Here is a 55,957-nt window from a genome sequence, read left to right as displayed (position 1 = left end):
AGATGGCGCGCTCCTTTGCCATGAGCGCGGTCGACCTCAATCTCGGCATGACCGCCTATCTGCTGACGCTCGCCGTGTTCATCCCGGCGAGCGGCTGGTTCGCCGACCGGTTCGGCGCGCGCACCGTACTCGGCGGCGCCATCCTGGGCTTCACAGTCGCCTCCGTGTTCTGTGCGATGGCGAACGGGCTCTGGGAATTCACCGCGGCGCGCGTGCTCCAGGGCATCGCCGGCGCCATGATGGTGCCGGTCGGGCGTCTCGTCGTCGTGCGCGCGACCGAGAAGCGCGACTTGATGCGCATGATCGGCATCATCGTCTGGCCCGGCCTGGTGGCGCCGGTCATCGGGCCGCCCCTGGGCGGCTTCATCACGACCTACGCCTCCTGGCGCTGGATCTTCCTTCTGAACGTGCCGCTCGGCCTCGCCGGCCTGGTGCTCGCTTGGCTGCTGATCCGGAACGAGCGCGGGGCTGAGAAGAAGCCGTTCGACTGGCTGGGCTTCGGCCTCGGCGGCGGCGCCTCGCTCAGCTTCATGTACGGCATCGAGCTTCTGGGCCGGCAGGACGCGGCCTGGGCCGCGATCGGCGGCTGCGTCGGCGTGTCCGTCGTGCTGGGCGTCCTCGCCTGGCGCCACGCCCGCCGCCATGCTCATCCGCTGCTCGACTTGAGCGCACTCAAGATCCCGAGCTTCGCCGTCGCCGTCGGCGGCGGCTCGCTGTTCCGCATCGCGATCAGCACGGCGCCGTTCCTGCTGCCGCTCTTGTTCCAGGTGGGATTCGGCATGGACGCGTTCCACTCGGGCCTCCTGGTCCTGGCCTTGTTCGCCGGCAATCTCACCATGAAGACCGTGACCAATCCGCTGCTGCGCCGCTTCGGCTTCCGCACCGCGATCATCGGCAACGGCCTCGTCGTCGTGGTGGCGGCCGCGGCCTGCGCATTCTTCACGCCGGCGACGCCCTGGCCGGTCATCGCCGCGGTGCTGTTCGTGAACGGTCTCTGCCGCTCCATGCAGTTCACCAGCCTCACGACCCTGAGCCTCGCCGAGATCCCGGGTCCGCAGGTGAGCGGCGCCAGCACGCTCTCCAGCATGGTGCAGCAGATGACCATGGGCATGGGCATCGCCTTCGGCGCGCTGGCGCTCCGCGTCGCCGCCTTCGCCGAGGGCAACGCGACCGGCGTGCCGACGGTGACCGACTTCCGCATCGCCTTCGGCCTGGTCGCGGCACTCGCGCTCGCGGCCTTGTTCGACGTGCGCAAGCTGGCGCCGGATGCCGGCGCGGAAGTGAGCGGGCACCGGCGCGGCTAAGGCGCGCCTGGGCTATTCGACCACCAGCCGCTCGATCTTGCCAAGCACAACCGTGTAGGCGAACACGCCCACCAGCGAGACGATGCCGCAGAAGCCGAGCGCCCAGGCGAAGGAGCCGGTTGCCTGCACGATCGCGCCGATGACGATCGGGGTGATGATGCCGGCGAGGTTGCTGGCGAAGCTCACGATGCTGCCGGTCATGCCGACGTGCTGCGCCCTGGTGCCGCGCTCGGCGGAGCGGTTCCTGCCGGGCGAAGTGGTCGTACGGCCGGGGAGTGGCATCCCGACGTCAGTGCCGACCTCGTGCTGGCTTGGCCGTCGGCGCCGCCCAATCCAGCGCGCGAGGCTGTGCTCAACCTTCTGCGGCGCGAAGGGGCGCCGCGACGACGGTCTGGCAGGGAGGTTCTGGATAACTGATATGGTAGTGTGGCAAGATTAGACGGGCACGCGCTTTTCGGGACGTCGACGCTTGCAGCGGCGCGATTTACGCGCACGGCGAAACTTGCTACGCGGGTACCTGCGACCGGAAGACGCCAAGCGAGGTGCTACCCCATGCGGGTTTCGTTGCCGTTCCTTCTGCTGGCGGGAGTGCTGGGTGGGCTCGCGGCATGCGCGACCTCCATCGAGGCCGATCTTGCTGAGGGCGTGGAGACGGCGCCGGACGATACGACGTGCCAGGCCTTCAAGGTTGCCGATCTCGCGCTCGACGTGGAGCACGGGCTGCTGATGGTGACCGGCGGCATCAACGGCGCGCCGGTCCGCCTGCTGGTCGATACCGGGGCCGACGCGGCCGTCCTGTCGCCGGAAATTGTCGAGCGGCTTCGGCTGCCGCCGCGCCACACCACGACGCGCGTGACCGGCATCGGCGGCCTGGCGGTGCAGCGCAATGTCCAGGTCGACGATTTCGAGCTGGGCGGCCTCAATCTGCGCAACCAGAGTGTCGTCGTAACGCCGCTGCAGGGCGTCGCCGACGGCGTGCTGGGCGCCAACTTCCTGTCGGCCTTCGATGTCGAGATCGATGTGGCGGCCCACCGCATGAGCCTGTGGAACCCGGCCCATTGCGCGCAGGGTTTCCTGCCGTGGCAGGGCCCGATCGAAAGCGCCGAGCTCGGCCAGCTGCCGACCGGGCGGGTCTATGTCTCCGCCGAGGTCAACGGCAAGCCGCTCACGGCGCTGCTCGACAGCGGCGCTGAGGTGAGCTCCATGACCGAGGAGGGCGCGCGCAAGCTCGGTCTCGAGCCGTCGGATTTCGCACCCGATCCCGACGTGACGCAAGTCGGGGCGGACGGGCGCCGGGTCCGGGCCAAACAGCATCGCTTCGGTACCGTCCGCATCGGCACCGACCGGTTCGACGGCGCCGAGTTCGCGGTCGGGTATTTCTCCTTCGGCGATAATTTCGACATGCTGCTGGGCGCCGACTATCTGATCGGGCGGCGCGTCTGGATCGGGTACGCGAGCGGCGTGCTTTATGTCCAGCCGACGGTAACGCCCAGCACGGGGGCCTGACGGGGCTTAGCCGGCGCTAGTGCGGCAGAGCCAGCAACGCCGCTTCCGCGAGCAGGATCGCGAGCAGCATGACCGCGACCGGCCAGGCGCGCTTATAGATCTGGGCATCCGCGCCCTGGACATGCGAGCCGGCACCGCCGACCAGCGCTGCCGCCATCGCGACGCGGACCGGCGAGAGCAGGCTGAAATTGCTGCCGGCCACGTTCTGCAGGGCCGCGGTCCAGCCGGCGAGCCCGTTGCCGAGTGCGGCCTGCACCGCCATCATCATGCCGTTGGACGCCGAGTTGCTGCCGGTGAGGAAGCCGCCGACCGCGCCGAACAGCGGACCCATAAGCGGTGCCGCGGGGCCGAGGCCGGCACGGAGTGTCGCGCCCACGAGCCGGGCGGCGCCGGCAGCTGACAGGACCTGGGCCATGGCGACGAAGACCAGGGTCACGACGGCGGCGCGCCAGCCGCCGTGCCAGGTCTCGCCGAGGCGCGCCGGCAGCTCGCCGAGACGGCCGGTCGCGGCCATCACGCCGAGGCCGACCAGGACCAGCCAGAAACTCGGGTTATAGAACACGGGAAAGCTCGGCTGGTCGGCGAAGGGTGTCAGCACGGCCACGCTGCGCAGCGCCTCGGTCAGAGGCGGAATGCTGCGCGTCGCGATCAGGAGGCCGGCCAGCACGGCGAAGGGCAGGGCGCTCGTCGCGGCGTGGCGGAGCGCCCTGCGATCCGGCCGCTGCGTCAGCAGGAAATGCACGACCAGCAGCGCGCCCGGTGCCACGACGCCGCCGAGCTCGGTCGCGACATAGCGGTTGGCAAGCCAGAGTGCGCTGCCCAGCAGGATGGTCCATAGACTGTCCTCGACACGCTGCACGATGGGCACCGGCCCGGTCAGCCGGCCGGCGAAGACCCAGTAGAGCGTGAGATAGCCCGCGAGCAGCGGCAGGGTCAGCACGGCACTCGCGAGCCCTAGCGCCGGTTCCGCCATGCCGGCCAGATGAGCACCGATGATCGTGCCGACGGCGAGGCCGCCCCAGGGCACCAGCATCTGGGAATAGAGCGCCAGCACCGCGGCGCCGGGCCCTTTCAGCCCCATGCGCATCAGAGCTGCCATGGCGACGATAGCACCGACGCCGAAGCCGGTCGCCGATTCGGCGAAGGGGCCGACGAGGAAGCACACGGCCCAGACCCGTCCGCGCGACACCGCCTCGACCGGGCCCTCGGCCTGGAACAGATGGGCCTCGTGCCGGCGCAGCACGCGATAGAAGAACAGGCCGGCCAGGATGACCGCGACCGCCTGCCAGGCGAGCCAGGCCCCCTTGGCGCTCTCGGTCGAGGCCCAGGCGATGAACGGCTCCACGGGCCCGCGCAGCACCCGGGCGGCGGCAATGGCGGCGAGCCAGCCGATCACGCCCGCGGTCATGATCGAGACGCGCCGGCTGGCGATCAGCAGGATGACGAGGGCCAAGGGGGCGAGCGCGACCGTGAGCAGCATGATGCCGATTTCTTGAATGTCGATTTGTTGATTGGGGCGGGCTTTCCCGCGCGGCCGGATCCATGCGATGGAGGGAGCGGCAGAATGGTCGGGCGGAGGCACCGCCACAACCAGCAATGCTTCGTCATCGGGCGAAGCGGCACAAATGTCGGGAATGCAGGGCGCCATGCTGACGATCTGGGGACGGACCACATCATCGAACGTGCAGAAAGTGCTGTGGACCTGCGAGGAGCTGGCGCTGCCGTTCGAGCGGATCGACGCCGGCCGCGAGTTCGGCAAGCTCAACGAGGACTGGTACGGCGCGATGAACCCCAATCGGCTGGTGCCGACGGTGCGCGACGGCGAGCTCATCCTGTGGGAATCGAACACGATCACGCGCTATCTCGCCAACCGTTACGGCGGCGAGACGCTCTATCCGGCCGAGCCCGGCGCCCGGTCGCGGGTCGAACGCTGGATGGATTGGCAGCTTTCGACATTGATGCCGGCCATCGGCCCGGTGTTCTGGGCGCTCATCCGCCCGCAGCCCGGCGGGCCCGATGCGGCGGCACTTCAGGCGCTGGTGGCGCGGCTCGCCCAGGTCTGGACCTTGCTCGACCGGGAACTGGCCGGCCGGCCCTATGCCGCCGGCGACCGGCTGAGCCTCGCCGACATCGCCATGGGCAATTCGATTCGCCGCTGGTACGCCTTCGCCATCGAACGGCCGGACCTGCCGCATCTTGCTGCCTGGTATGATCGCCTGGCGGAGCGGCCGGGCTTCCAGCAGCACCTCATGGGGCCGGTCGTCTGAGCCCTTTGTTGCAGAAAACCAGTCACCGTCATGACACCGACTCTCCGGTGCGGTAGGGTCGCTCCTGATGGCGTCCGCCCTTGCGGCGGGCCCGGCCGATGGAGAGCTGCCCGTGACGACGACAAGAACCGCTACCGCCCGCACCCTCAAGGTTGCCGCGACCTCCGAGCAGCGCTTCATCAATCGGGAACTCTCATGGCTTGCGTTCAACGAACGGGTGCTCGAGGAGGCGGACAACAAGAGCCATCCGCTGTTCGAGAGGCTGAGGTTCCTGTCGATCTCGGCGAATAACCTCGACGAGTTCTACATGGTGCGCGTGGCCGGCCTGCGCGGCCAGGTCAACGCCGGCATCGAGACGCCGAGCCAGGACGGGCTGCTGCCGGTCCAGCAGCTCGATGCGGTGCACAAACGCGTCGCCCGGCTGATGCAGTCGCAGCAGACCTGCTACACCCGGCTCCGCAAGGAGCTGCGCGAGGCCGGCGTTGCTGTCGTGGGCGCGGACGAGGTGACCGAGAGCGAGCGCAGCTGGCTGCACGAGCGCTTCATGGCCGACGTCTTCCCGCTCCTGACGCCGCTCGCGGTCGATCCGGCTCATCCGTTCCCGTTCATCCCGAACCTGGGCTTCGGCCTCGCCCTCATGCTGGAGCGCCAGGCCGACAAGAAGCGCATGCAGGCGCTGCTGCTGATCCCGTCTTCGGTGCCGCGCTTCCTGCGCGTGCCGGGTGACGGCATCCGCATGTTCCCGATCGAGGCCACGGTCGGCTTGTTCCTCGACCGGCTGTTCCCCGGCTTCACGGTCATCGGCCAGGGCGGCTTCCGCATCCTGCGCGACAGCGACATCGAGGTCGAGGAAGAGGCGGAAGACCTGGTCCGCCTGTTCGAGACCGCGCTGAAGCGCCGGCGCCGCGGCCATGTCATCCATCTGGGCGTCGAGGCGGCGATGCCGCTCGATCTCGCCCAGTTCCTGATGGAACGGATCGACGCCAAGCCCGACGATCTCTTCCGCATGGAAGGCATCCTGGGCCTGGCCGACCTGAAGCAGCTCATCATCGACGAGCGGCCGGACCTGAAGTTCGCGCCCTATAACGCACGCTTCCCCGAACGCATCCGTGATTTCGGCGGCGACTGCTTCGCGGCGATCCGCGCCAAGGACATCGTCGTCCATCATCCCTACGAGAGCTTCGATGTCGTCGTGCAGTTCGTGCGCCAGGCGGCGCGCGATCCGGCAGTGGTCGCGATCAAGCAGACGCTCTACCGCACGAGCGACGACAGCCCGATCGTTCGTGCGCTCATCGAGGCGGCCGAGGCCGGCAAGTCGGTGACGGCGCTGGTCGAATTGAAGGCGCGCTTCGATGAAGAGGCGAACATCCGCTGGGCGCGCGACATGGAGCGCGTCGGCGTGCAGGTCGTCTACGGCTTCGTCGAGCTCAAGACCCACGCCAAGGTCTCGATGGTGGTCCGGCGCGAGGGCGGGGGCCTGCGCACCTACGTCCATTTCGGCACCGGCAACTACCATCCCTATACGGCCAAGGTCTACACCGACCTGTCGTTCTTCACCTGCGAGCCGGCGCTGGCGCGCGACGCGGGGCGGCTCTTCAACTACATCACCGGCTATGCGACGCCCGAGCGGCTCGAGAAGCTTGCGATCGCGCCGATCAACCTGCGCCAGCGGCTCCTGGAGCTGATCGAGGCGGAGATCGAGCACGTCAAGGCCGGCAGGCCTGGCACGATCTGGATGAAGGCCAACCAGCTGGTCGATTCGGTCGCGATCGACGCGCTCTACCGCGCGTCGCAGGCCGGCGTGCAGATCGATCTCGTCGTACGCGGCATCTGCTGCCTGCGGCCTGGCGTGCCGGGCTTGAGCGAGAATATCCGGGTGAAGAGCCTGATCGGCCGCTTCCTCGAGCACAGCCGCATCTATGCGTTCGGCAATGGCGACAAGCTGCCGTCGGGCAGGGCGCTCGTGTTCATCAGCTCGGCCGACTGCATGCAGCGCAATTTCGACCGCCGTGTCGAGACGCTGGTGCCGATCGAGAACCCCACGGTCCATCAGCAGGTGCTGAACGAGATCCTGGCGGAAAATCTCAAGGACGAGGCGCAAAGCTGGACCTTGAATGCCGAGGGCGTTTATACCCGCATCGCGCCGAAGGCGGACGGCGTGAACGCGCAGAACTATTTCATGACCAATCCCAGCCTGTCCGGCCGGGGGTCTGCCTTGCGGAAGCCGGCCGGCGCACCCCGTCTGGTGCTCGACAACGTGTGAGTTCGGTATGGAAGTTCTGACGCACCCTTTTTCCGCCGTGGCGCTCCTCGACGAGCGCCGGCGCACGATGGTCGGCGTCATCGATATCGGGTCGAACTCGCTGCGCCTGGTCATCTACGACCGGATCAGCCGTTCGCCGATGGTGCTGTTCAACGAGAAGGTGATGTGCGCGCTCGGGCGCGGCCTCAACAGCTCTGGCCGGCTCAATCCCGAGGGCGTGACGCTCGCACGCGACAATATTGAGCGCTTCGTGGCCCTTGCCCGCGGCCTGGGGGTCTCTCGGCTCGACATCATCGCGACCGCGGCCGTGCGCGATGCCAGCGACGGCGCCCGGTTCGTCGCCGACATCGAGCAGCGTAACCAGGTCAAGGTCCGGGTCATCGACGGGGTCGAGGAAGGCCGGCTGTCGGCCGCCGGCGTGCGCGCCGGCATCCCCGACGCGGATGGCATCACCGGCGACCTGGGCGGCGGCTCGGTCGAGGTCGCCATGACCGGCGCCGTCGTGCCGCCGCTGGTCGCGAGCCTGCCGATCGGCGCGCTCCGGCTGGCGGAGGGCGTCGGCGACGATGATGCGAAGGCGCGCCGGATCGTCGACCAGGCGGTGGCGTCGCTCGACTGGCTGCCCCAGGGGCGCGGCCGCCGCTTCTACGCGGTCGGCGGCACCTGGCGCGCGCTCGCGCGCATCCATATGGAGCAGACCGGCTATCCGCTGCACATCATCCAGAATTATTCGGTCGGCCGGCAGGAGATCGAAAGCTTCACCGACCTGATCGGCCGCCAGTCGCGCCGGTCCCTGGAAAAGGTCGCCGGCATCTCGCGCAAGCGCCTGGAAACCGTGCCGCTCGCCGCTTACGTGCTTTATCGCCTGGTCAAGACGATCCAGCCCGACCGGGTCGTCTTCAGCGCCTACGGCCTGCGTGAAGGGCATCTGTTCGAGCAGCTGCCGCCGGCCGAGCAGCGGCTCGATCCGCTCCTGACCGCGGCCGAGGCGATCGCGCGCATCAATCCTCGCTTCGCCCCTGGCAGCGAAGAGCTGGTGCGCTGGACCGACCCGCTGTTCCCCGACGAGGCGGCCGGCCAGAAGCGCCTGCGCCGGGCGGCAGCACTCCTGTCGGACATCGGCTGGAGCGAGCATCCGGACTATCGCGACGAGCAGACCTTCATGCGCTGCCTGCGCATGCCGGTCGCCGGCCTCGACCATCAGGGGCGTGCCTTCCTGGCGGTGGCGCTCCATGCGCGCTACGGCGGCAATCCCGACGCGCCGATCCTGAGCCGGATCTTCGGGCTCATCGACGAGGCGACGATCGGGCGCGCGCGCGCGGTCGGCCTCGGCCTGCGCCTGGCCTACACGCTCTCGGGCGGGGCGCCGGGCCTGGTCGGCAGCGCTGTGCTCGAAGCGGACGATACGACGCTGGCGCTGACCGTGCCCGAGCACACGGCGATCTATACGGGCGAAGCGGTGCAGCGCCGCCTCGATGCGCTCGGTCGCGCCGTCGGCAAGCGCACGCTCGTCCGCACTGAGAACGCCGAGGCGCCGCCGCCGGCCAAGAAGCGGGCGCGCGGATAGGGCGAGGAACTTTCTGGACGCACGTCTCGCGGGAATGGTATCCAGAGACGGCGCCGAAGGGCTGGCGCGGAGTCGGAGTAGCTCCCTCATGACGCCTGTCGCCGATGCGCCGCTCGCCGTGCCGCTCTCCGGGACGATCCCACCCGCTGGCCCCGTCCGCTTCGTCGATCGCGGCGGCCTGTTCGGCCTGCTGGTCAAGAACGCCGTCCTGACCTTTCTCACCGTCGGTATCTACCGATTCTGGGCGCGCGCGGCGCTCAGGCGCTATTGGTGGGGCTCGATCGTCATCGCCGGCGACCCGCTCGAATATACCGGTACCGGGCTCGAGCTGTTCGTGGGCTTCCTCATGTTCCTCGGCATCATGCTGCCGTTCGGCCTCGTCTACGGGCTGACCGCGCTCTTGGCGGCGAGCAATCCGCTGACCGGCGGCTTGCTGCGCCTGGTCGAGGCCTTCCTGTTCCTGATGCTGATCCAGATCGTGACCTTCCGCGCGCGCCGCTATCGCCTGTCGCGCACGCTCTGGCGCGGGGTGAGGGCGAGCCAGGGCGGGTCGAGCTGGGAATATCTGCTGCTGGTGTTCAAATGGACGCTGCTGTCGGTGATCACGCTCGGCATCGCCGTCCCCTGGGCCCGCATCGCCACGACCCGCTATCTGATGGACCGCACGGCGCTCGGCGATCTCGAGGCGCGGTTCGACGGCCGTGGCCACCATCTGGTCCTTCCGTGGATAGCGCCGTTCGTGCTGCTCTACGGGGCGTTCGGCGTGTTCCTCGCGCTCAATATCGACCAGATCGGCAAATTCGGCCCGGGCGTGGTGCCGCGCGGAATATGGCTCGTCGTGCTCGGTTATGTCGGCGCTGCCGTCGGCTTCCTGATCTATCTGCTGATCGAGCTGCGCTATACCGCGCGCCATACGCGGTTCGGCGAGGTCCAGCTGGGCTCGGCGCTGTCGATCGGCGGCATCGTGCTGACCATCTTCGGCTTCCTGATCGTGGCCATGCTCGTGCTCTTTGGTTTCGGCCTTTTCGCAGGCCTGATTATCTGGCTGACCGGCGGGGGCGGCGCGCATGCCGCCGGGGCCGCGGCCATGCCGTCGTTCGCCTCGGTGATCCCGGCGATTGTCATCGTCCTGATCGGCAGCCTGTTCATCGGGGTCCTGCGCATCCTCTGGGTCGATCGCAGCATTGTTCGGCGCCTGTGCGATACCATGTCGCTGACCAACGTCGACCGGCTCGACCGGATTGGCCAGTCGACGGCACCCATCCCCAGCGCCGGCGAGGGCATGGCCGACGCCTTCGACATCGGCGCCTTCTGACGCGGCCTTGCGCGGGCGACTTTTCGACGGTCGGACGAGCGCCGCGCACGAGGTCCGTCTCGTCGTCGACCCGGACGCCGGGCTGCTCCGCTTCGAGCCGGAGGCGGCGGAGGCAAGGGGCCCCGATCCATGGCCATTGGCCCAGATCCGCACGATCGAGCGGACGGCGAGCGGCGCTCGGCTCGGCGTCGAGGGGATCGAAGGCGCCCGGCTCCAGCTCGGTGCCGAGGCCCGGGACTATCTAGCACCGCATTGCCCGAACCTGCGTCGCCGGCCCCGGAGCCGCTGGTCCGGGGTGCGCGTGGCGCTCTGGTGCGTGCTCGCGATCGTCGGCCTGGGTGCGACACTCTTCGTGCTGCTGCCGATGTTTGCCCATCAGGCCGCCCTTGTTCTGCCGCGCGGGATCGATCGGCAGCTGGGCGAGAGCAGCGAGCGGGGCTTCGCGTCGATGCTGGGGCTGTCGGGCAAGCCGGTGCGGCGGTGCATGGCACCCGCGGGCCTGGCGGCACTCGACCGCCTGACGGCGCGGCTCGCCCAGGCGGGCGGCTTGCCGGAGACGCCGCGGGTCGTCGTGCTCGACAGCCGGGTCATCAATGCCTTTGCCCTGCCGGGCGAGCGCATCCTGCTCTTATCCGGTGTAATCAACCGTGCCGAGAACGCACCTGCCGTCGCCGGCATCCTGGGCCACGAGATGGGCCATATCGCCCATCACGACCCGACGGAGGCGCTCGTGCGCAACGCCGGGATGGGTCTCCTGGTCGGCATCGCCATGGGCGACATCTTCGGCGGATCATCGGCCGGCATCGCCACCTTGATGCTGACCCGCAACGCCTATTCGCGCGAGGCGGAGCGTGCGGCCGACGGGTTTGCCCTGCGTGCGCTCGCGACGGCCGGTATCGACGCCATGCCGCTCGGCCGCTTCTACGGCCGGATCGCCCGCGAGCAGGCGGCGTCGGGTGTCCTCGTGCCGTCGCTGCTCAGCACGCACCCCGACCCGGGCGACCGGCAGGCCCGCGTCGAGCGCGAGGGCCGGCCCGGTGACGCCGCCATGAGCAACGAGGACTGGAAGGCGTTCCTCGGGATCTGTGACGAACTCGGGCCGATCGATCCGTAGGCCGGGCCGTTATCCTGGCTGAATTACTCGGCGGGCGTCGCCAGATCGACGACCTTGATGCGCTTGCCGTGCGCGGTGAGCGCGAGCTTGCCGTGCTTCAAGGCGAGCGCGTCGCGGCCGAACAGCTCGAGCCGCCAGCCGGCGAGCGACGGCACGTCGGCATGGTCGTCGGCGGCGATCATCTCGAGCTCGGCGCCGTTGGCGACCAGCTTCTGCGCCACGTCATGTTCCTCGCACCGCAGCTTCAGCAGCACGCGCAGCAGGTCGACGAGCGGGCCCAGGCCCGGCGGCAGATCCGTCCGGGCCGGCAGCTCCGGCGCATGGGTATCCGGCGATGCGAGGCCGCGCTCGACGCAGGCCAGCATCTCGGTGCCGAGCTTGCCCTCGGCCACCGACCGGCCGAGGCCGCGGATGCGCGCCAGATCGTCGATCGAGGCCGGCGCGTGCGCTGCGATCTCGAGCAGGGACTCGTCGCGCAGGATGCGGCCGCGCGGAATGTCACGGCTCTGCGCCGCCTGTTCGCGCCAGGCCGCAAGTTCCTTCAGGATGGCCAGGAACTTCTTGTTGCCGCCGCGGGTCTTCAAGCGCTTCCAGGCGTCCGCCGGATCGATCCTGTAGGTCGCGGGGTCGGTCAGGAGCGCCAGCTCGTCGGCGAGCCACTCCAGGCGGCCGGACTTGTCGATCTTGGCCTTGAGCTTCTCGTAGACGGTCCTGAGGTATGTCACGTCGGCGAGCGCGTAGGTGAGCTGCCGTTCGGTCAGCGGCCGGTGTGCCCAGTCGGTGAAGCGCGACGACTTGTCGATCTTGGCGCTGGCGAGCTTGGTCGCGAGCGTCTCGTAGCTGACCGCGTCGCCGTAGCCGCAGACCATGCCCGCGACCTGGGTGTCGAACAGCGGCGTCGGCACCGCGCCGGTCAGGTTGACGAAGATCTCGATGTCCTGGCGTGCCGCGTGGAACACTTTCAGCACCGCCGGATTCGCGAGCAGGTCCAGGAGCGGCTTCAGGTCCATGTCCGGCGCCAGCGCGTCGATCGCGGCCGCCTCGTCGGGGCCGGCGACCTGGACCAGGCACAATTGCGGCCAGTAGGTCTTGTCGCGCAGGAACTCGGTGTCGACGGTGATGAAGTCGGCGGTGGCTTGCCGGGCGCAGAATGCCTCGAGCTCGCCCGGCGTGGTGATCAGGTTCATGGGATTGCTATACACGGGACCGCGCCCGGCGGGAAGTTGGATGGGTGCCGTAGCGGCTGGTTCTCTCCCTCGCCCGTGCTAACGGGAGAGGGAAGGGGGCTCGGCCGCAGGCCGGGAAGGGTGAGGGCGGTCGGTACCGATCGGCTGCGACACCCTCGCCCGCCTCGCTGTCGCTCGGGCACCCTCTCTCGCTTGCGCGGGCGAGGGATAGGCTCTTACTCCGCCGCGTCGCTCTGCAGCTGGGCGTAGTTCTGGACGCCCATCAGCTTGATGAGCTCCTGCTGCTCCTCGATGAAGTCGACATGCTCTTCTTCTTCCTCGAGGATTTCGCTCAGAAGGTCGCGGCTCACGAAATCGCGCACGCTCTCGCAATGGACGATCGCCTCGCGCAGCATCGGGATCGCGCGCTCCTCGAGCTTGAGGTCGCAGGCCAGGATCTCCTCGATGTTCTCGCCGATCAGCAGCTTGTCGAGGTCCTGCAGGTTAGGCAGGCCGTCGAGGAACAAGATACGCTCGATCAGGCGATCGGCGTGCTTCATCTCGTCGATCGATTCCTTGTACTCGTACTTGCCGAGTTTCGAGACGCCCCAGTTCTGCAGCATGCGCGCATGCAGGAAGTACTGATTGATCGCGGTCAGCTCGTTGCGCAGGATCGCATTCAGGTGCTGCAGGACTTGGGGATCGCCGCGCATGGCCGCTCCTTTCCGAGGCTGGTTGTGACGCAATCCACGCTAGGGTGGTGCCGCCAAGCCGTCAACTGCAGGGGCCTCTTCAGGCCGGTACGGCGGCCGGCACGTCGCTGTTCGCGACCTCGTCCAGGATTTCGCGCACGGTCGGCACGCACTTGCCGCATTTCGGACGGACGCCGAGCGCGCAATAGACGGCCGCGGCCGAACTGCCGGCGGCGGGACAGACGGCACGGACCTGACGGTCGGTGAAGGCATTGCACAGGCAGACGTACATGCGGGCGAGGCCTCGATGCGGCAGCAAACGATCGATCTTGTAATGGATAATGATAATGCGTCGCAATGACGTTTTTTGCAGCGCCGATCAGACGAAGCTGAGGGACAGCGCGGCAACGGCGACGATGAACAGGCCTGCGAGCAGGAGCGTCAGATAGATCGCCAGCACGACCAGCACTTTGAGCGCCGAGAGCCAGAGGGCGTTGCCGTAGGCCCGGCGGTGGGCGAGTGTACCGTAGGCGAGGATGACGAGACCCGGGATGATCGAGGCGGCCAAGTGGTCCGTCCGGTACCAGACCGGCATCATCGCGACCGCGAGCAGGAAGATGAAGCCCTGCAGATGCAGTGCAAACGTCAGATGGTCCAGGAACAGGAGCGGCCGGCGGGCGCGGAACAGCGCGAACAGGCAGGCGCAGAGCGGCACCAGCGCGAATAGGATGCGCGGCATCCAGACGTCGGCCGCTTCGTTGAGCTGTGCCGGATTGGCCAGGATCTTCTGGACGATGGCGGCGAGCTTGGGCATGCCCGCCTCGTCGGCGTAGCTCTGCAGCCGCTGGCTGGTAAGGGGCGGGACTTCGAGCGGTGGCACCGGTGGCACCAGCATCGCCGGCTCGAACTGATAGACCGGCGTGCCGTCGGCATGCGGCGGGATGCCTGCCGCGTTGAGCGCGTCCAGCGTCATGGGCGTCGCCTGGATCTGCAGGAGGGCGAGCCCGCTCAGCCAGAGCGCCACATAGAAGAGGAAGCTTGCGCCCAGATAGAGCCGGAACGGCGAGACCCACTGGATGCGGCGGCCTTCCGCCCAGTCGAGCGTCAATTGCCCGGGTTTCGCGACCAGCGTCCAGAAGCTGCGTGCCGACTTGAGGTCGAAGGCCAGCACATGCTCGACGAAATCGCGCAAAAGGTCGCCGAGCTCACGGCTATGGTCGCGGCTGTCCTGGCCGCAGCGGGCGCAGAAGCGGTCGGCGCGCGGATGGCCGCAATTGCGGCAATGACCAAGGACGGGCGAAGCTGGGGCCGGCATCCGATCGAGATAACAGACGGGCGGCCTTGCGGCCAGCACATGGCCCAACACATGCCGGCCCGCCCGCCGCTTGACAAACCGGGGACGGCAGGGTGCTCTACGCCGCTTCGAGAAGCCGGTGCAGCACCGGCCGCTTACAGTCCATTTCGAGCCGCCTTGCGCGGCTGCCGCTATCAGAAGGCCCCGATCCATGCACGCCTACCGGACCCATACCTGCGGTGAGTTGAAGCTGAGCCACGCCGGCACGACCGTGCGGCTCAGCGGATGGGTCCATCGCAAGCGCGACCATGGCCAACTGCTGTTCGTCGACCTGCGCGACAATTACGGCATCACCCAGGTCGTGGTCGACAGCGGCAGCCCGGTGTTCGCGGCGATCAACGCGGCAAAGCTCGAAAGCGTCATCACGGTGACCGGCAAGGTCGTGGCGCGCGCGGCCGAGACGGTCAATCCGGGCCTCGCGACCGGCGAGATCGAGGTGCAGATCACCGAATACCTGCTGCAGACCGATGCCGAGCCGCTGCCGTTCCCGGTCAACACCGACGCCGACTATCCGGAGGAGACGCGGCTCAAGTACCGTTTCCTCGACCTGCGGCGCGAGGCGATGCACGCGAACATCCTGCTGCGCTCGCGCGTCATCTCATCGATCCGTCGCCGCATGATCGAGCAGGGCTTCACCGAGTTCCAGACGCCGATCCTGACCTCGTCCTCGCCGGAGGGGGCGCGCGACTTCCTGGTGCCGAGCCGGCTCCATCCGGGTCAATTCTATGCGCTGCCCCAGGCGCCGCAGCAGTTCAAGCAGCTGCTGATGGTCGCGGGCTTCGATCGCTATTTCCAGATCGCACCCTGCTTCCGCGACGAGGATGCGCGCGCCGACCGCTCGCCGGGCGAGTTCTACCAGCTCGATTTCGAGATGTCGTTCGTGACCCAGGAGGACGTGTTCGCGGCGATCGAGCCGGTCCTGGGCGGCGTGTTCCAGGAATTCGCCAACGGCCGGGCCGTGACGCCCTGGCCGTTCCCGCGCATCGCCTATGCCGATGCGCTGATGAAGTACGGCTCGGACAAGCCGGATCTGCGCAACCCGCTCGTCATCACCGACGTCGCCGACGTGTTCCGCGGCTCCGATTTCGCCGTGTTTGCGGGCGCCATCGAGAAGGGCCATGTCGTGCGCGGCATCCGCGCGCCTCAGGCGGCCGACAAGCCCCGGAGCTTCTTCGACAAGCTCAACGGCTGGGCGCAGGAGCAGGGTGCGAAGGGCCTGGGCTACGTGACCTTCGCCGAAGGCACCGCCAAGGGCCCGATCGCGAAGTTCCTGGACGAGGCGCGGTTGGCCAACCTCAAGGAGATCACCGGCGCCGGGGACGGCGACAGCGTGTTCTTCGTGTCGGACGCCAAGGGGCCGGCGACCAAGCTTGCCGGGGCCGCGCGCATGAAGATCGGCCAGGAGCTCGGCATCTGCGAGACCGGCATCTTCAAGTTCTGCTGGGTCGTCGACTTCCCGATGTACGAGCTCAACGAGGACACGGGCCAGATCGAGTTCAGCCACAACCCGTTCTCGATGCCGCAGGGCGGGCTCGAGGCGCTTCAGACCCAGGACCCGCTCACCATCAACGCCTACCAGTACGACATCGTCTGCAACGGCATCGAGCTGTCGTCGGGTGCCATCCGCAACCATCGCCCGGACATCATGTACAAGGCGTTCGAGATCGCGGGCTATCCCGCGTCCGAGGTCGAGGCGCGCTTCGGCGGCATGCTGAACGCGTTCAAGTTCGGCGCCCCGCCGCACGGCGGCTCGGCCCCGGGCATCGACCGCATCGTCATGCTCTTGGCCGACACGCCCAACATCCGCGAGGTCATGGCCTTCCCGCTCAACCAGCAGGCCCAGGATCTGCTGATGCAGGCACCGGCGCCGGTGCCGGCGGCCCGGCTCAAGGAGCTGCACATCCAGCTCAACTTGCCGCCGGTCAAGGGCGGCAAGCCAGGCTGAACCTTGCAGGGCTGAAGCTCGTTCTCTCGGGGATACGGCTTCGCGATGCGGCGGGCTGCCGCAAGCAGCCGCGCGGTTTCGGTCATTGCGCCGGAGCCGTCGCTGCTGCCAGTGTAACAGGATACGAGACCGCGAGCGGAAAGCGTCAGAGCAGCATGAGCAACAGGACGATGCGACGGGTGATCCTGACGGCCGCGATCACGGCCCTCGGCAGCGGTGCCGCCGTCGCGGCCCCGGCGCGTCCGGTCGAGGTGCAGCCGCACCGGGCGCTCTACGACATGACGCTCGAGAGCGCCAAGCCCAACAGCGGCGTGGTCGGCGCCACAGGCTCGCTCGCCTACCAATGGGGCGAGAGCTGCGACGGCTGGACGATCGAGCAGCGCTACAAGCTCTCGATGCAGTACGAGCAGGACCAGCCGGTCGACATCAATTCGAACTTCGTCACCTGGGAAAGCAAGGACGGCAAGTCCTATCGCTTCAACGAGCGCCGGACCCGCAACGGCCAGCCGGACGAGGACATCAAGGGCGACGCGACGCTGAAGGGCGCCAAGGGTGGTGCCGCCGTGTTTGTGCACCCCAAGGACCAGACGTTCGATCTGCCGCCGGGCGCGCTGTTCCCGACTGCGCATACGCTGCTCTTGATCCGCAAGGCGCAGGAGGGCGAGCACTACATCTCGGCCGACGTCTTCGACGGCTCCTCGGTCGACGGCGCGGTCGATATCAGTGCCGTCGTCGGCCCGAAGATGGACGCCAAGGCCAACCCGGCCAGCACCGAGGTGAAGTCGCCGCTGATCGATCGCCCGTCCTGGAACGTGCGCATGGCATTCTTCCCGGAATCGAGCAAGGACGAGAACCCGGACTACGAGCTCGGCATGCGCCTCATGGACAATGGCGTCTCGAGCGAGATGACGATCGACTACGGCGACTACGTCATCAAGGCAAAGCTCAAGGAAATCCAGGCCCTGCCGAAGCCGGCCTGCTGAGATTCCGGGCGGCTTTCGGCCCAACCATCCGTTGAATTTTCGTCGCGACGAGGTTGCGCGCCCTGGCGCGTGGGCGGCGATTTTGGCACAGTGGGCGCGTCAACTCAGACGATAGCGCCTCTCCCCTCTCCACGGAACGGGTGTGCCGATGCGACGCTTCCTGCCGCTTCTCGCCCTTCTTGTCGCCATGTCCGGCATCGGCCGGGCCGCCACGCTCAACGAGGACATCATCGTCACCGGCCAGCGCCCGCCGCAGCCCGGCGCCAATATCTGGTTCGAGAATGGTTTCGCCGAGTTCCCGCCGCTCGGCCCGCAATTCGCCAAGGGGCTGGTGATCTGGAACCATCCGGCCGCCGCCAACGGTCAGGGGGCGGCCCTCTCGACCGGCAAGCCGGTCGGCGGGCTCTCCGCCCTCGGCTGGGACGTGATCCGCCTGCAGCGCAACCCGCGCCTGCAGCCGTCCTGGGAGAACCGCCTCGCCGAGGCGCGCGACGCGCTGACGCAGGAGGTGGCGGCGGCCCGCACGGCCGGCTATCAGCGGATCATCCTCGCCGGCCAGGGGTTCGGCGGCGCGCTGGCACTCGAGACGGCCAAGACCGTCGGCGACCTCTACGCGGTCGTTGCCCTCGCGCCCAACACCGGCGACGGCGCCGCCTCGATCGACCGGACCTGGAGCCAGCTCCGGGAGGCGCATGCCAAGCGCATCGTCGTGCTGTTTCCCAATGCGGATGAGCAGGTACCGCAGCCGCGCGGCGCCGGCGCGCGCGAGATCCTCGCCGCCCGTTCGGACCTGTCGTTCGTGCTGGTGGACGAGGAGAGCGGCGTGCGCGGCACGGCTGGTGCCGACAGTCTGGCGTTCGCCACCTATACCACCTGCATGGCGTATTTCCTGGCGCCCGACGCCACCCCGCACGCCGGCGAGTTTCATTGCGGCACCGACGAGGTGCCGGCGGCGCTTGCGCGCATGGGAGCGAAGCCGCACGGCGGCGATGCCTGGTTCGGCTACAGCAACCGTGGGCTCGAGACCTATGTCGAGCTGCCGGCCGGCGGCGGACCGATCCTCTATGGCTCGGGCTACGGCGCCGACGGCCGCGGCAAGCCGGCCGTGAAGGGCTACGAGCCGAAGCCGACGGGCGCCGGCTTCACCTTCGACCTCAACAAGGACCTGACCGTCCGCGGGCTGAAGCAGGACAACGAGCTGCGCCTGACCGTCGACCTGCCCGACGGCACGCGCTCGTCCGTGCTGCTGCATCGCCTGGCCGGCAACAGCTGATCCGCAGGAAACCGATGCCACGCGGGAGGTCTCCAATGCGCACGTCATGGCGATGGTTGATCGTTGCGGTGGCGGTCGTGGCCGCGATGCCGGCGCTGGCGGCGGAACCGTCGTCGAATGCGCCCGCCGCCAAGCCTGCCCCAGCAACCGAAGATATCACCGTGATCGGCAAACGGCCCGCCGTGACGTCGGACACCAGCTATTGGGTCGAGGATGCGCTACCGGACTATCCGCTGCTCGGCGCGAATTTTGCGCAAGGCCTGATCATCTGGAACCATCCTGATCCCTGGAACCACATCGGCACGACCGTGCCGCCGATCCGGGCGATGGAGGGGTTGGCGGCACTCGGCTGGGATGTCATCCGCCTGCAGCGCAATAGCCGGCTGACCGGCGGTCTCGGCGGGTGGCCCGAGGTCGACCGCGTGGTCGCGCAGCTTGCGCAGCAGGTCGAATCCGCCAGGGCGAAAGGCTATCGGCGGATCATTCTTGCCGGCCAGGACGTGGGCGGCGCCCTGTCGCTCGAAGCGGGCAAGAAGATCAGCGGCCTCTATGCCATCGTCGCCTTCGCGCCAAACACCGGCATCAAATGGGCGGGATACCCACGCAACATCACGCCCCTTCCTACCGACGACTGGGCCCAGGTGATCCTGAACTACACCTGGGACCAGTTGGAGCACCTGGAAACCGAGCGGCTGTTCGTTTTCTTCCCGACGGATGACGAACAGGTGCCGCATGTGCGCGGCCCGGCGGCCAGGGACATCCTGAGTCGGCGCGGCGGCCTGCCGTTCCTGCTGATCGACGAGACGAGCGGCGTGCGCGGCACCGCGGGGGCGGACACGCCCGATTTCGACGCTTACGCGAGCTGCATGAACCTGTTCCTGGCTGCGGACTTGGCGCCGAAGCCCGGCGAGTTCCATTGCGGTGCAGACGAGATCCCGCTGGCACTGGCCCAGATGGGCGTCAGGCCGCACGGCGACGCCTGGTTCGGCTATAGCAGCCAAGGGCAGGCGATCTATCTGGAATTGCCGGCGGGCGATCACGGGGTGCTCACCTACGGCTGGGGTGCCGGCGCCAACGGCAAGACCAGGCCTGGCTTCAAGACGCTCGACGCCAGGGTCTCGGGCGACAGCTTCGCGGCGGATCTGGCGCCGGACCAGGTCATCCGCGGCATGCGCAGCGGCACGCTCGTTCGCTTGACCGTGGATCAGGCGGACGGCACGCGGGCTGCCGTCGTGCTCCGCCATCTGCCGAGCGAGAGCTAGGCTGACAGCTTCGCCACCATCGCCGTGAGCTCGGCGCGGAGCTGGTCGCGCCAGGGTTTGGGCGACAGCAGTTCCGCCTCGGGGCCGAGCCAGCGCACGAGTTCGAAGGCCAGCGCCGGATCGCCCTCGCCATAGCTCATGATCACATGGCCCTCGCCGTCGGGCTGGTAATCGGCGAAGCGGAAATACCAGTCTTTCCTCAAGCGCTCGGCCTTGGCCTGCGGCATGCGGATGCGGACCGCGTCGGGCCCGTTCCAGCGCGCCATGGCACGGGCGAGCCAGAGGCCGCCGACATGGTCGCGCACGTCGAACGGCAGCGGCGGGCTGCGGAACGTCGAAGGCTCGATCTCGACCACTCGGTCGGCCCGCCAGAAGCGCTGCGCCTCGGCCGGCGGCCGGTTGCGGCTGTCGAGCTTGATGCCGATCAGGTACCAGCGGTCGCGGTCCCACAGCAGGCCCTGCGGCTGCGCCTCGGTCTCCCGGTCGCCGTGCGCATGGGGCGTGCGATAGACGAAGCGGACACGCGTGCCGTCGAGCACGGCCTTGAGGAAGATCTCGACGGCGCGCGCCTCGGCCGCGTCGGCCGCCGGCGTGCCGTCCGCCGCACCCGGCCATTCCGGATGGAACGCGTCGATCGCCGGGCGCTCGAAGCCGATGAGGCGCCGGGTCTCCGCCAGAAGCGGCTTCAGGCGCTGAGGCAAAGCCGCCACCAGCTTGCGCTCGGCGCTCTCCAATTCGGCGGCGAACGGCGGCACCTTGAGGCCGCGCGCGAGCGCCAGGCTCAGCAGCATCGCGACCGTCTCGGCGCGGGTGAAGGTGACGGGCGGCAGGAAATAGCCCTCAAGCAGGCGATAACCGCCCTGGGAGCCGCGCTCGGCATAGACCGGCACGCCGGTCTCGCTCAGCATCTCGACGTCGCGATAGATCGTGCGCACCGAGACCTCGAAACGGCGGGCGAGCTCGGTGGCCGTGACCGTGCTGCCGTCGCTCAGCAGCAGCAGGATGGCGAAGGCGCGTTCGATCCGCGTCATGCGGGGAAGTCTCCATGGAGCCGCCGGCGGCGACGCGAGAGTGACAGGCCGCACTTTAGAACGTCAGCGGCGGCACGAAAATCGGCAGATCCTACCTGACAATACGGTGTCAGGAGCGGCCGGTTAGTCTCCAAGCCACGGCCCGATCGGCGGGCCGCTTTCGAGCAAGCGAGGCACCCATGTTCGACCATGTTTCCATCGGCGTCCGGCATATCCCGACGTCCCGGCGTTTCTATGACCCAGCCCTCGGCGCGCTCGGCATTCCGACCCGGTTCGGCGACGACAGGGAATTCAGCTATGGCACCGAGAGCGTGCTGATCCTGATCGCGACCGATCAGCCGGTATCGGCGGACGAGCGCTCGGGCTTGCATTTCTGCTTCAAGGCGCCGAGCCGGGCCGCGGTCGACGCGTTCCATGCCGCAGCCCTCGCCGGCGGCGGACGCGACCATGGCGCACCCGGCTTGCGTCCGAATTACGGCGACGATTACTACGCCGCCTTCGCGATCGATCCGGATGGCTATAGGATCGAGGCCTATTGCAGCCAGCCGGAGTGAGCGATGCCAGAGGACATCGTCTGGGAATGGCTTGATCGAACCGGTCTCGAGCATCTGTCGCTGGAGTACTCGTCGCTCGAGACTGGGGCCGAGGCGATTACTGCGAGCGGGCTCGTGCTGGTGCAGCTCGGGCCCGACCCGTTGCGCATCTCCTACGAGGTCGAGCTCGACGGGGGGTGGGGCTTCCGACGGGCCCGGCTCGTCGTCGAGCGCGACGGGGCGACGAAGCCGCTGGCCGTCGAACGCTCGGCGGACGGGCGCTGGTCGGTTGACGGCTGGAGCCGGCCGGATCTTTCCGCTTGCGTCGACATCGACATCATGGCGTCGCCGTTCACCAACACGCTGCCGATCCGCCGGCTCTCCTTCGAGCCGGGCCGGCCGCAGGCAATCCAGGTCGCCTACATCCGCGTGCCGGAACTGACGGTCGAGCCGTCGGCGCAGGACTATACCCTGCTCGACGTGCCCGACGCGCCGCGCCGCTTCCGCTATCGCAGCCTTGCGAGCGGCTTCACCGCCGATCTCACCGTCGACGGCGAGGGGCTGGTGCTGGACTATCCCGGCATCTGGCGCCGGCGCTCGGCGCGCGGCTAGACGACCCGCAGCCGGTCGACGAAGGCGCCAACCGAGGCGCGGAGCGTGTCGGCCTCACGGCCGAGCGACGCGGCGGCGGCCTGCACTTGGCTGGCGGCGGTCTGGGTATGATCGGCGCCGCCGCTGACCCGGTCGATCGTGCCGGAGACCTCCCGCGTGCCGCGGGCCGCCTCGGCGGTGTTGCGGCTGATCTCGCGCGTGCTCGCCTGCTGCTGCTCGGCGACGGCGGCGATTGCGGTCGCGACCTCGTGCACCTCGCGGATCGTGCCGCCGATCCGCTCGATGGCCGCGATCGCCTCCTGCGCCACGCTGCGGATTGCATCGACTTGGGCCGCGATATCCTCGGTCGCCCGCGCCGTCTGGTTGGCGAGCGACTTGACCTCCGACGCCACCACGGTGAAGCCCTTGCCGGCCTCGCCGGCGCGTGCCGCCTCGATCGTCGCGTTCAAGGCCAGGAGGTTGGTCTGGCTCGCGATGTCGTTGATGAGCTTGACGACGTCGCCGATCTTGAGCGCGGCGTCGGCGAGGCCGCGCACCGTCTCGTCGGTATGGGCGGTTTCCTGCACGGCGCCCGCGATGATGCCCGCCGCGTGGCTCGTCTGGCGCGCGATCTCCTGGACCGAGGCGCTCAGTTCCTCCGCCGCGGCGGCGATGGTTTCGACATTGGCCGATGTCTGCTGGGACGCCGCCGCGACCGTGCTCGCCTGCCGGCTGGTGTCGCCGGCGGTATCCGTCATCTCCGCCGCCGTCGTATTGAGTGCTGCCACGGAGGACGAGAGCTGCTCGAGCGCCCCGCCCACGGTTTTGTCGAAATCCCGGATTTCCGTCTCGATCTGGTGGCGCCGCTCTTCCTTGGCCGCTGCGGCCTCGCCCATCGCCTCGGTGAGCCGCTGCGCTTCGCGGGCGTTCGCCTGGAAGATCGCGAGCGCCGCCGCCATGTGGCCGATCTCATCCCGACGCGTCGTCTCGGGCACCGTCATGTCGAGATCGCCGTCGGCCAGCTGCTGCGTCAGGCGCGTCAGCTGGCGCAAGGGGCGGGTCACCGTGCCGATGGTGATCGCGGCGCCGAGGCCGAACGCGATCACGAGGCCGGCGGCACTGCCCAGGATCAGCCAATCTTGTGCAGCGTTCGCCTCGGCATCGGCGCTCTCGCGCGCCGACTTCAGATCCGTGCGCAGGCCGACGATCAGCTGATCCACCGCGGTGATCGCCTCGCGCCGCTTCTTTGCCGCCTCCTGGCTCGAGAGCGTGAACGCCTCCTGCGTCTTGCCGGCGGCGGCCAGCTCGAACACCTTGTGGCTGATGTCGCGGCGTTCGAGCGCAGCCCTACGGAATGTCGCGACCAGCTGCGCCTGATCGGGCGAGGGCTTCAGCGCGTCGAGCTGGTCCAAGAGATCGAGCGTCTTGGCCGAGGCGTCATCGTAGAGCTTGACGTGGTTGCGCGCCGTCTTCTCGTCGGTCGACAGGATGACGTTCTTTTCGCTGACCGCGGCGCTGTTGAAGACGCTCTCCGCCTCGAGCGCCCGCTCCAGTACGACCGCTTTCCGGTCGGTCATGTCTTTCAGCTGCAGCGCCAGCCCGCTCATGGCGTGGCTGGCGTAGGCGACGATGCCGAGCGTGACCAGGATGACGAGCGCTGCCGGCAGAGCCAGCTTGCGGGAAAGCGACCAGTTCTCCAATGCGCGCATGATCTGCCTGCCCCTTGTTCGCGGCTCGACGGCTGCGTTGAGCTGCCTCGTGAGGACGCGCTTTAGCGGTCACCGATCCGAACTTGCCCGGGGAGGCGTTAACTACGTTTGAACGATCGCTCAATTGTACCGGAGCATGGCTTCGATCGTGAGCCCGAGGCCGACGGAGCCGAACTTGTCGCCTTCGACCACCCGGCTCTCTGGCAACTCGTCCAGGATGGCGCGGCGGACGTTGGGCAACAGGGTCGAGCCGCCGGTGAGGAACACTGCGTCGATCCGCTCGGGTCCGAGCCCGGCGTCGGCGAGGCATCGGCGGATCATGCCGGCGATGCTGCGGCAGAGCTCGTCGGTCGCGGCCTCGAACGCCGGACGGGCGAAGCCGGCCGCCAGGCCCGGCTCGATCCAGCCGAGCGGCAGGTCGAACGCCGCCTGGTCGCTGAGGCCGATCTTGCCGCGCTCGACCGTCATCGCCAGGCGGTGGCCCAGGTGCTCCTCCAGCACGTGATGGAGCCGCGCGATCAGCTCCGGCCGGGCCGATTCGCGCTGGACCTGGCGAATCTCGGCCATGACCTTGGGCGTGTAGAGGAAGTTGATCTTGGACCAGGTCGAAAGGTCGGTGAAATAGCCGTTGGGCGCCAGCAAGCCGGGCCGCTTCATCGGCGACTGGTAGCCCAGATGCGGCATGGCGCTCTTCAGCGACAGGAGCCGGTCGAAATCGGTGCCGCCGACGCGGATGCCGTCGTTGGCCAGGATGTCGGCGGCCCGGTCGGCCGCGCGCCGGCGGTCCGGCCCCAGCCGTACGATCGAGAAATCCGACGTGCCGCCGCCGATGTCGGCGATGAGCGCCACTTCCTCGTGCTCGACCCGCTGCTCGTAATCGAGTGCCGCCGCGATCGGCTCGAACTGGAACGAGACATGGCGGAAGCCGATCGCGCGCGCGATTTCGGCCAGTGCGTCTTCCGCGCGCCGGTCGGCGGCATCGTCGCCGTCGACGAAATGCACCGGCCGGCCATGGACGACGGCATCGAGCGGGTGGCCGGCGGCCTCTTCGGCCCGTGCCCGGATCTCGCTCAGCAGCCGCTGCAGCACGGCGCGAAAGCCGATGCGGTTCCGGTCGAGCAGCGTGTCCTGATCGATGAGGTCGGTGCCGAGCACGGATTTGAGCGAGCGCATCAGGCGCCCGTCGATACCCCTGGCATAGGCGTCGATCGCCGCGCGGCCGACCTCGGCCCGGCCGGCGCCGAATCCGAAGAAGATGGCGCTGGGCAGGGTCGTCTCAGCACCTTCGAGCGCGATGAGGCGCGGCGCGTTGCCGTCGACGACGCCCAGGGTCGTGTTCGACGTGCCGAAATCGAGGCCGCAGTAGCCCATGATGCCAAATCTCCGACGACGCGAGGGCCGGCGGTTTTAGCGGAACTCGATCCCGATCGCCAGCGGCGAATCGCAGTCAGGGCGAATCGCGATCAGGGCGAATCGCGGTCAGGGAGGGGCCAGAGCCAGGCGGCGCCGCGCACGCCGCTCGAATCGCCATGGTGCGGCGGTACCAGGCGCGTTGCGACCGTGTCGGAGAAGACGTAGCGGCCCCAGCGCGCCGGCACCGCCTCGTAGAGCATTGTCAGGTTCGACAGGCCGCCGCCCAGCACGATGACGTCGGGATCGACCAGGTTGATGACGGCGGCGAGGCCGCGGGCGAGGCGATCGATGTAGCGTTCGAGGCTGGCGCGGGCCGGCCCATCGCCGGCCTCGGCACGCGCCACGATCTCGGCGGTCAGGAGCGCCTCGCCCGTGACGGCCGCATGATCGGCGGCAAAGCCGGGGCCGGACAGGAAGGTTTCCGTGCAGCCGGTCCGGCCGCAGTAGCAGGCCGGGCCGGGGCGCTCGCCGGGTTCGGGCCAGGGCAGGGGATTATGGCCCCACTCGCCGGCGATCGCGTGGCGCCCGGTCAGGATCTTGCCGTCGATCACGAGGCCGCCGCCGACCCCGGTGCCGAGGATCACGCCGAACACGACCGGCACGCCGGCGCCGGCGCCGTCGGTCGCCTCGGAGAGCGCGAAGCAATTCGCGTCGTTGGCGATGCGCACCTCACGGCCGAGCGCTTCGGCCAGCAGGCGGTCGAGCGGCTGGCCGTTGAAGCAGGTCGAGTTCGCGTTCCGGATGAGGCCCGAGACCGGCGAGAGCGCGCCGGGCGTGCCGACGCCGACCGTGCCGCGGGCGCCCAGTTGCGCCTCGACCAGGCCGACGAGATCACGAATCGCGGCGATCCGGGCCGTGGCATCGCCCGCCGGGGTCGGCACGCGATGGCGCATCAGCATCCTGCCTGCGGGATCGAACGCGATGGCCTCGATCTTGGTGCCGCCGAGATCGACGCCGATGCGAAGGGCCGGGGTGCGAAGGGCCGGGGTGCGAAGGGTCGGACCCATTTGAAACAAACCCATAAAAATATGTGTCAAATCAACAAAATCGGCCTCGACGACGCCGGGGGCCGAAAAGGCTTACCAAATCTTAAGGCTGCTTGGCTAAGCGTTGAGGGTGACCACGGTCCAGGATGGTGATGGCGTCTTTCGAACTGGTTGTACCCTCAAGGGCCGACCGGTATCGCACTAAGGAACTTCCGATGAGCAAGACGATTCTGATCGTCGAAGACAACGACCTCAATATGAAACTGTTTCATGATCTGCTGGAGGCTCATGGCTACAACACGCTGCAGACCAAGGACGGCATCGAGGCGTTGAAGCTCGCACGCCAGCACCACCCGGATTTGATCCTGATGGACATTCAGTTGCCGGAAATCTCCGGCCTGGAGGTAACAAAATGGATCAAGGAGGATGACGATCTGAAATCGATTCCAATCATCGCCGTCACGGCCTTCGCCATGAAGGGCGACGAGGAGAAAATGCGCGAGGGCGGGTGCGAAGCATATCTGGCCAAACCGATCTCCGTCGCGTATTTCATCAAGACTTTGAAGCAGTTCCTTAATTAGCGAGCGGTGGATGTCCGCCAGAGTTCTCGTCGTCGATGACATAGAGGTCAACGTCCGGCTGCTGGAAGCGAAGCTTCTGAGTGAGTACTACGACGTTCTGACCGCATCGAATGGACCGCAGGCGCTCGAGATCGCCAAGCGCGAGTCGCCGGACATCGTCCTGCTCGACGTCATGATGCCGGGCATGGACGGGCTCGAGGTGTGCAAGCGCCTGAAGAGCGACCCCGCGACCCGCTACATTCCGGTCGTCATGGTCACGGCGCTCAGCGACGTTGCCGACCGGCTGCGTGGGCTCGAGGTCGGCGCCGACGATTTCCTGACCAAGCCCGTCAACGACGTGGCGCTGTTCGCGCGCGTGCGCTCGCTGATCCGGCTGAAGCGCACGCTCGACGAGTGGCTGCTGCGCGAAGAGATCAACGGCCGGCTGGCGGCCCTGCCGGGCGACGGTGCTGCGTCCGAGGTCGAGCAGGTGGCACCCGGCAACATCCTGGTGCTGGAAGACAATCCGCTCGCCGGCGCCAAGCTGACCCAGATCCTGAAGCCGCTCGCCGACCAGCTGACCCTGGTCAAAACCAACGCCGAGACCTACCAGCTGTCCGGCCAGGGCATCTACGACGTCATCATCATCTCGATGGCGCTCGAGCGCGAGGATCCGCTCAGGCTCGTCTCGCAGCTGCGCGCGGTCGAGCAGACGCGGCAATTGCCGATCCTGCTCATCCTCGACGACGGCGACTATCCGCGCCTCGCCAAGGGGCTCGACCTCGGCGCCAACGACTACATCATCCGTCCGGTCGACCGGAACGAGCTGATCGCGCGCACCCGGATCCAGATCAAGCGCAAGCGCCTGCAGGACCAGCTGCTCGACAACTACAAGCGCGGCCTGACGCTGGCCCTCACCGACGGGCTGACCGGCCTCTACAACCGCCGCTACATGACCGCCCATCTCGATACGCTGTTCGGCCGCTCCGGCGGCCCGGCGAAGGATGTCGCGGTCCTGATGTTCGATATCGACCGCTTCAAGCAGGTGAACGACACCTACGGCCATTCGGTCGGCGACGAGGTGCTGGTCGAGGTGGCGCGCCGCACGCTCGGCAATGTGCGCGGCTTCGACCTCGTCGCGCGCTACGGCGGCGAGGAATTCGTCGTGGTCATGCCCGACAGCGCGCTCAGCGCCGCGGGCTCCGTCGGCGACCGCGTTCGCCGGGCGATTGGCGACCGGCCGATCGAGGTCACGATCGGGCCGCGCTCGCTGCCGGTCACGATTTCGATCGGCGTCGCCGTGTCAGGGCCTGACGCCACGACGCCGGCCAAGCTGCTGCGCAACGCCGACGAGGCGCTGTATGCGGCAAAGCACGCCGGACGCAACCGCGTCATGGTGTGGCAGCCGAGCGGCTGCGGCCCGTTCGTGCCGGACGGCATCCTGCCGTAAGCGTCCCTCGCCGTATCGTCAAAGCCGGACAGACAAAAACACGCCGCCGCTCGGGGGAGCGGGGCGTTCGGGCATGCGCGGGGAACGATCGTCGGACCGGTTGCCCGGTCCCGCCAGAGGCCGCCGTCCGGCCGATCCGCCGCCTCGACAGGCGCCCGGACCGGCAGCGACGGAAACGGCCTTACTTGATCTTCGATTCCTTGAACTCGACGTGCTTGCGCACGACCGGGTCGTACTTCTTCAAGGACATCTTCTCGGTCTTCGCGCGCGGGTTCTTCTTCGTCACGTAGTAGTAGCCCGTGTCAGCGGAGCTGACGAGCTTGATCAGGACGGTTGCAGACTTTGCCATTTCCGGTCTTCCGAACGGGGTTCATCGAAACGCCGCAAACTATCGAGATCCGCCGCCAAGTCAAGCGCGCGCAGCGCTATTGCAGGGGTGCGGCGTCGGAATGTCCGCCCGACTGCTGCGCCAGCGCCACGGCCGGGGCGGAGAGGGCGGCAGCATAGAGCGAGGGATCGTGCAGCAACCGCTTGGCGAGCCTCAGGTCGAGCGGATTGTCCTCGGTCTCGACCGGGCAGTCGCGGCGCAGGCGCTGCCAGGCCGGGTCGGCAAGCGTCGCACGCGGTTGCGCCTCGACGCCCTGCGGATGCAGGCCATGCTCGACGATCGCCGCGAGGCGGGCTGCCGGATCGGCCGCGGTCTCTGAGGCGCCGGCGCGGCTCGTGCAGAAGACCGGCACGACGCCGTGTTCATGCAGCACGTAGTGCGCCGGCGTATAGAGCCGGGCCCAGGTCAGCGTCAGCTCGCCCTGGTTCGGCAGGGTGAGCACGCGCTGGACCGTGCCCTTGCCGTAGGAACTGGTGCCGACCAGCACGGCCCGCTCGTGGTCCTGCAGGGCCGCGGCCACGATCTCGGCCGACGAGGCGGACCCGCCGTTGACGAGGACAACCACGGGCAGCCCGTGGGTCTGGTCACCGGTGTGGGCCTCGAAATCCTGGGTCGCCGTCGGATCCCGGCCGCGCGTGCTCACGATCTGGCCACGGTCGATGAACAGGGCCGCGACGCCGGTCGCCTGCTCGAGCAGGCCGCCTGGATTGCCGCGCAGGTCGAGCACGACGCCGCGCCATTGCCGGCCAAGCTCCGTCCGCATCCGCTCGATCGCGTCGGCCAATGACTGGACCGTGCCGCTGTTGAAGCTCGAGATACGGAAGACCGCGACTTGGTCGTCCCGGTCGACCGTCACGGTCGGCGCCACGATGAGCGCGCGCCGCAAGGACACCATGATCGGCTCGCCGCGCCCCGGCCGGCGCAGGGTCACGATGACGCGCGAGCCGGGCTCGCCGCGCAGCCGGTTGATGACCTGCCGCTCGGTCAGGCTCTCGACCGGCACGTTGTCGACGGCAGCGAGCCGGTCGTCGACGCGAATCTCGCGTGCTGCCGGCGTTCCAGGCGTCACGGTCGAGACGCGGGGATTGCCGTCGGAATAGTCGAGCGTGATGCCGATGCCGCCGAAGCCGTCGCGGGACGCCCGCTGATCGCGCGCGGCGTCGGCGCCGGCATAGCGGGTGAACCGGTCGAGCTTGGGCAGGATGCCGTCGAACAGTTTCTGGTAAAGCTGCTCGTCGGAGGCGCTCGCAAGCGCCGGCGCGTGCGAGCGGCCGTCGACGAGCGCCGTCGCCACGACTTCCGCCCAGCCGTCGGCGTCGTCCGGGGCGGGCGCCGGCACATGCTCGATCGCCGTATCCTTGTCGAAGAACACGACGGTATGGCCGATCTCGGCCACCGTGAAGGATCGGTCGTCCTGGTCGAGCCGGGCGAGGCCGGCCATGGCCAGCGTCTCGCTCGAAATCGGCTGCAAATAGTATTGGTGGATTTCGTGGAACGCCTCGGCAAACAGCGTTTCCGCCGAATCGTGCCCGAGTCGGTCCGGGCGCGTCGCTCGGTTGTCGAGCGACGAGGCGCAAGCGCTCATCAGCGACAGAAGCAGAAGGACACCGCCGAGGCTCCGCCGCCCGACCTCGATGCAGCCGCTCCGCTTACTCCCCAAGGCGCTCGTCTCCAGGGCATCGCCCAAAGCATTCCGACCGTGGAATGCGCGTAAAAAGCGTGCCTGTCCCCATCGGTCTTTTCAAGATCGGCTCAACGGCGTCTGTTCAGCGGCGCAGGTTCAGTGACGCCACTTCAGCGGCGCGAGTTCAGCGACGACCGGGCGCGGTGCCCGGGCGCTTGCGACCCGGCCGGTCGAACTTCTGGCCATCGAACTTCCGTCCGGCGTCCTTGGGCGGCGTGCGCAGCAGGCGCTGGCCCTTGCGCGAGACGCGATCCTCGCCGCCGCCGTCGATCAGCTGGAAGGTGAGGCCGCCCGCGACCGGATCGGCCTCGGCGAGCCGCACATCGACCGTGTCGCCCAGCCGATAGACACGGCCGCTGCGCTGTCCGACCAGCCGGTGCGCCCGCTCGTCATGATGATAGTAGTCGGCCGGCAGGCTTGAAATCGGCACGAGCCCGTCGGCACCGCTCTCGGCGAGCGTCACGAACAGGCCGAATCGGGTGACGCCGTTGACCCGGCCGGGCAGGATCGTGCCGACATGCTGCGCCATATAGGCGACCAGATAGCGGTCGACGGCGCTGCGCTCGGCCGTCGCCGCCCGGCCCTCGAGGCGCGAGATGTCGACGCCGAGCTCGGCAAATGCCTCCGGATCGACCGTGTCGAGCCCATCGTCGCCCAGATGCAGGCCCGCGACCATGGCGCGGTGGACCAGAAGGTCGGCGTAGCGGCGGATCGGCGAAGTGAAATGGGCGTAGCGCTTCAGCGCCAGGCCGAAATGGCCGAGGTTGTCCGGCGCGTACATCGCCTGGGCCTGCGACCGGAGTACGAGCTCGTTGATCATCGCGGCCTCGGGCCGGCCCTCGGCGGCGGCGAGGATCCGGTTGAAATGCGTCGGCCGCACGACCTGGCCCTTGGCGAGCTGTAGCCCGTGGATCTCGAGCCCTTCCAGGAACTCGCGCAGTGATGCCAGCTTTTCCGGATCGGGCGCGTCATGGACCCGGTACATGCAGGGCTTGTGGACCTTTTCCAGGATCTCGGCCGCGGCGACGTTGGCGGCGATCATGAATTCCTCGATCAGCTTGTGGCTGTCGAGCCGCTCGCGCTGGTCGATGCGTTCGACCGTGCCGTCGGGGCCCAGCACGACGCGCCGTTCCGGAATGTCGAGGTCGAGCGTGCCGCGCTTCCGCCGCGCCTTGTCGAGGGCTGCATAGGCGCCGTAGAGCGGCCGGATGACCGGGTCGACAAGCGGGCCGGTGGTATCGTCGGGCCGGCCGTCGATCGCCGCCTGAACCTGCTCGTAAGTGAGGCGCGCTGCTGAGCGCATGAGGCCGCGCACCGCCTTGTGCCGAAGCTTCTTGCCGTCGGCGTCGAGCCAGAGATGGATCGCCATGCAGGCACGCTCGACCGCCGGCTTCAGCGAGCAAAGCTCGTTCGAGAGGGCCTCGGGCAGCATGGGGACGACCCGGTCCGGGAAATAGACCGAATTGCCGCGCTCGCGGGCCGAGCGGTCGAGCGCGCTGCCCGGGCGCACGTACCAGGAGACGTCGGCGATCGCGACCAGCAGGTGCCAGCCGCCGGGGTTCTCCGGGTCGTCGTCCGGTGCTGCCCAGACTGCGTCGTCGAAATCCCGCGCGTCGGCGCCGTCGATGGTCACGAGCGGAAAGTCGCGCAGATCGGTGCGGCTGCCGAGCGTCACTGGCTTTGCGGCTTCGGCCTCCTTGATCGCCGCCTCGGGAAAACCGACCGGGATGCCCTGCTGGTGGATCGCGATCAGGCTGATCGCCTTCGGATCGCTCATCCGGCCCAGCCGCTCGATCACCTGGGCGTGCGGCAGGCCCAGGCGCGGCACGGGCAGGGGTTCCGCCAGCACCAGGTCGCCGTCGGCGGCACCCAGCCCCTCGTTCGCGCGGATGCGATAGGTCGTCTTGTTCCGCCGGTCGGTCGGCACGATACGGCCGGCGCCGTCGGCATCGGCCTTGAACACGCCCAGCACATGCTCGCCCTGCGGCTCGACCTTGCGCACGACGGCGGCGAGATAGCTGCCGTCCTCCTGCCGGCGGAACCGGGCGACGGCGCGGTCGCGCACGCCCAGGGTCTCCTCGCCGCGCCGGCCCGGGGCAAGCCGGATGCTCGGCGTGGGGATCGACGGATCGCTGCCGAGCAGGCGCACGATCGGCTCGCCCTCGGCATCGATGCCGGCGATCTCGACCACCGCGATCTCGGGCAAGGCGCCGACGGGTGCCAGGCGCCGGCGGGGGCCGCGCTCGACCGGGCCGCTGCGCTCGATGTCCTTGAGCAGGCCCTTCAAGGCGACCCGGTCGGCACTGCCGACCTTGAATGCCTTGGCGATCTCGCGCTTGCCGACCGGCACCGGGCTCTGAGCGATGAACTCGACGATCTGCTGCCGGGTCGGCAGGCCGCCGGGCACGCGATGCGGCACCCGCGTCTTGGGAGCTTTGCCGCCGGGCGGCTTCGCCATCAGGCGCTCGCCGCCTTCTTCGTCGCCGGCGCCTTCTTCGCCGCGGTTTTCTTGGCGGCGGGCTTGGCGGCAGGCGCCTTCTTGGCTGCCGTCTTTCGCGCGGCGGTGCCCTCTGCCGCGGGTTCCGCCTTCGCCTTGGCCGCGGCCTTCTTCGGCGCGGCCTTGGTGCCGGCGCGGCCCTTGCCGGCCTTGGGCTTGGCCTTCTGCGCCGCCAGGAGCTCGAGCGCCTGCTCGAGCGTGAAGCTCTCGGGATCCGCCCCCTTCGGCAGCGTGGCATAGACGCCGTCATGGGCGACATAGGGACCATAGCGGCCCTTGAAGACCTGGATCGGCGCCTGATCGGCCGGATGCGCGCCCAGGGTCTTCAAGGGCGTCGGCGCCGCACGGCCGCCCTTGGCCGGCTCGGCGAGCAGGCTCACGGCCCGGTTGATGCCGATCGTCAGCACGTCATCGTCGGCCGCCAGCGACTTGAAGGTCTTGCCGAGCTTGATGTAGGGCCCGAACCGGCCGATGCCGGCGACGATCATCTCGCCGGTCTCCGGATGCGAGCCGATGTCGCGCGGCAGCGCCAGGAGGCCGAGCGCGGTATCCAGGGCCACGTCCTGCGGCTTCATGCCCTTGGGCAGCGAGACGCGTTTCGGCTTCTCGCCATTGTCGCCTTCGCCCAGCTGGATATAGCTGCCGTAGGGGCCCTTGCGCACGCTCACCGGCAGGCTCGTCACCGGATCGGTGCCGAGCGCGCGTGGGCCTGTGTCGCCGTTGGACGCAGCCTCACTGTCGCCCTGGCCCTGTTCGACCGCGAGCGGCCGGGTGAAGCGGCATTCCGGATAGTTGGAGCAGCCGATGAAGGCGCCGAACTTGCCGAGCTTCAAGGACAGCCGGCCCTGGCCGCAGCTCGGGCACAGGCGCGCATCCTTGCCCGACCCGTCCTCCGGGAAGAAATGCGGCCCAAGCTCGGTGTCGAGCGCCTCCAGCACCTGGCTGATCGTCAGGTCCTTGGTGCCGGCGATCGCCAGGCTGAAATGGTCCCAGAACTCGCGCAGCACCTGCTTCCAGTCGGCGCGACCGCCGGAGATCTCGTCGAGCAGGTTCTCGAGGTCCGCGGTAAAGGAATACTGGACGTAGCGCTCGAAGAAATTCTCGAGGAACGCGGTCACCAGCCGGCCGCGGTCCTGCGGCTGGAAGCGCTTCTTCTCGAGCGTCACATACTCGCGGTCCTGCAGGACCTGGATGATCGAAGCATAGGTCGACGGCCGGCCGATGCCGAGTTCCTCGAGCTTCTTGACCAGGCTCGCCTCGGTATAGCGCGGCGGCGGCTCGGTGAAATGCTGCTCGGGCCTGACGTCGAGCCGGCTGAGCGCCTCGCGTTCGGTGAGCGGCGGCAGGCGGCGGTTCTCCTCGTCGTCGGCTTCGTCGTCGCGGCCTTCCTGGTAGAGCCTCAGGAAGCCGTCGAAACGCACGACCGAGCCGGTGGCGCGGAAGGTGACGCGGCCCGAGGCGCCGTTGATGTCGACCACGACCTGGTCGAGCACGGCCGATTCCATCTGGCAGGCGACGGTGCGCTTCCAGATCAGCTCGTAGAGCCGCAACTGGTCGGCATCGAGCGCGCCTGCGACCTGCGACGGCAGGCGCAGCACGTCGGTCGGCCGGATCGCCTCGTGCGCCTCCTGGGCGTTCTTGGCGACCGCCTTGTACTGGCGCGGCGCCGCCGGCACGTATTTCTCGCCATAGTCGCGGCCGATCAGCCGGCGGGCGGCGGTGATGGCGTCGTTCGACAGAGCGACACCATCGGTTCGCATATAAGTAATCAGGCCGACCGCCTCGCCGCCGAGGTCGATGCCCTCATAGAGCCGCTGGGCGACCTGCATGGTGCGGCTCGCCGAGAAGCCCAGCTTGCGCGATGCCTCCTGCTGCAGGGTCGAGGTCGTGAACGGCGGCTGCGGATGCCGGCGGACCTGGCGATGCTCGAGCTTCGCGACCGCATAACCGGGCTCGGCGGTGACGGCGGCGACCGCGGCCTTGGCGGCCGCCTCGTTGGCCAAGTCGAACCGGTCGAGCTTGCGGCCGTCGAGATGGGTGAGCCGCGCCGAAAACGTGGCGCCAGGGCCGGTCTTGAAGGTGCTCTCGACCGACCAGTATTCGCGCGGACGGAAGACCTCGATCTCGGCCTCGCGCTCGCAGATGAGCCGCAAGGCGACCGATTGCACGCGGCCGGCCGACCGGCTGCCCGGCAGCTTGCGCCACAGCACGGGCGAGAGCGTGAAGCCCACGAGATAGTCGAGCGCGCGGCGCGCCATATAGGCGTCGACCAGCTCGTCGTTCAGCGCGCGCGCGTTCTTGAACGCCTCGGTCACCGCCGACTTGGTGACCTCATTGAACACGACGCGCTTCACCGGAATGCCTTTGAGCGCCTTGCGCTCCTCCAGCACCCTGGCCAGGTGCCACGAGATCGCCTCGCCCTCGCGGTCCGGGTCGGTCGCGAGGAACAGGGTCTCGGCACCTTTCAGGGCGTGGACGATGTCGCGCACGCGCTTTTCGGCGCGATCCTCGACCTCCCACGACATGGCGAAGTCTTCTTCGGGCCGGACCGAGCCGTCCTTGGCGGGCAGATCGCGCACGTGCCCATAGCTGGCGAGCACGGTATAGCCGTCGCCAAGGTACTTATTGATGGTCTTCGCCTTGGCTGGCGACTCGACGACGACGACATTCATGAGGCGGCCGGTAACCCTTCTTCGAAATCGCTCAATGCGGAGCTTGGGCGATGGTTCATCGCAGCGAGACGAGACCGCCGGGATGACGGTCCAGGCGCCCCGCCAGTTCCAGCTCGAGCAGGACCGTTGCGATGATCGACGGCGACAAGTGGCATTGGCGGAGAAGTTCGTCAACCGTAACCGGCGTCGGACCCAACAGTCCTGTGACCGATTTCTCAGCCGCCTCGATCTCCGCCGGGCTCGTTTCCGGCGGCGGCCTCGGCGGTTGCGGTCTGGGTGGCACCCGCCGAGGCACGGGCGGGATGGCGTCGCGCCCGCTCAAGGCCGCGAGCGCCGTCAGCACGTCCTCGGCACCCTCGACCAGTGTGGCGCCGTGGCGGATCAAGTCGTTGGTGCCGCGGCAGCGCGGGTCGAGCGGCGAGCCCGGCACGGCAAACACCTCGCGGCCTTGCTCGGCGGCGAATCGCGCGGTGATGAGGGAGCCGGAACGAAGCGCCGCCTCGATCACCACCACACCGTCCGACATGCCGGAGATGAGCCGGTTGCGCCGTGGGAAGTGCCGTGCCTGCGGCACGGTGCCGACCGGGCTTTCGGCCATGACCGCGCCGCGCTCGACGATTTCTTCATAGAGACCGCGATTCTCCTCGGGATAGACCACGTCGGCGCCGCCACCGACCACCGCGACCGTGCCGTGGGCGAGGGCGCCGCCATGAGCCGCCGCATCGATGCCGCGCGCGAGGCCGGAGGTCACGACGAAGCCGGCGCGCGCCAGGTCGTAGGCCATCTCGCGCGCGAAGCGCTGGCCGGCAGCCGACGCGTTGCGCGCGCCGACGAGCGCGATCGAACGCCGGTGCGTAAGATCGCCGCGGCCGAGCACGGTCAGAAGCGGCGGCGCATCGTCGAGCGGCGCCAAGGCCGGCGGATAGTCCGGCTCGCCCCAGGCGACGAGCCGGGCATCCAGCCGATGCACGGCGGCGAGCTCGCGCTCCGCCTGCTCGCGCGAAAAGACCGTGAAATTGCGCCGGCCGCCGCGCCGGGCGAGTTCAGGCAAGGCGGCGAGCGCCGCCGCGGCCGAGCCGTGGCGCTGCAGCAGCTGATGAAAGGTGACCGGCCCGACATTCTCCGTGCGGATAAGCCGCAGCCAGTCGAGCCGCTCCTGGGGATTGAGAATCGCGTCGGACGGCATGGAACAAATCATGACCATGCGGCGCGCGGGCGTCAACTGGTGGCTGAGAGACCGAAATGTCGCCCTCAGGCCTTCTTGAGCTTGATCTTGCTCTCGGTGCCGCTTGCGAGCCGGCGGATGTTCTCGTGGTGGCGGGCGAACACCAGCACGGCCATGAGCAGCGCCAGGATCGCGCGCGGCCCGTCAGCCAGGAACAAGGCGACGACCGGGCTCGTGCCGATCGCGACCAGGGCAGCGAGTGAGGAATAGCGCAGCGTGAAGGCGACCAGCAGCCAGACGAGGCAGGCGACGACGCCGACCGGCCAGGCGATGGCGAGCAGGACGCCGAGCGTGGTGGCAACACCCTTGCCACCCTTGAAGCGGAGCCAGACCGGGAACAGATGGCCCACCAGCGCGGCACCGGCGGCGAAAATCGCGAGATCCGTGCTGCAATGATCGGCGAGACCGACGGCGACGGCACCCTTGCCGCCGTCGAGGATGAGGGTCGCGGCCGCCAGCCCCTTGCGCCCGGTGCGAAGCACGTTGGTGGCGCCGATGTTGCCCGAGCCGATCTTGCGGATGTCGCCGGCGCCAAACAGGCGCGTCAGCACCAGGCCGAACGGGATCGAGCCCAGGAGATAGGCCAGGACGATCGTCGCGGCCAGCGCCGTCGGGTCGAACGCCATGCCGTCAGGCCCGGTCGCTGCTATGGACGTTGCGGCCGGCGACGAAGGTCTTGAGCACGGTGCCCTGGACGGGCAGCCCGTCGAACGGCGTGTTGCGCGCCTTGCACTTGAACTGGTCGGCCCGGATGCGGTGGGGCCGGTCCAGGTCGAACAGCACCAGGTCGGCGGCGGCCCCCACGGCGAGACGGCCGATCGGCAGGCGCAAAATGTCGGCCGGCGCCTGGGTCAGCGCGCGCAGCACGCGCAGCAGCGGCACCTCGCCCTTGTGATGCAGCGTCAGCGCCAGCGGTAGCAGGGTTTCGAGCCCGACGATGCCGGCGGCGGCCGAGGTGAAGGGCAGGCGCTTCGAATCCTGGTCGTGCGGGTGATGGTCGGAGGCGATCGCGTCGATCGTGCCATCGCGCAGGCCCTCGACCACGGCGCGTCGGTCGGCCTCGGGCCGGAGCGGCGGCGAGAGCTTGGTGAAGGTGCGGTATTCCTCGATCGCCGTCTCGTTCAGCATGAAATAGGCGGGCGCCGTGTCGCAGCTCACCGGCAGGCCGTGCGCCTTGGCGTGGCGGATCGCCTCGATCGCGGCCGCGGTCGAGACATGGGCCACGTGGTAGCGGGCGCCGGTGATCTCGACCAGGCGCAGGTCGCGCTCGACCATGATGAGTTCGGCCGCGGGCGTGATGCCGGGCAGGCCGAGCCGCGTCGCGACCTCGCCCTCGGTCACCGCACCGCCGGCGGCAAGTTTCGGCTCCTCCGGGTGCTGCACGATCAGCTGGTCGAAGGTGCGGGCGTAGCTCAAGGCGCGCCGCATGACGAGCGCGTCGGCGATCGCCCTGCCGCCATCGGTGAAGCCCACGGCGCCGGCCTGCGCCAACAGGCCCATCTCGGTCAGCTCCTTGCCGGCGAGGCCGCGGGTCGCGGCGCCATAGGCATAGATATTGACCAGCCCCAGCTTTCGGGCGCGACGCGACACGAACTCGACGGTCGAGACGTCGTCCAGCACCGGCTCGGTGCCGGGCAATGCCACCAGCGAGGTGATGCCGCCGGCGACGGCGGAGCGACTCGTCGTCTCGATGTCTTCCAGATGCTCGTGGCCAGGCTCGGACAGGTGCACGCGCATGTCGACGAGGCCGGGCGCCAGGCATTGGCCGGCGCAATCGATGATGACCGCATCGGCCGGCGCCGCGGGGGCGGCATCGGCGCCGACCGCGCGGATCGTGCCGTCGACGGCGAGCAGGTCGCCCGCCTGGTCGAGATGCGTCCAGGGGTCGATGAGGCGGGCGTTCTTGAACAGCGTCGAGGGCATCAGGCGTCGTTCCGCTTTTCGTCGGTGCGCAGCAGCAGGTCGAGGCACGCCATGCGCACGGCGACGCCCATCTCGACCTGGCCCAGGATCAGGCTGCGGTCGATGTCGTCGGCGACGGCGCTGTCGATCTCGACACCGCGGTTGATCGGCCCCGGATGCATGATGAGCGCGTCGGGCTTGGCCTTGGCGAGCTTCGCCTGATCGAGTCCGTAGAAATGGAAATACTCGCGCAGCGACGGCAGGAAGTTGCCGTTCATCCGCTCCATCTGCAGGCGCAGCATCATGATGATGTCGACGTCGGCCAAGCCGCGCGCCATGTCGTGGAACACCTCGACGCCGAGGCGCTCGATCTGCGCCGGCAGCAGCGTGCGCGGCGCGACGACCCGGACGCGGGCCCCCATGATGTTGAGGAGCGCGATGTTGGAGCGGGCGACGCGGCTGTGCAGGATGTCGCCGCAGATCGCGACGGTCAGGCCCTTGAGGCTGCCCTTGCGCCGGCGGATGGTGAGCGCGTCGAGCAGCGCCTGCGTCGGGTGCTCATGCGCGCCGTCACCGGCATTGATCACCGCGCAGTTCATCTTGTCGGCCAGGAGATGGACGGCGCCGCTCTCGTGATGGCGCACGACGAGCGCGTCCAGGTGCATGGCGTTCAAGGTCATCGCCGTGTCGATCAGCGTCTCGCCCTTCTTGATGGACGTGCCGTCGACCGACATGTTGATGACGTCGGCGCCCAGGCGCTTGCCGGCCAGCTCGAAGCTGGTGCGGGTGCGCGTCGAGTTCTCGAAGAACAGGTTGATGATCGTGCGGCCGCGCAGCACCGTGCGCTTCTTGTCGTCGGCGCGGTTCTGCTCGACATAGCCCTCGGCCAGGTCGAGGAGCGCGCTGATCTCGTCGGCCTTGAGGCCGTCGATGCCGAGCAGGTGCCGGTGCGGGAAGAGCGGGGAAGGGAGCTTATCCATGAGGCAAGACGTATAAGCCCCCGTCCCGTGGGTGACAACTGGCTGAGCGCCCGCGGCAAATCCGGCCCGATATGTTCCGCGGGCTCAGGTCGTCACGTCCAGGATTCTGTGATTGATCTGGTTCGTCGTCTGCAGCGACTGGACATTGGCCGCGAAGGCGTTCGTGGCCGTCGCGACCTCGACCGTCTGCTGCACCGGGTTTTCGTTCGGCCGCGCGACCAGGCCCTGGCCATCGGCCGCGGGCGAGCTGGGCTGATAGGACACATCGTAGGCCGGCGAGCGCGAGACGGACTGTGCGGTGGCGCTGGTGCCGACCGCGGGCGGTGTCTGCAGCGCCTGGAACACCTGAGCCGCGGCATTCGACGGCTGAGTCCCTGTCACCGGTGGCGCCGAGACTGCCGACGAGCCGAACACGGCACTGGGCGGCGAGCCGGTGTTGATTTGGCCGGCGTTGCTCTGGGCAGCGTCGATCTGGCTCGCGATCGTGTTCGTCGTCGCCGCGATCTGCGCGCTGGCGTTGGCGATCTGGAGCGTTGCAACCGTGCTAGTGCCGGTGACGGCGTCGACCATGGCAGCCAAGTCCGTGGGCCAAAAGGATTGCCACTAGATTGATCCGCCGCCGGCCCGGGTCAAGCGGTAAAGCGTTATTGGCTCGCGGAAGGTGTGGTTTCTGACGGTATGGTTTCTGCCGATTGCACCAGCGGAATCCTGAACACCTGCTGGCCAATGTGGCCGATCTCGTGCGAGAGCGCCGGGTCGCACCAGATGCGGAAGCCTGCGGACCGCGCGCGGTCGCAGAAGATATAGTCCTCGCCGATAATGTCGCCGGTCGTCTCGTTCGCGTCGAAACGGAAATAGGGCCGGGCGAGCTGCTCGAACACGCTCATCTTGACGAGCAGACAGCCGGTCGGAATGCGCGCCATCTCGATCAGGCCCGACGCCGTTTTGGAGACGTCGCCCGGCAGCACGGTGCCAAGCGCGTTATAGGGCGGAACGCGCTTCGGATATGTCGCCCCCACGATGTCCCGCTGGTGCATCAAGAGGCGCAGGAGCGTCGCCTCCGGGAACATCATGTCGCTGTCGAGGAACAGGAGATAATGGGCGTCGAACTCCTGGGCGAGCTCGACGCCGTTGTTGCGCGCGATCGCGACGATCGACGACTTGGTGTTGATGACATTGAGCCTGAGGCCCTGGGTCGCGGCGCACATCCGGGCGAGCGACATGGCGAAATCGGCATGGAGTACGTCGCCGGACGGGACGACGACCGCGATGCGCAGCTGCAGATCGGTCATGGCGCAATAAGGCTCACGGCTCGGAATCAGGGGCGGGTGGTACGGATGCCATATAGGCGAGCCGGTCGAGCACGCCCTGCAGGATATAGGCCGCCGCCGCCTTGTCGACGATCTCGGCCCGGCGCTTGCGCGAGAGATCGGCCTCGATCATGCCGCGCGTCACGGCAGCGGTCGACAGGCGCTCGTCCCAGAACAGGATGTTCGGGTCGTCTATCGCCATCAGATTGCGCGCGAAGGCGCGGGTCGCTTGGGCGCGCGGTCCCTCGGTGCCATCCATGTTGATGGGCAGGCCCAGGACGAGCGCACCCACCCGATGTTCGCGGCGGAGTGCCGCCAGTGCCGCCGCGTCGTCCTTGAACTTGCCGCGCGTCAGCGTCTTCAAGGGCGAGGCCACCATCAGCAGCGTGTCGGAGAGCGCGAGGCCGATCGTCTTGGTGCCGAGATCGAGCCCCAGGAGCCGCTCGCCCGGGGCGAGGCAGGCCTTGAGTTCCGTAGGGTTGCGGATCGGCATGATGGGGTGCTAGCTTCCGGCTTCCGTCGAGATCAGGCAACGCCCTGGGCCGCGCTCGGTTTTCCCGCACGAGCGATCCCGAGGCGGACCTTCCGGCGGTGGCGTTCCCGGAAGACCCCGAGGTTTATCTCATGTCGTTGGACAAGGCCACCGTGGCGCGCATCGCCACCCTGGCACGCATCAAGGTTCCCGAAGCCGATCGCGAAGCGCTTGGCCAAGAGCTCAACAAGATCCTCCATTGGGTCGAGCAATTGGACGAGGTCGACACGCAAGGTGTCGAGCCGATGACGAGCGTCGCCGCCATCACATTGCCGATGCGTCCCGATAAGGTGACCGACGGCAATCGGGCCGACGACATCCTGAAGAACGCGCCCGGTGCGCTGCACGGTTTCTTCACCGTGCCGAAGGTGGTCGAGTAATGAGCGATTTTACCGATTTGACCCTGGCGTCCGCCCGCAAGGGGCTGGCCGACAGGAAATTCTCCGCCGTCGAGCTTGCGAAGGCGCATATCGCCGCGATCGAGGCGTCGCGCGATTTGAACGCCTTCATCACCGAGACGCCGGAGAAGGCGCTCGATATGGCGAAGGCGAGCGACGAGCGCCTGGCGCGCGGCGAGGGCGGCGTGCTCGAGGGCCTGCCGATCGCGATCAAGGACCTGTTCTGCACCAAGGGCGTGCTGACCACGGCCGCCTCGCACATCCTGGACGGCTTCAAGCCGCCCTATGAGTCGACCATCACGCAGAAGCTGTGGGATGCCGGCGCCACCTGCCTGGGCAAACTCAATCTCGACGAGTTCGCCATGGGTTCGTCGAACATGACGAGCTATTACGGCCCGGTCATCAATCCCTGGAGCAAGGAAGGCGGCAATCGCCAGCTGGTTCCGGGCGGCTCGTCCGGCGGTTCGGCCTCCTCGGTCGCCGCCCGCCTGGCGCTGGCGGCGACCGGCACCGACACCGGCGGTTCGATCCGCCAGCCGGCCGGTTTCTGCGGCATCGTCGGGCTGAAGCCGACCTATGGCCGCTGCTCGCGCTGGGGCATCGTCGCCTTCGCGTCGTCGCTCGATCAGGCGGGGCCTATGACCCGCACGGTCGAGGACGCGGCGATCATGCTCAGCGTCATGGCCGGCCATGATCCGAAGGATTCGACCTCGGCACCGCTCGCCGTGCCGGACTTCAAGGCGGCACTCACCGGCGACATCCGGGGCTTGCGCGTCGGCATTCCCAAGGAATACCGCCTCGACGGCATGCCGGCCGAGATCGAGGCGCTGTGGCAGCAGGGCATCGACTGGATGAAGGCGGCGGGCGCCACGCCGGTCGAGATCAGCCTGCCGATGACCAAGTACGCGCTGCCGACCTATTACATCATCGCGCCGGCCGAGGCCTCGGCCAACCTCTCGCGCTACGACGGCGTGCGCTTCGGCCTGCGCGTGCCGGGCGCCTCGCTCGACGAGATGTACGAGAACACCCGGGCCGAAGGCTTCGGCGCGGAGGTGAAGCGGCGCGTGCTGATCGGCACCTATGTGCTATCGGCCGGCTATTACGACGCCTATTACCTGAAGGCCCAGCGCCTGCGCACCTTGATCGCCAAGGATTTCGAGCAGGCGTTCCAGCAGTGCGACGTCATCCTGACGCCGACGGCGCCGTCGGCCGCCTTCGGGATCGGCGAGAAGATGGACGATCCGCTCGCCATGTACCTGAACGACGTGTTCACCGTGCCGGTCAATCTCGCGGGCCTGCCGGGCATCTCGGTGCCGGCGGGGCTCACGGCCGACGGCCTGCCCCTGGGCCTGCAGATCATCGGCCGGGCGTTCGACGAGGAGACCATGATCCGCGCCGCCGGCGCGCTCGAGACGGCGGCGGGGTTCACAGCGAAGCCCGAGCGGGCGGGGAGGGCCTGAGCCATGAGCAGCACCACCGTTCCCGTGCGCGACGAGTTGCTGATCGAAGGCCGGACCGGCAAGTGGGAGGTCGTGATCGGCCTCGAGGTCCATGCCCAGGTCACGACCGAGGCGAAGCTGTTCTCTGGGGCTGCGACCGCGTTCGGCGCCGACCCCAATACCCAGGTCTCGCCGGTCGATGCCGGCTTCCCGGGCATGCTGCCGGTCATCAACGAGCAGGCGGTCGAGAAGGCGATCAAGACCGGCTTCGGCCTCGATGCTGAGATCAACCAGGTCTCGGTGTTCGACCGGAAGAACTATTTCTACGCCGATCTGCCGAACGGCTATCAGATCTCGCAGTTCAGCCAGCCGATCGTGGGCAAGGGCCAGCTCGTGCTGGATATGCCCGACGGCTCGACGCGCGAGGTCGGCGTCACGCGCCTGCACCTGGAGCAGGACGCGGGAAAGAGCCTGCACGACCAGTCGCCGACGATGACCTTCATCGATCTCAACCGGGCCGGCGTGCCGCTGATGGAGATCGTGTCGGAGCCCGACATGCGCTCGGCCGAGGAGGCGGGGGCGTACCTCAAGAAGCTGCGCTCGATCCTGCGCTATCTCGGCACCTGCGACGGCAACATGGAGGAAGGCTCCATGCGCTGCGACTGCAACGTCTCGGTGCGCCGGCCGGGCGAGCCCTACGGCACGCGCAACGAGATCAAGAACGTGAACTCGATCCGCTTCGTCATGCAGGCGATCGAGTACGAGGCGCGACGCCAGATCGAGGTGCTGGAGGACGGCGGCGCGATCAAGCAGGAGACGCGCCTGTTCGATTCCGGCCGCGGCGTCACGCGGCCCATGCGCTCCAAGGAGGAGGCGCACGACTATCGCTACTTCCCCGATCCGGACCTGCTGCCGCTGGTGCTCGATCCGGCAATGATCGAGCGGGTCAAGGCGGATATGCCGGAGCTGCCGGACGCGAAGAAGGCGCGCTTCATCGCCGACTTCAAGCTCAGCCCTTATGACGCGGGCGTGCTGGTGGCCGAGCAGGCGACTGCGTACTACTACGAGGAGGTGGCTGCAGGCCGCGATCCGAAGCTCGCGGCCAACTGGGTGACCGGCGACCTGTTCGGCGCCTTGAACAAGCTGGGCGTGGGCATCGAGGCGTCGCCGATCTCGGCCAAGGCCTTGGGCGAACTTGTCGATCTCATCGCCGACAACACGATCTCGGGCAAGATCGCCAAGGACGTGTTCCAGGCGATGCTCGAAACCGGCAAGAGCGCCGGCGAGATCGTCGAGTCGCAGGGCTTGCGGCAGGTGACGGATACCGGCGCCATCGAGCAGGCGATCGATGCTGTGCTGGCGGCGAATGGAGATAAGGTGTCTGAATACCGTTCCGGGAAGGACAAGCTGTTCGGCTTCTTCGTCGGCCAGGTGATGAAAGCAACCGGGGGCAAAGCCAATCCCGCCTTGCTCAACGATTTGTTGCGCAAGAAGCTGGCGCCGTAATTTATCTCGCAACTGCGAAGTAAATAAAGGGGTCGAGCGATGCTCGACCCCTTTTGCATTTGTTGTTAATTTGCCTATATCATCATTGTGTCATGAAACAGCAGGGACCCGGGGAGGGGTCAAGGCCGTGATCATGCTCGTAAATTCGGAACATTCCACGCGTTGCCCGATGGGGGGCGCCTCGAAAGACCTCAAATGGTCACGCAGCCTGCGCGTGACGGTGGCGCTTGCCTCCGCCACTGCCAGTTGGGCCGCGGTCGTCGGGGTCAGCTATCTGATCGCGCAGATCCTCTAACACACGCTGGTAACACACGCCGGCGCGCCGGCTTGTGGCCGGGCCGGCGCCGGACTTGCGTCGGGGGCGCAAGAAAAACGCTCTGGTCGACCGCGCGCAGCCGCCCTGCGCGCGACGGGGACGTGGCGTGCGAGACAGTCCGTTGACAGGTTGACCGCCCCTCTTTAAGAACGGTTGCACAAACGCCGTGAAAAAACCCACTCATCGGTGGAGGGGTGGCCGAGTGGCTGAAGGCGGCGGTTTGCTAAACCGTTATAGAGGGTAAACCTCTATCGTGGGTTCGAATCCCATCCCCTCCGCCAACCTCCCTTTTCAATGACATAGTGTCGCGGCGCGGTTAGCCGTGTTCCGCACGGCGCCGGAGCCATGGTACGGGGGCGGCGTGCCGCGAGATGCGCCCGCTCGCTTCCCCGGAACGACCGTCCACAGTCGCGCGTTGCGCCACAGCCGCGATGACATACCTGCGGCTATGTTGGCCCCTTGCCAGCAATCGTCCTTTTCGCTACACAAAATTAAACAATTCATCGGTAGCATATTATTCTGAGCGGTGGCCCTCGAGCACTCGCCGGCGTCTCTGGCAATGTGTAAAGGAACCCGACGGTTTACGCGTCGGTAATTTCCGCTTCTTTTTAACGGCTTTCGGGCAACTCTTATGACGGAAAAGCTATCGCCGGAAATGCCGGCGCCGATCCAGGGTGACCAGGCCGCGGGCGCGGCCGGTGCGCCTGGTTCTGTCGACATGCCGAAGTCGGCTGCCGGTGCGGGAAAGCCCTCGCGCCGCGCCTGGATGGCGGGGGCTGCCGGGGCCGCGACCGGCGTCGTGCTGATGCGCAACCGACCGGTCTACGGTGGTTCCTGCGTCGTGCCGTCGGCGTTCCTCTCGGCGCAGACGGCGGGCGGCATCAACAACCTGTCGCACCAGCCGTTGGGGGTGAGCTGCGGCACCGGTCGGTCGCCCGGCTATTGGAAGCAGGCCTACACCTCGAACGCGGCCTTGGCCAGTCCGCAGCCGTCCAACCACTACAACAACAGCTATCCCGACGCTTCCTTGACGTTTGCGGCGCTCTTCGGCGCGGGTCCGAACCAGCCGCTGGGATATGTGCTGAAGAACATGCCGGGCAGCACCGAGTCCCAGTACGCGGCCGGCTATCTGAATGCGCTCAACAGCAACCGCAGCAGCGGCGCCAACATCAGCAACTATCCGCTGACGACGTCCCAGGTGGTGGCCCTCTACAACGGCACTTACAAGGATGGTTCCGGCGAGCGCTGGACGGTCAGTCAGGGTGAGACCTATCTAATCCAGATTGCCACCTGAGGCGATCGGCCCGATCCTTTTCCGCCTGATTGGGGGCGCTCCGTCGATGCCGGAGCGCCCCTTTCCATTTCTATTCCGGCTTCGACGAAGGCGCGGTGCCGTCGGCTGCGCGGCAGATCGGCGCGTTCTTCAGCAGGTCCGCCGGCGTCAGTTCCGCTTTCCGCTGCTGTGCGGTCTGCGGCGGCAGCACGCGCAGCACCGCCATCATCCCGGAATCCTCATGGTCGACCAGATGGCAGTGGAACGGGATGTCGCCGGCCAGCTCCGGTGGGAAATAGAGCTTGATGCGGATCCGGCCGGGCATGACAGGTCCCTTCGCCTTGGTCACGTCGCCAGAGCTCGTACGCGCAGCCGGCACAGTCATGACGTCGAGCAGTTCCGGATCTTTCTCCGGCTTGCCGTTCACCTCGAGCACGCGGAAGTGCACCTGGTGGATGTGGAAGGCGTGCAGCTCGTTGGTCCAGTTCTCGACGACCCATTCCTCGGTCGTGCCGGCATTGACCGTGATCGCCGGCTCGCCGCCCATATCGTAAGGGCGCACGACGGCGCCGGGCTTGCGCTCGAAGATATAGAAGTCGTTGAGGTCGTCCGAGCCCGGATGCGGATATTCGGCGAAGGCGAGGGTGCGGACCTTGTCGGTCTTGCGCGCCAGGATGCCGTTGAACGGGCCGGGCAGGGCGGCCGTCGTGATCGGCGCCGGCAGCTTCGCCGGCGGCAGCGGCTGGGTCGGCTCGATCGCGGTCAGATAGGCGAGCTTGCGTTCCGGCACCTTGTCGCCGGCGCAGCCGGTGTCGACCTTGTGGCTGACGAGATAGAGCTTCCGGCCTACGGCTGGCGCGTCGACGTAGAACTCGAGCCGACCCGCGGGCGGCACCAGCTGTGCCGCCGCCGTGCTCTCGGCCGCCAGCAGGTTGCCGGCGTCGTTGATGAGCGGCACGCCGTCGCGCGCCTCGATCGCCATCGGCACTGCCTTGCCCGTCTCGTCGACCAGCTGCAGATCGAGGAAGGAGTCCGTCGCTGCGTTCAGCACGCGCCAGAGCTGCTTCTGCCCGGCGGCGATCTCGAGATGGGCGAGGTCGGTGTCCTTCGCGTCGCCGTCGAGCACTTGGGCGCCGTTCAGGGTCAGCTCGTCGGTGCCGGCGTTGTCCGAGCAGGCCATCTCGTCGGCCGTGTCGATTTGCTCGCCCTCGAGCTTCGGCCGCTTGCGATGCGGCTTCGCTGCCTCGGGCTTGGGCGCGTCGGGCTTGGCTGCCTCGGGCTTGGCGGGTGCCGCATCGGCCGTGGCGGCAGCGGGCGGCGGCGCGTCCAGATCCTGGGATTGGCGGATGACGAAGACGCGGTCCTCGATCCCGGCGGCGCGGCGCGCGTCATCGGCCGGACCTTCGACGATCAAGGCGCCCGACAGGCCCATCAGCATCTGCGCCTGGACCTCGCCATGGACATGCGGATGGTACCAGTAGAGGCCGGCGGGCATCGTGGGGGCGATGCGATAGTGATAGACGAACTCGCGCCGCCCGCAGAGGGCCGGGCTGGTCGGGGCCGGGCTAGTCGGCGAGGGGCCGGTCGCCGGATCGACGCAGGTCTTCAACGTCTCGTCCTGCGGCACGTTCGGCGATACGGCGAGGCCATGGACATGCAGGTTGGTCCGGCCGGTCGCCTTGTGATGCATCGCCGGCTCGACCGGGTAGGTGCCGGCCTCGGCCTTGATCTCGGGATTGGGGTCGTCGAGATGGCCCACGGGCACCAGCTTGTCGAGCGCCGCCGGATCGGTGATCTCGTTCCGCAACTTGATGAACATGTCCTCGCCCTGGCGCACGCGGATCGTCGGCGCCTCGGCGATCTTGCCGAACACGTAGCAGAGCCGGTTCGGGTCCTGCTTCACCGTCAGCGTCACGATCTGGAACGGGGCCGTGGTGGGGATCTCGGGCGGGAAATGGCCGCGCGGCGGTGTGCCGGTGCCGCAAGGCGCCTCAGGGCTCGTGACGAGGTAGTCGCCGGTGAAGCCGAAACCGGGCTGATCGTCCCAGTCCGCGCGCGCCGCCTGGGGCGCGACGATTTGGGGCGCCACAAGCAGCAGCAGAGCGGTGAATTGGATTGCGGCAAGGAAACGGCTCACCCGGGGCTCCTCGGCCGCCTCGGCGGGAGACGGCGCATGATCTTGGCAGAATCAAAGAGGCGAGGCCGCCCGGGACGGACGGCCTCGCCCATGTCGATCGCGTATGGTCTCAGGCGAAGGTCGCAGGCGTGTTGCGACGGCGCAGGCCGAGCCCGACGAGGCCCGCAACGCCCGCCATCAGCAGCGCCCAGGTCGGCGGCTCCGGCACGTCGGTCGCCGACACGTTCGCGAGCTCGAAGAACGAGGGATCGTTGGAGACGGCGAAGTTGAGCAGCGTCGAGCTGCCGGTCGCGGTGAACTGCGCGTCGAACGTCTGGAAGACCTGGTCGCCGACGTTGAGGAGCGACAGCTGGCTCAGCACCACGCCGTCGATCGTCGTCGTGAAATAGTCGGGCGCCGCCGTGCCGCTGTCGGCCTGCAGCTGGAACGTCAGGTCATAGGTCGTGCCCGCGACGGTCGAGAGGGCCTGCGACAGGTCGATCTCGCTGCCGAAGGTGCCGAGATAAGCGGCATTGCCGGTCGGTGCGCCGATCGAGCCCGGGGCGGCCGTGGCGTGGCCGACGCTGACGGCGCTGAGGTTGCTGCCGCTCAAGGTCCAGCCGGTGAAGTCGTTGGTCCCGAAGTCGCCGTTGACGATGATGTCGGCCTTGGCTGGCTGGGCGGCCACGACGGCGAGCGCCATCCCTGCGGCCGCGAGAAGAACGCGCATGTTCATGGGAAATCTCCGTTATCGATAGGGGCCCCGGGGGAGGGCGACGGTCCGGAGCGGGGCCCCGGACCGTCGCCTGGCGCGCGGGACTTACCAGGCCTTGCCGACGATCGTGCCCTTGATCGGGTCGAGCTGGAGCTGGCGGGTGTTGGGCGCGTCGACGAAGTCGAACATGCCGTCGAGCGCACCGGCGTAGCGGTCGGTCGAGCCCGAGCCGTAGGTCGGCGCCGTCGGGCCGTCGATGAAGCCGAGGTTCCAGTTCTTCTCGACGAACGCGATGATCGACGACTGGTCGGTCAGCGTGTGGTCGACGAAGTTGGTCTTGGCGTAGGGCGAGACCAGGATCATGGGCAGGCGCGGGCCGAAGCCGCAACGGCCCTGGACGCCACCGGTGGGCGCGGTGCCGCAGGCGGCGGTGCCGGTCAGCGCGTCGGCGCTGATCGTCGACTGGCGCACGTTCGTCGGCATGGCATGGTCGTACCAGCCGTCCGAATCGTCATAGGCGATGATGATCGCCGTGGTGCCCCAGGCCGAGGACTGCTGGATCGCATTGATGGTCGACACGATCCAGGCCTGCTCGGTCAGCGGGTCCGAGTTGCCCGGATGGCCGTCCTGATAGGCCGGTGCCTTGATGAAGCTGACCGCCGGCAGGTTGCCGTTGGCGAGTGCCGCGAAGAAGTCGCTGGTGTCGTAGTTGTGGTTGGCCTGGTCCGTCGTGCCGATCGCCGCGACCGAGGTCGGGCGCAGGTGATGCGGGTTCCGGGTGTTCGGGTAGTACATGAACGGCGCGTGGTGCGAGGAATAGTCCGCGACGTTCGTATGGATGTCGCCCGTGAAATTGATCGTCGGGTTCGGCACCGTGTAGGTCGTGCCGTTGACGGTGACCTGGTGGCCCGTGTGGGTGGCGCCGCACACGGCCGGGGTCAGCATGTTGCCGTTGCCGTCGAAGGTCGCGGCCTGGGTCGGCGCGAAGCCGCCCTGGAACCAGCCCCAGGTAACACCCTTGGCGTTCATCAGGTCGCCGATGTTCGGGCCGTTCATCTGCAGCGTCGCGGCATGGGCCGTGCCGCCCTTGTCGCCGCCGCAATCGTCGAGATAGGCGTCGAGATCGTTCAGCAGGCTCACGTCCTGCTCGCCCGTCGTGTTGCCCGGATCGTAGGCATTGCCCGAGGAGGTCGCGATCGGCAGCTGGCCGCCGTAGGTGTTGCCCGAAATCAGGTTGAGCGCACCCGGCGTCGACGGACCGAAGTTCGTGCCGTAGCTGTTGTCGCTCAGCGTGTAATGCTGTGCGTAGGTCCAGTAGGCGGTCACGAGGTTGCCGTCGTAATAGCCCATGACGGTCGAGCCGGCCGGGTCGCAGCCGTTGCCGCGGTTGGCGTTGTTCTGCGGGTACTGATCCATCAGGCCCTTGTCGGCCGCGGCCTCTTCACCCGTGTAGGCATGGTTCATGCTGCAGGTGAAGGCCTGCGACGGCAGGAACCGGAACGGGTTGGCGGCGTTGCCGCTCGTATCCTTGTTCGGGTTGTGCGTCAGCAGAGCCGGCGTCAGGCCGGCCACGTCCGGCGTGTTCGTCTTGGCGGTGAAGCTCGGCGCCGCGACGCCGGCGAAGGTCGTCTCGCCGCCGTTGTTGGCGGCCTTCGGATAGGTGCCGAAATAATGGTCGAACGAGACGTTCTCCTGAAACAGCACGACGACATGCTGGATCGGCGTGGCCGTGCCGGTGGTCGCAGCCAGGGCGGACATCGGAACGAGCGTGGTGCTGAGCGACGTGGCAGCCATAAGCGTGCTTGCCACGGCCTTCCGTAAAATCGACGCGGACTTGATGTGCATGTTTCCACCCCAGGAAAATCGAAGCCGGGAAAATCGAAAAAGCCGGCCTCGATGCCTGGCCGGCTAAATGCGCGGGATTTTATAAAATTGTTAAATGACGGCCGTGTTTCGGTTTTCGGAAATTTCGCCAGCGTACATACAAAATTAAGAAAGCTCCCGCGCAGCGGTTGGCCGTCACAGAACTGTCAGATGCCGGCGCTATAAACGGCCGATGGTGCGGTCGGAAAACGCGAGATGGTGACCCAGGGGGCGGAACGCAGGCTGTTCGAGCGCGCGGTGGCCGATGGCCTGATCGAACGCGGCAAGCTCGACCCGGCGGCGTTCGACCGGGCGTTGCGCCTGCAGGCGGGCACAGAGGAACGTCTCGAGGCGCTGCTGATCAAGCTCGGCTTCGCCGGCGAGCGCGACGTGGCCGAGGTGGTCGCGGCCGAGCTCGGCCTTCCTCTCGCCGGGCCGGTCGATTATCCGGCCGAGCCCGTGCTCGCGGATCGGCTCAACACCGGCTTCCTGCACCAGAACGGCATCGTGCCGCTGTCCGAGAGCGCCGACGAGTTGGCGCTCGCCATGGTCGATCCGTTCGACGACCACGCGCGGCGCGCGATGGCGCTTGTCGTGGCTCGGGCGATCCGACCGTTGGTCGCCATCCCGTCGGAGCTCGAGGCGGCCTATCAGCGCCTCTATCGGCCGGCAGGGCCGCAATCGGACGAGACGCCGCGCAGCGGGGTGGGGGACGACGACGAGTTGCTCGAGGATGCCGACCGGCTCCGCGACCTTGCGAGCGAGGCGCCGGTCATCAAGCTGGTCGGCCAGCTGATCGCCCGCGCGGTCGAGGCGCGCGCCTCCGACATCCACATCGAGCCGTTCCAGAACCGGCTCGCCGTCCGCTACCGGATCGACGGGCAGCTGCGTGATGTCGAGGCGCCGCCGTTTCGCCTGAGGGCGGCGATCACCTCGCGCATCAAGATCATGGCGAAGCTCAACATCGCCGAGCGGCGCCTGCCGCAGGACGGTCGGATCCGGACGACGGTGCAGGGCCAAGACTATGACCTGCGCGTCTCGACCTCGCCCACGCTCTACGGCGAAAGCGTGGTGCTGCGCATCCTCGACCGGTCGAGCCTGGCCGGCGACCTGCCGAGCCTGGGATTCGAGCCGCCGCTCATCCGCCGCTATTGCGATCTGCTCGACCGGCCGCAGGGCATCCTGCTTGTCACCGGGCCGACCGGCAGCGGCAAGACGACGACGCTCTATACATCGCTGATGCGGCTCAACGCGCCGGAGAAGAAGCTGTTCACCGTCGAAGACCCGGTTGAGTACCAGGTCGACGGCGTCAACCAGATCCAGGTCAAGCCGCAGATCGGGCTCGATTTCGCAAGCGTGCTGCGCTCGATCCTGCGCCAGGACCCGGACGTCGTCATGATCGGCGAGATGCGCGACCTCGAAACCGCGCAGATCGCGGTCCAGGCGGCACTCACCGGCCATCTGGTGCTGTCGACGCTGCACACGAACGGCGCCGCGGCGACGATCGCCCGGCTCATCGACATGGGCGTCGACAATTACCTCGTGACCTCGACCGTCACCGGGATCTGGGCGCAACGCCTGGTGCGCCGGCTCTGCCCGGCCTGCGCCGAACCGTATCAAGCGGCGCCGGAACTGGCCCGTGAGCTGCGGCTGCCGGAGACGGCCGGACCGCTCCAGTTCCATCGCGCGCGCGGCTGCGCCGCCTGCCACGGCACCGGCTATCGCGGCCGCTTCGCCGTTGCCGAACTCTTGGTCATGAGCGATCCGATCCGCCGCCTGGTGCTGCGGCGTGCCGAGGCGGCCGAGATCCACCGGCTTGCGGTCGAGGAGGGCATGGTGCCGATGTTCGAGGACGGGCTCGCGAAGGCACTCGCCGGTGTGACCACGCTCGAAGAGGTGCTGCTCGTGACGCGGGAGCCGTGATTGGTCATGGCGCTCTATCGCTACGAGGCGGTTGCCGGGTCTGGCAAGCTCGTCACCGGCGAGATGGAGGGCGAGAGCCGGGCGGCGATCGTGGCCGAACTGCATCGCCTCGGCCATGTGCCGATCCGCGCCGAAGTGGCGTCGGAGCGCCGTCTCGCCCGCCTGCTGCCGGCCCATATCCTGACGGCGCCGCTCATGAAGCCCCGCCGCTCATTGGGGCGCCGGTCGGAGCGCCAGCTGCTGGCGCTGACCGAGCAGCTCGCGACCCTGCTCGAGGCCGGGCTGGCGCTCGACCGGACGCTCGACCTCGCAAAGCACATCCTCAACCGGCCGGACGACCGGGAGGTCGTGCAGGCCGTACTGGATCGCGTCCGCTCCGGCAGCACGCTCGCCGACGCCATGGCGGCTGAGGGCGGTTTCTTCCCGCGCTTCTACATCGGCATGGTGCGCGCCGGCGAGGCGGGCGGCTCGCTCGATCGTGCGCTGCGCCGGATCGCCGACTATCTGCGCCGCTCGCTCGCGATCGCGGATGAAGCGACGTCGGCGCTGATCTATCCGAGCCTGGTGCTGCTGACCGGTGCCGGCACGGTCGCGATGCTGCTGGGCAACGTCGTGCCGCAGTTCCGACCGATGCTGGAGCAGAGCGCCGGCCCTCTGCCGTTTGCGGCCGAGGCGGTGCTGACGGCATCCGACCTGGTGAACGGCTATGGCTGGGCGGCGCTGGTCTTTGCCGGCTTGGCGGCGCTCGCCGGGCGGGAGGCGCTGAAGCGGCCGGACGTCCGGCGATGGCGCGACGCGTGGCTGCTGCGCTTGCCGCGGCTCGGCGACATCGTCGTGAAGCTCGAGATCGGGCGTTTCGCGCTGACCCTCGGCACCCTGCTCGGCAACGGCCTCTCGCCGCTCGCAGCACTCAAGATCGCCGAAGAAGCCGTCGGCAACCGGGCGATCGCCGGCGCCCTGGCGCCGCTCGGCGCGGCCCTCGAAGCGGGCAAGCCGATGGCCACGGCGCTTGCCGAGGCGCCGGGCATTCCGCCGCTCGCCGTGCAGCTGATCCGCGCCGGCGAGGAAGCGGGCCGGCTCGAGGACATGCTCTTGAAGCTGGGCGAGATCTTCGACGAGGAGGCGCGGCGCGGCATCGCTCGTCTGCTGGCATTGCTGGTCCCGGCCGTCACCATCCTGCTCGGCGCCGTCGTCGCGGCCATCGTCGGTGCGCTGCTGACGGCGATCCTCAGCGTCTATGACGTCGCGGCATGACATGCGGGGCCGTCGCTCGAACCCGCGCCGGTGCTGCCGGGTTCACGCTCATCGAGCTCCTGGTGTGCCTGGCGCTCGTCGCCACGGTCTTCGCCATGGCGGCGCCGGTGCTGTCGCGTCTCGACGGCGGTGCCCGCCTCAGGAGTGCCGCCCATGAGCTGGCCGACCAGATGCAGCGGGCGCGGGCCCGGGCGATCGACGAGGGGCGGCCGGCGGAATTCGCGCTCGACCTCGCGACCGGCGCATTTGAGGGCGGGCCGGGCCGAACTCGACACCTGCCGTCCGGCCTCCGCCTCGCCATGCTCACGGTCGAGGGCGAACAGCTCGGCCGCGCGGCCGGCGCCATCCGCTTCTTTCCGGATGGCAGCTCGACCGGCGGCGGCGTGGCGCTCGCCGATGGTACTCGCCGTCTCGACGTGCGCGTCGACTGGGTCACGGGCCGGGTCACCGTCGAGAGCCCGCAATGACCGGGGTTTCACCTTGATCGAGGTGCTGATCGCGCTTGCCATTGCGGTGCTGGCCCTGGGCGCGCTGTTCGGGCTCACCAGAAGCGCGCTTACCGGAATGGCGCGGGCTGAGGCCGAGACCTCGGCGGCAGCACTCGCCGAATCGACGCTCGAGGCGATGGGCACGGTGGCGCCGCTCCGCGACGGCGACGTGGCGGAACTCGACCAAGGGCGCTTCCACGTCCGCGCCACGGTCCGGCGCGAGAGCGATATCGCCGCCAACGGTTATCTGGTGCCCTATGTCCTGGCGGCGAGCGTGTCGTGGCCCGACGGTACCGCGCGGCGGGCCGTGGCGCTCCAGACCATCCGCCTGGGGGCGCCGCGATGACGGCCCGCCAGTCCAGCGAGGGCACTGCCGGCTTCACGCTCCTCGAGCTGCTGGTCGTGCTCGCGATCTTCGGGCTGATGTCGGTCCTGCTGTCCGGCGGGTTGCGCACGATCGGCCATCTCGTTGCTGGCGGCACGGACCGGCTTGACCGGGCGTCCGGGCTAGCGCTCACCAGCAATTTCCTTGAGCGGGTGCTGGCCGATGCGCGCCCGCTGCCGACGGGAGATGGTGAGGACGCCGTCGCGTTCGACGGCACGGCGAATGGCCTGCGCTTCGTCGGCCCGCCGCCGGTCTATCTGGCGCCGGGCGCGTTCCATGCCGAGCGGCTCGGCGTCGAGGACGAGGGCGGGCGGCATCGGCTGGTGTTCCGTGCCGGCGCCCTCGGTGACGCGCGCCAGTCCCGCTCGGTGCTGCTCGACGGGGTCGGCGCCGCGCGCTTCGCCTATTTCGGCGCCGACGTCGGCGCCGGACGGCCGGGCTGGCATGACCGTTGGCCCGGCGCCTGGGGGCTGCCGGCACTCGTCCGCCTTCGTATTACCTTCGCCGATGGTTCGTCAGCGCCCGATCTCGTCGTAGCGCCGCGTCCGGCCGAGGCCGGGTTCCAATGACGTCCGGCTCTCTTGGATGACCGCCCGACCATGATGGTGACCAGCACCTTCTCGACCTTCTCCATCGTCGCGCGCCGCGCCCTCGGCTGGTGGCTCGGCGAATTGCGCGCCTCTTTGCCCGAGCGGCTCCGGCGCCGGATTGCGGCGGCGAAGAGCGAATGGGTGGTGGCACCAGCTGCGACTGGCGACTTGTGCCTCTCGATCCGCAAGGGCGCCGAGATGGTTGCCGTGGGCGAGG

General features: G+C 68.3%; 50 protein-coding genes and 1 tRNA gene (2 of these 51 running past the window's edge). 27 read left to right on the top strand and 24 right to left on the bottom strand.

Annotated features, from left to right (window positions below):
- Positions 1 to 1,304, top strand: the 3' portion of a protein-coding gene (locus IEY58_RS24665) for an MFS transporter (RefSeq protein ID WP_229743932.1). 133 nt of this gene lie to the left of the window's left edge; 1,304 of the gene's 1,437 nt are visible here — the last part of the coding sequence; the start codon falls outside the window, past its left edge; its stop codon occupies positions 1,302 to 1,304.
- Between the two features lie 12 nt (positions 1,305 to 1,316).
- Here the strand turns inward: IEY58_RS24665 and IEY58_RS24660 are convergent, their stop codons facing one another.
- Entirely contained in the window at positions 1,317 to 1,586 is a 270-nt protein-coding gene (locus tag IEY58_RS24660) for a hypothetical protein (protein WP_189050728.1), read from the bottom strand.
- Positions 1,587 to 1,856: 270 nt separating this feature from the next.
- Between IEY58_RS24660 and IEY58_RS24655 the strand changes: the two genes are divergently transcribed.
- On the top strand, positions 1,857 to 2,810 hold the full coding sequence (locus IEY58_RS24655; protein ID WP_189050727.1) for a retroviral-like aspartic protease family protein: 954 nt from the start codon (positions 1,857 to 1,859) through the stop codon (positions 2,808 to 2,810).
- A gap of 16 nt (positions 2,811 to 2,826) precedes the next feature.
- Here the strand turns inward: IEY58_RS24655 and IEY58_RS24650 are convergent, their stop codons facing one another.
- Positions 2,827 to 4,290, bottom strand: a complete 1,464-nt coding sequence (locus tag IEY58_RS24650; protein WP_189050725.1) for an L-lactate permease — start codon at positions 4,288 to 4,290, stop codon at positions 2,827 to 2,829.
- A gap of 145 nt (positions 4,291 to 4,435) precedes the next feature.
- On the opposite strand from IEY58_RS24650, the gene IEY58_RS24645 reads away from it, so the two are divergent.
- The 5 genes from IEY58_RS24645 (at position 4,436) to IEY58_RS24625 (ending at position 11,336) form a co-directional block, all read left to right on the top strand.
- The gene (locus IEY58_RS24645) at positions 4,436 to 5,077 is read left to right on the top strand and encodes a glutathione S-transferase family protein (RefSeq protein ID WP_229743931.1); all 642 of its coding nucleotides are present in this window, start codon (positions 4,436 to 4,438) and stop codon (positions 5,075 to 5,077) included.
- Between the two features lie 67 nt (positions 5,078 to 5,144).
- Positions 5,145 to 7,340, top strand: a complete 2,196-nt coding sequence (locus IEY58_RS24640) for an RNA degradosome polyphosphate kinase (RefSeq protein WP_189050724.1) — start codon at positions 5,145 to 5,147, stop codon at positions 7,338 to 7,340.
- 7 nt (positions 7,341 to 7,347) lie between these two features.
- Complete coding sequence (locus tag IEY58_RS24635; protein ID WP_229743929.1) at positions 7,348 to 8,907, top strand: Ppx/GppA family phosphatase; 1,560 nt, start codon at positions 7,348 to 7,350, stop codon at positions 8,905 to 8,907.
- A gap of 88 nt (positions 8,908 to 8,995) precedes the next feature.
- Positions 8,996 to 10,222, top strand: a complete 1,227-nt coding sequence (locus IEY58_RS24630; RefSeq protein WP_189050723.1) for a DUF898 family protein — start codon at positions 8,996 to 8,998, stop codon at positions 10,220 to 10,222.
- 7 nt (positions 10,223 to 10,229) lie between these two features.
- Entirely contained in the window at positions 10,230 to 11,336 is a 1,107-nt protein-coding gene (locus IEY58_RS24625; protein WP_189050722.1) for a M48 family metallopeptidase, read from the top strand.
- Positions 11,337 to 11,359: 23 nt separating this feature from the next.
- On the opposite strand, the gene rnd is transcribed toward IEY58_RS24625, so the two are convergent.
- The 4 genes from rnd to IEY58_RS24605 all read right to left on the bottom strand — a co-directional run bounded on the left by rnd (position 11,360) and on the right by IEY58_RS24605 (position 14,509).
- Positions 11,360 to 12,523, bottom strand: a complete 1,164-nt coding sequence (gene rnd, locus IEY58_RS24620) for a ribonuclease D (protein ID WP_189050823.1) — start codon at positions 12,521 to 12,523, stop codon at positions 11,360 to 11,362.
- Between the two features lie 215 nt (positions 12,524 to 12,738).
- Positions 12,739 to 13,215: a bacterioferritin gene (gene bfr, locus IEY58_RS24615; RefSeq protein ID WP_189050721.1), complete on the bottom strand. Its 477-nt coding sequence runs from the start codon at positions 13,213 to 13,215 to the stop codon at positions 12,739 to 12,741.
- Positions 13,216 to 13,294: 79 nt separating this feature from the next.
- The gene (locus tag IEY58_RS24610; protein WP_229743928.1) at positions 13,295 to 13,513 is read right to left on the bottom strand and encodes a (2Fe-2S)-binding protein; all 219 of its coding nucleotides are present in this window, start codon (positions 13,511 to 13,513) and stop codon (positions 13,295 to 13,297) included.
- 60 nt (positions 13,514 to 13,573) lie between these two features.
- Complete coding sequence (locus tag IEY58_RS24605) at positions 13,574 to 14,509, bottom strand: DUF3667 domain-containing protein (protein WP_189050720.1); 936 nt, start codon at positions 14,507 to 14,509, stop codon at positions 13,574 to 13,576.
- Positions 14,510 to 14,699: 190 nt separating this feature from the next.
- On the opposite strand from IEY58_RS24605, the gene aspS reads away from it, so the two are divergent.
- From aspS to IEY58_RS24585, 4 genes are all read left to right on the top strand, one after another.
- Positions 14,700 to 16,493 (top strand): aspartate--tRNA ligase, encoded by a 1,794-nt coding sequence (aspS, locus tag IEY58_RS24600; RefSeq protein WP_189050719.1) that lies wholly within the window; start codon positions 14,700 to 14,702, stop codon positions 16,491 to 16,493.
- A gap of 155 nt (positions 16,494 to 16,648) precedes the next feature.
- Positions 16,649 to 17,476: a cell envelope integrity EipB family protein gene (locus IEY58_RS24595; RefSeq protein ID WP_189050717.1), complete on the top strand. Its 828-nt coding sequence runs from the start codon at positions 16,649 to 16,651 to the stop codon at positions 17,474 to 17,476.
- Positions 17,477 to 17,624: 148 nt separating this feature from the next.
- A complete protein-coding gene (locus IEY58_RS24590) occupies positions 17,625 to 18,749 on the top strand; it encodes a hypothetical protein (protein WP_189050715.1) in 1,125 nt (374 codons plus the stop codon).
- A 35-nt stretch (positions 18,750 to 18,784) separates the two neighbouring features.
- Positions 18,785 to 20,011: an alpha/beta fold hydrolase gene (locus IEY58_RS24585; RefSeq protein ID WP_189050713.1), complete on the top strand. Its 1,227-nt coding sequence runs from the start codon at positions 18,785 to 18,787 to the stop codon at positions 20,009 to 20,011.
- On the opposite strand, the gene IEY58_RS24580 is transcribed toward IEY58_RS24585, so the two are convergent.
- Positions 20,008 to 21,042, bottom strand: coding sequence for a helix-turn-helix transcriptional regulator (locus IEY58_RS24580; protein ID WP_189050711.1), 1,035 nt, complete (start codon positions 21,040 to 21,042; stop codon positions 20,008 to 20,010). The two genes, IEY58_RS24585 and IEY58_RS24580, sit on opposite strands and share 4 nt — an antisense overlap.
- A 179-nt stretch (positions 21,043 to 21,221) precedes the next feature.
- Here IEY58_RS24580 and IEY58_RS24575 point away from each other — a divergent pair, with 179 nt between their 5' ends.
- Entirely contained in the window at positions 21,222 to 21,596 is a 375-nt protein-coding gene (locus IEY58_RS24575; RefSeq protein ID WP_189050709.1) for a VOC family protein, read from the top strand.
- A 3-nt stretch (positions 21,597 to 21,599) separates the two neighbouring features.
- Positions 21,600 to 22,187, top strand: a complete 588-nt coding sequence (locus IEY58_RS24570) for a putative glycolipid-binding domain-containing protein (RefSeq protein ID WP_189050707.1) — start codon at positions 21,600 to 21,602, stop codon at positions 22,185 to 22,187.
- Here IEY58_RS24570 and IEY58_RS24565 read toward each other — a convergent pair.
- The 3 genes from IEY58_RS24565 to IEY58_RS24555 form a co-directional block, all read right to left on the bottom strand.
- Positions 22,184 to 23,875: a methyl-accepting chemotaxis protein gene (locus IEY58_RS24565; protein ID WP_189050705.1), complete on the bottom strand. Its 1,692-nt coding sequence runs from the start codon at positions 23,873 to 23,875 to the stop codon at positions 22,184 to 22,186. The genes IEY58_RS24570 and IEY58_RS24565 overlap by 4 nt on opposite strands.
- Before the next feature lie 120 nt (positions 23,876 to 23,995).
- On the bottom strand, positions 23,996 to 25,246 hold the full coding sequence (locus tag IEY58_RS24560; protein ID WP_189050703.1) for an Hsp70 family protein: 1,251 nt from the start codon (positions 25,244 to 25,246) through the stop codon (positions 23,996 to 23,998).
- A gap of 92 nt (positions 25,247 to 25,338) precedes the next feature.
- The gene (locus IEY58_RS24555; RefSeq protein ID WP_189050701.1) at positions 25,339 to 26,295 is read right to left on the bottom strand and encodes an ROK family protein; all 957 of its coding nucleotides are present in this window, start codon (positions 26,293 to 26,295) and stop codon (positions 25,339 to 25,341) included.
- A gap of 194 nt (positions 26,296 to 26,489) precedes the next feature.
- On the opposite strand from IEY58_RS24555, the gene IEY58_RS24550 reads away from it, so the two are divergent.
- Together IEY58_RS24550 and IEY58_RS24545 are read left to right on the top strand one after the other, a co-directional pair.
- Positions 26,490 to 26,855 carry a response regulator gene (locus tag IEY58_RS24550; protein WP_189050699.1) on the top strand — a complete coding sequence of 122 codons (366 nt, stop codon included), beginning with the start codon at positions 26,490 to 26,492 and terminating at the stop codon, positions 26,853 to 26,855.
- A 10-nt stretch (positions 26,856 to 26,865) separates the two neighbouring features.
- Positions 26,866 to 28,284 carry a PleD family two-component system response regulator gene (locus IEY58_RS24545; protein ID WP_189050697.1) on the top strand — a complete coding sequence of 473 codons (1,419 nt, stop codon included), beginning with the start codon at positions 26,866 to 26,868 and terminating at the stop codon, positions 28,282 to 28,284.
- 181 nt (positions 28,285 to 28,465) lie between these two features.
- Here IEY58_RS24545 and rpmG read toward each other — a convergent pair whose 3' ends face one another.
- The 11 genes from rpmG to ruvX all read right to left on the bottom strand — a co-directional run bounded on the left by rpmG (position 28,466) and on the right by ruvX (position 41,435).
- The gene (rpmG, locus tag IEY58_RS24540) at positions 28,466 to 28,633 is read right to left on the bottom strand and encodes a 50S ribosomal protein L33 (protein ID WP_189050696.1); all 168 of its coding nucleotides are present in this window, start codon (positions 28,631 to 28,633) and stop codon (positions 28,466 to 28,468) included.
- 76 nt (positions 28,634 to 28,709) lie between these two features.
- Entirely contained in the window at positions 28,710 to 30,332 is a 1,623-nt protein-coding gene (locus tag IEY58_RS24535) for a S41 family peptidase (protein WP_189050695.1), read from the bottom strand.
- A gap of 148 nt (positions 30,333 to 30,480) precedes the next feature.
- Positions 30,481 to 32,814 (bottom strand): ribonuclease R, encoded by a 2,334-nt coding sequence (gene rnr / locus IEY58_RS24530; RefSeq protein WP_189050694.1) that lies wholly within the window; start codon positions 32,812 to 32,814, stop codon positions 30,481 to 30,483.
- A complete protein-coding gene (topA, locus tag IEY58_RS24525; protein ID WP_189050693.1) occupies positions 32,814 to 35,525 on the bottom strand; it encodes a type I DNA topoisomerase in 2,712 nt (903 codons plus the stop codon). Before topA ends, rnr begins: the two co-directional genes overlap by 1 nt.
- Before the next feature lie 55 nt (positions 35,526 to 35,580).
- On the bottom strand, positions 35,581 to 36,711 hold the full coding sequence (dprA, locus tag IEY58_RS24520; RefSeq protein ID WP_229743927.1) for a DNA-processing protein DprA: 1,131 nt from the start codon (positions 36,709 to 36,711) through the stop codon (positions 35,581 to 35,583).
- Between the two features lie 65 nt (positions 36,712 to 36,776).
- Positions 36,777 to 37,376 carry a glycerol-3-phosphate 1-O-acyltransferase PlsY gene (plsY, locus tag IEY58_RS24515; RefSeq protein ID WP_189050692.1) on the bottom strand — a complete coding sequence of 200 codons (600 nt, stop codon included), beginning with the start codon at positions 37,374 to 37,376 and terminating at the stop codon, positions 36,777 to 36,779.
- A 4-nt stretch (positions 37,377 to 37,380) separates the two neighbouring features.
- Entirely contained in the window at positions 37,381 to 38,673 is a 1,293-nt protein-coding gene (locus IEY58_RS24510) for a dihydroorotase (protein ID WP_189050691.1), read from the bottom strand.
- The gene (locus IEY58_RS24505) at positions 38,673 to 39,632 is read right to left on the bottom strand and encodes an aspartate carbamoyltransferase catalytic subunit (protein ID WP_189050690.1); all 960 of its coding nucleotides are present in this window, start codon (positions 39,630 to 39,632) and stop codon (positions 38,673 to 38,675) included. Before IEY58_RS24505 ends, IEY58_RS24510 begins: the two co-directional genes overlap by 1 nt.
- A gap of 84 nt (positions 39,633 to 39,716) precedes the next feature.
- The gene (locus IEY58_RS24500; protein ID WP_189050689.1) at positions 39,717 to 40,202 is read right to left on the bottom strand and encodes a flagellar basal body rod protein FlgC; all 486 of its coding nucleotides are present in this window, start codon (positions 40,200 to 40,202) and stop codon (positions 39,717 to 39,719) included.
- Between the two features lie 74 nt (positions 40,203 to 40,276).
- Entirely contained in the window at positions 40,277 to 40,924 is a 648-nt protein-coding gene (locus tag IEY58_RS24495; protein WP_229743926.1) for a glycosyltransferase family 2 protein, read from the bottom strand.
- 13 nt (positions 40,925 to 40,937) lie between these two features.
- Positions 40,938 to 41,435, bottom strand: coding sequence for a Holliday junction resolvase RuvX (gene ruvX, locus IEY58_RS24490; protein ID WP_189050687.1), 498 nt, complete (start codon positions 41,433 to 41,435; stop codon positions 40,938 to 40,940).
- A gap of 131 nt (positions 41,436 to 41,566) precedes the next feature.
- Between ruvX and gatC the strand changes: the two genes are divergently transcribed.
- The 6 genes from gatC (at position 41,567) to IEY58_RS24460 (ending at position 46,427) form a co-directional block, all read left to right on the top strand.
- Positions 41,567 to 41,854, top strand: a complete 288-nt coding sequence (gatC, locus tag IEY58_RS24485) for an Asp-tRNA(Asn)/Glu-tRNA(Gln) amidotransferase subunit GatC (protein WP_189050685.1) — start codon at positions 41,567 to 41,569, stop codon at positions 41,852 to 41,854.
- Entirely contained in the window at positions 41,854 to 43,332 is a 1,479-nt protein-coding gene (gene gatA, locus IEY58_RS24480) for an Asp-tRNA(Asn)/Glu-tRNA(Gln) amidotransferase subunit GatA (protein WP_189050683.1), read from the top strand. Before gatC ends, gatA begins: the two co-directional genes overlap by 1 nt.
- A 3-nt stretch (positions 43,333 to 43,335) precedes the next feature.
- Positions 43,336 to 44,817, top strand: a complete 1,482-nt coding sequence (gene gatB / locus IEY58_RS24475; RefSeq protein ID WP_189050681.1) for an Asp-tRNA(Asn)/Glu-tRNA(Gln) amidotransferase subunit GatB — start codon at positions 43,336 to 43,338, stop codon at positions 44,815 to 44,817.
- A gap of 127 nt (positions 44,818 to 44,944) precedes the next feature.
- Positions 44,945 to 45,112, top strand: a complete 168-nt coding sequence (locus IEY58_RS24470; RefSeq protein ID WP_189050679.1) for a hypothetical protein — start codon at positions 44,945 to 44,947, stop codon at positions 45,110 to 45,112.
- Positions 45,113 to 45,321: 209 nt separating this feature from the next.
- A tRNA-Ser gene (locus tag IEY58_RS24465) sits at positions 45,322 to 45,414 on the top strand.
- A gap of 350 nt (positions 45,415 to 45,764) precedes the next feature.
- Positions 45,765 to 46,427, top strand: coding sequence for a hypothetical protein (locus IEY58_RS24460; protein ID WP_189050677.1), 663 nt, complete (start codon positions 45,765 to 45,767; stop codon positions 46,425 to 46,427).
- A 70-nt stretch (positions 46,428 to 46,497) separates the two neighbouring features.
- Here the strand turns inward: IEY58_RS24460 and IEY58_RS24455 are convergent, their stop codons facing one another.
- The 3 genes from IEY58_RS24455 to IEY58_RS24445 all read right to left on the bottom strand — a co-directional run bounded on the left by IEY58_RS24455 (position 46,498) and on the right by IEY58_RS24445 (position 51,046).
- Positions 46,498 to 48,543, bottom strand: coding sequence for a multicopper oxidase family protein (locus IEY58_RS24455; protein ID WP_189050675.1), 2,046 nt, complete (start codon positions 48,541 to 48,543; stop codon positions 46,498 to 46,500).
- A 109-nt stretch (positions 48,544 to 48,652) separates the two neighbouring features.
- On the bottom strand, positions 48,653 to 49,258 hold the full coding sequence (locus IEY58_RS24450; RefSeq protein WP_189050673.1) for a PEP-CTERM sorting domain-containing protein: 606 nt from the start codon (positions 49,256 to 49,258) through the stop codon (positions 48,653 to 48,655).
- Positions 49,259 to 49,342: 84 nt separating this feature from the next.
- On the bottom strand, positions 49,343 to 51,046 hold the full coding sequence (locus IEY58_RS24445; RefSeq protein ID WP_229743925.1) for a phospholipase C: 1,704 nt from the start codon (positions 51,044 to 51,046) through the stop codon (positions 49,343 to 49,345).
- 270 nt (positions 51,047 to 51,316) lie between these two features.
- On the opposite strand from IEY58_RS24445, the gene IEY58_RS24440 reads away from it, so the two are divergent.
- The 6 genes in view from IEY58_RS24440 to IEY58_RS24415 are tightly spaced (at most 30 nt apart) and all read left to right on the top strand, a layout consistent with a single transcriptional unit that may run on beyond the window.
- Positions 51,317 to 53,023 (top strand): GspE/PulE family protein, encoded by a 1,707-nt coding sequence (locus IEY58_RS24440; RefSeq protein ID WP_189050671.1) that lies wholly within the window; start codon positions 51,317 to 51,319, stop codon positions 53,021 to 53,023.
- A 6-nt stretch (positions 53,024 to 53,029) separates the two neighbouring features.
- On the top strand, positions 53,030 to 54,277 hold the full coding sequence (locus IEY58_RS24435) for a type II secretion system F family protein (RefSeq protein WP_189050669.1): 1,248 nt from the start codon (positions 53,030 to 53,032) through the stop codon (positions 54,275 to 54,277).
- Positions 54,274 to 54,744, top strand: coding sequence for a GspH/FimT family pseudopilin (locus IEY58_RS24430; RefSeq protein ID WP_189050813.1), 471 nt, complete (start codon positions 54,274 to 54,276; stop codon positions 54,742 to 54,744). The genes IEY58_RS24435 and IEY58_RS24430 overlap by 4 nt, the downstream gene beginning before the upstream one ends.
- Positions 54,638 to 55,111 (top strand): type IV pilus modification PilV family protein, encoded by a 474-nt coding sequence (locus IEY58_RS24425; RefSeq protein ID WP_407648445.1) that lies wholly within the window; start codon positions 54,638 to 54,640, stop codon positions 55,109 to 55,111. Before IEY58_RS24430 ends, IEY58_RS24425 begins: the two co-directional genes overlap by 107 nt.
- Complete coding sequence (locus IEY58_RS24420; RefSeq protein WP_189050665.1) at positions 55,108 to 55,719, top strand: prepilin-type N-terminal cleavage/methylation domain-containing protein; 612 nt, start codon at positions 55,108 to 55,110, stop codon at positions 55,717 to 55,719. Before IEY58_RS24425 ends, IEY58_RS24420 begins: the two co-directional genes overlap by 4 nt.
- A gap of 30 nt (positions 55,720 to 55,749) precedes the next feature.
- Positions 55,750 to 55,957: the 5' portion of a PilN domain-containing protein gene (locus tag IEY58_RS24415; protein ID WP_189050663.1), read on the top strand. 866 nt of this gene lie beyond the right edge of the window; 208 of the gene's 1,074 nt are visible here — the first part of the coding sequence; the start codon lies at positions 55,750 to 55,752; its stop codon lies beyond the right edge, outside the window.

The organism is Aliidongia dinghuensis (genome assembly GCF_014643535.1).
GTDB lineage: Bacteria > Pseudomonadota > Alphaproteobacteria > ATCC43930 > CGMCC-115725 > Aliidongia > Aliidongia dinghuensis.
This window is presented reverse-complemented; position numbering and strand designations above follow the sequence as displayed.

Excerpts from the sequence above, each read along its gene's own strand:
- IEY58_RS24660 (WP_189050728.1), bottom strand. The coding sequence starts at position 1,586 with ATGCCACTCCCCGGCCGTACGACCACTTCGCCCGGCAGGAACCGCTCC.
- IEY58_RS24655 (WP_189050727.1), top strand. The coding sequence starts at position 1,857 with ATGCGGGTTTCGTTGCCGTTCCTTCTGCTGGCGGGAGTGCTGGGTGGG.
- IEY58_RS24650 (WP_189050725.1), bottom strand. The coding sequence starts at position 4,290 with ATGCTGCTCACGGTCGCGCTCGCCCCCTTGGCCCTCGTCATCCTGCTG.
- IEY58_RS24645 (WP_229743931.1), top strand. The coding sequence starts at position 4,436 with ATGTCGGGAATGCAGGGCGCCATGCTGACGATCTGGGGACGGACCACA.
- IEY58_RS24640 (WP_189050724.1), top strand. The coding sequence starts at position 5,145 with ATGGCGTCCGCCCTTGCGGCGGGCCCGGCCGATGGAGAGCTGCCCGTG.
- IEY58_RS24635 (WP_229743929.1), top strand. The coding sequence starts at position 7,348 with ATGGAAGTTCTGACGCACCCTTTTTCCGCCGTGGCGCTCCTCGACGAG.
- IEY58_RS24630 (WP_189050723.1), top strand. The coding sequence starts at position 8,996 with ATGACGCCTGTCGCCGATGCGCCGCTCGCCGTGCCGCTCTCCGGGACG.
- rnd (WP_189050823.1), bottom strand. The coding sequence starts at position 12,523 with ATGAACCTGATCACCACGCCGGGCGAGCTCGAGGCATTCTGCGCCCGG.
- bfr (WP_189050721.1), bottom strand. The coding sequence starts at position 13,215 with ATGCGCGGCGATCCCCAAGTCCTGCAGCACCTGAATGCGATCCTGCGC.
- IEY58_RS24605 (WP_189050720.1), bottom strand. The coding sequence starts at position 14,509 with ATGCCGGCCCCAGCTTCGCCCGTCCTTGGTCATTGCCGCAATTGCGGC.
- aspS (WP_189050719.1), top strand. The coding sequence starts at position 14,700 with ATGCACGCCTACCGGACCCATACCTGCGGTGAGTTGAAGCTGAGCCAC.
- IEY58_RS24595 (WP_189050717.1), top strand. The coding sequence starts at position 16,649 with ATGAGCAACAGGACGATGCGACGGGTGATCCTGACGGCCGCGATCACG.
- IEY58_RS24590 (WP_189050715.1), top strand. The coding sequence starts at position 17,625 with ATGCGACGCTTCCTGCCGCTTCTCGCCCTTCTTGTCGCCATGTCCGGC.
- IEY58_RS24585 (WP_189050713.1), top strand. The coding sequence starts at position 18,785 with ATGCGCACGTCATGGCGATGGTTGATCGTTGCGGTGGCGGTCGTGGCC.
- IEY58_RS24580 (WP_189050711.1), bottom strand. The coding sequence starts at position 21,042 with ATGACGCGGATCGAACGCGCCTTCGCCATCCTGCTGCTGCTGAGCGAC.
- IEY58_RS24575 (WP_189050709.1), top strand. The coding sequence starts at position 21,222 with ATGTTCGACCATGTTTCCATCGGCGTCCGGCATATCCCGACGTCCCGG.
- IEY58_RS24570 (WP_189050707.1), top strand. The coding sequence starts at position 21,600 with ATGCCAGAGGACATCGTCTGGGAATGGCTTGATCGAACCGGTCTCGAG.
- IEY58_RS24565 (WP_189050705.1), bottom strand. The coding sequence starts at position 23,875 with ATGCGCGCATTGGAGAACTGGTCGCTTTCCCGCAAGCTGGCTCTGCCG.
- IEY58_RS24560 (WP_189050703.1), bottom strand. The coding sequence starts at position 25,246 with ATGGGCTACTGCGGCCTCGATTTCGGCACGTCGAACACGACCCTGGGC.
- IEY58_RS24555 (WP_189050701.1), bottom strand. The coding sequence starts at position 26,295 with ATGGGTCCGACCCTTCGCACCCCGGCCCTTCGCACCCCGGCCCTTCGC.
- IEY58_RS24550 (WP_189050699.1), top strand. The coding sequence starts at position 26,490 with ATGAGCAAGACGATTCTGATCGTCGAAGACAACGACCTCAATATGAAA.
- IEY58_RS24545 (WP_189050697.1), top strand. The coding sequence starts at position 26,866 with ATGTCCGCCAGAGTTCTCGTCGTCGATGACATAGAGGTCAACGTCCGG.
- rpmG (WP_189050696.1), bottom strand. The coding sequence starts at position 28,633 with ATGGCAAAGTCTGCAACCGTCCTGATCAAGCTCGTCAGCTCCGCTGAC.
- rnr (WP_189050694.1), bottom strand. The coding sequence starts at position 32,814 with ATGGCGAAGCCGCCCGGCGGCAAAGCTCCCAAGACGCGGGTGCCGCAT.
- topA (WP_189050693.1), bottom strand. The coding sequence starts at position 35,525 with ATGAATGTCGTCGTCGTCGAGTCGCCAGCCAAGGCGAAGACCATCAAT.
- dprA (WP_229743927.1), bottom strand. The coding sequence starts at position 36,711 with ATGCCGTCCGACGCGATTCTCAATCCCCAGGAGCGGCTCGACTGGCTG.
- plsY (WP_189050692.1), bottom strand. The coding sequence starts at position 37,376 with ATGGCGTTCGACCCGACGGCGCTGGCCGCGACGATCGTCCTGGCCTAT.
- IEY58_RS24510 (WP_189050691.1), bottom strand. The coding sequence starts at position 38,673 with ATGCCCTCGACGCTGTTCAAGAACGCCCGCCTCATCGACCCCTGGACG.
- IEY58_RS24505 (WP_189050690.1), bottom strand. The coding sequence starts at position 39,632 with ATGGATAAGCTCCCTTCCCCGCTCTTCCCGCACCGGCACCTGCTCGGC.
- IEY58_RS24500 (WP_189050689.1), bottom strand. The coding sequence starts at position 40,202 with ATGGTCGACGCCGTCACCGGCACTAGCACGGTTGCAACGCTCCAGATC.
- IEY58_RS24495 (WP_229743926.1), bottom strand. The coding sequence starts at position 40,924 with ATGACCGATCTGCAGCTGCGCATCGCGGTCGTCGTCCCGTCCGGCGAC.
- ruvX (WP_189050687.1), bottom strand. The coding sequence starts at position 41,435 with ATGCCGATCCGCAACCCTACGGAACTCAAGGCCTGCCTCGCCCCGGGC.
- gatC (WP_189050685.1), top strand. The coding sequence starts at position 41,567 with ATGTCGTTGGACAAGGCCACCGTGGCGCGCATCGCCACCCTGGCACGC.
- gatA (WP_189050683.1), top strand. The coding sequence starts at position 41,854 with ATGAGCGATTTTACCGATTTGACCCTGGCGTCCGCCCGCAAGGGGCTG.
- gatB (WP_189050681.1), top strand. The coding sequence starts at position 43,336 with ATGAGCAGCACCACCGTTCCCGTGCGCGACGAGTTGCTGATCGAAGGC.
- IEY58_RS24460 (WP_189050677.1), top strand. The coding sequence starts at position 45,765 with ATGACGGAAAAGCTATCGCCGGAAATGCCGGCGCCGATCCAGGGTGAC.
- IEY58_RS24450 (WP_189050673.1), bottom strand. The coding sequence starts at position 49,258 with ATGAACATGCGCGTTCTTCTCGCGGCCGCAGGGATGGCGCTCGCCGTC.
- IEY58_RS24440 (WP_189050671.1), top strand. The coding sequence starts at position 51,317 with ATGGTGACCCAGGGGGCGGAACGCAGGCTGTTCGAGCGCGCGGTGGCC.
- IEY58_RS24435 (WP_189050669.1), top strand. The coding sequence starts at position 53,030 with ATGGCGCTCTATCGCTACGAGGCGGTTGCCGGGTCTGGCAAGCTCGTC.
- IEY58_RS24430 (WP_189050813.1), top strand. The coding sequence starts at position 54,274 with ATGACATGCGGGGCCGTCGCTCGAACCCGCGCCGGTGCTGCCGGGTTC.
- IEY58_RS24425 (WP_407648445.1), top strand. The coding sequence starts at position 54,638 with ATGGCAGCTCGACCGGCGGCGGCGTGGCGCTCGCCGATGGTACTCGCC.
- IEY58_RS24420 (WP_189050665.1), top strand. The coding sequence starts at position 55,108 with ATGACGGCCCGCCAGTCCAGCGAGGGCACTGCCGGCTTCACGCTCCTC.